Genomic DNA, 41,650 nt, shown 5'->3' on the forward strand with positions numbered 1-41,650 from the left:
CCTCGGTGCGATGTTGCCGCCCGCCGCCTCCGGCCGCGCCCGCGGCCCCCACCGCTCCCGGCCTGCCCCCGCACGTCGGTTCCGCCGCCTCTGGCCGGGACGGACGGCGGCGTGTTACGAAGGTGCATGCCCGCACCCCAGTCACCCGCATCCCGGACACCCGCAGGTCAGCCCGGAGCCCGGGAGCCCTCCGGCCCCGGCGCGCCCGCCCGGGACCGCTACGACGCCGTGATCGTCGGCGGTGGACACAACGGCCTGGTCGCCGCCGCCTACCTCGCGCGCGCCGGACAGTCGGTCCTCGTCCTGGAACGCCTCGGCACCACCGGGGGAGCGGCGATCTCGACCCGCCCCTTCGCCGGGGTCGACGCCCGGCTCTCGCGCTACTCGTATCTGGTGTCCCTGCTGCCGGACAAGATCGTCCGGGACCTCGGCCTCGACTTCGCCGTACGCAAGCGGACCGTGTCCTCCTACACCCCCGCCGTACGCGACGGACGCCCCACCGGGCTGCTCGTCGCGGGCGACCGCACCCGGGAGTCCTTCGCCGCACTCACCGGCGGCGAGCGCGAGTACGCGGCCTGGCAGCGGTTCTACGGCATGACGCAGCGGGTCGCCGAGCGCGTCTTCCCGACCCTCACCGAGCCGCTGCCCGGCCGGGACGCGCTGCGCGAGCGGATCGACGACGCCGACGCCTGGCGGATGCTGTTCGAGGAACCGCTCGGAGTGGCCGTCGAGGAGAACTTCACCGACGACCTGGTGCGCGGCGTCGTCCTCACCGACGCCCTGATCGGCACCTTCGCCGACGCCCACGACACCTCGCTCCTCCAGAACCGGTGCTTCCTCTACCACGTGATCGGCGGCGGCACCGGCGACTGGGACGTCCCCGTCGGCGGCATGGGCGCGCTCACCGACGCGCTGGCCGGGGCCGCCCGCGCGGCGGGCGCCGAGATCCGCGTACGGCACGAGGCGACCCGGATCGAGACCGACGGTGAGGCCGCCGAAGTCACGGTCCGCACCCCGGACGGCGAACACCTCGTCGCCGCCCGCCGGGTGCTCGTCAACGCCTCCCCTCAGGCGCTCGCCGCCCTCCTCGGTGACACCCCGCCCCCTCCCGCGGAGGGCGCCCAGCTCAAGGTGAACATGCTGCTCACCCGGCTGCCGGGACTCCGCGACCGTTCCGTCGATCCCCGGCAGGCGTTCGCGGGTACGTTCCACATCGCCGAGGGGTACGAGCAGCTCGCCGACGCCTACCGGGACGCGGCGGCGGGCAGGCTGCCCGCCGCCCCGCCGTCCGAGATCTACTGCCACTCACTGACCGACCCCTCGATCCTCGGCCCCGGCCTCGCCGCGCGCGGCTACCAGACCCTCACCCTCTTCGGCCTGCACACCCCGGCCCGGCTGTTCGCCGCCGACAACGACGCCGCCCGCGCGGACCTGCTGAAGGCGACCCTGGCCGAACTGGACGCGCACCTGGCGGAGCCGGTCACCGACTGCCTGGCCCTCGACGAGAGAGGCGAGCCCTGCATCGAGGCGAAGACCCCGCTCGACCTGGAGCGCGATCTGCGGCTGCCCGGCGGCCACATCTTCCACCGCGACCTCTCCTTCCCGTACGCCGACGAGGGCACCGGGCGCTGGGGCGTGGAGACCGCGCACGCCAATGTGCTGCTCTGCGGGGCGGGCGCCGTGCGCGGCGGCGGTGTCAGCGGGGTCCCCGGCCACAACGCGGCGATGGCGGCGCTGGGCCGGTGACCAGGGCCGGCCCGGCGCCGCTCAGTCCGCCGACGGAACCCAGCCCGTCGCCTCGATCCGGCCCGCGTCCCGGGGCCGTTCCGCGTCGAAGACCGTGCGGACGCCGTCGCGGACCCGCAGGCCGTCCACGTACGCGCCGCGTCCCACGTACAGCCGGTCGGTGGTGTAGCGCCAGCGCAGGCGGACGTCCTGGCCGCGCCAGGCCGTCAGGTCCGCCTCCAGCCGGTGCCAGACGCGCCCCGACCAGCCGGTCGCCGAGCCCGCCGGGTGCGGCCGTGGGTCCGGGCCGTGGTGGCCTGAAGCCGGCGCGAACGTGGTGAACGGCACCGGCTGCCAGTCCCGGCCACCCGCCGACGCCTCCAGGAAGAGGCCGTCGGCGGCCGGTTCGGTGTCCCACCACAGCGCGCACTCCAGGCGGGCCCGCGCGGAGTTCGGACGCAGCGTCGGCAGGGTGAGGGTGGCGGTGGACGCGCTCGCCATCCCGGCGAACCAGGCGGTGCGCCCCCGCTCGGGCCGGACCGGAACGGCGCGCGCGAGCTGGTTGGCGGCCGCCACCCGGGGCGCGCTGCCCGAGCGCCAACTGCGCACGGGATGAACCGAGTTGCCCAGAACGATGAGGAAGGTGTCGGTCGACGGGTCGAGCACCAGGCTGGTCCCGGTGAATCCGGTGTGCCCCGCACTGCGCGGAGTCGCCATCGCCCCCATGTACCAGTGCTGGTAGAGCTCGAAGCCTAGGCCGTGCTCGTCGCCCGGGAACGCGGTGTTGAAGTCGGTGAACAGGAGGTCGACCGAGTCCTCGGACAGGATCCGGGAGCGGCCGTAGACCCCGCCGTTGAGGAGCGTCCGGGCGAGGATCGCGAGATCCCAGGCGCAGGAGAACACCCCGGCGTGGCCGGCCACCCCGTCCAGGCTGAAGGCGTTCTCGTCGTGCACCTCGCCCCAGACCAGCCCGCGTTCGAGGCCGGACCAGGGCAGCCGGGCGTCCTCGGTGGCCGCGATCTTCGGCTTCCAGGAGGCGGGCGGGTTGTAGCGGGTGCGGTGCATCCCGAGCGGGGCGGTGATCTCCTCGCGGAGCAGGGCGTCCAGCGGCCGGCCGGTGATCTTCTCCAGGATCAGTTGCAGCGAGACCAGGTTGAGGTCGGAGTAGAGGTAGGCGCTGCCCGGCGTGCTCGCGGGAACCTCCTCCCACAGCATCCGGAGCTTCCCTTCCCGGGTCGGCTCCTTGTACAGCGGGATCCACGCCCGGAAACCCGAGGTGTGGGTGAGCAGTTGGCGGACCGTGATGTCCTGCTTGCCGCCGCCCGCGAAGTCCGGGAGGTACGAGGCGACCGCCGCATCCAGCTCCAGTTCGCCGCGCTCGATCTGCTGGACCGCCAGGAGCGAGGTGAACAGCTTGGAGATCGAGGCCAGGTCGAAGACGGTGTCCTCGGCCATCGCGATCTGCTGGTCCGCCGGGAACTCCACCCCGGTGTCGGTCTTCTCGTCGTACGCGCAATAGCGCACCGCCTTGCCGATCGGCCGGTGCAGCGCCACCGTGCCGCCCCGCCCGGCGAGCAGTACCGCGCCGGCGTACCAGGGGTGCTCGGGGGAGTCGGCGAGATAGGCCTCGGCGTCCCGGACGAGCTGGTCCAGCGGCCCTTGGAGCAGCCCGGCGCGCGCGGCGCTCCCGCGCCGCAGCGTGGGCCGGTGTGCCCCTGACTCCATGCCCGCTCCCGTGTCCGCCGCTCCGTCCGTCGCCCCCGCGTCCCGCCCGCTCCGGGCGGCCGCGCCCGCGAGCGGAATCGGCGTCAGCGCGAGCGCGCCGCCCAGCGCCAGTATCCCGCTGCCCAGCCGGCGCCTGGCGATGCCGCTCCCGGCCGCGCCGGTGCCGGTCGCGGAGTCGCGGCTCGCGGTCCGCTCCCCGCCTCCTCGCGCGCGCCGGCCGCCCGGACCGTCCTGGCCGTCCTGGCCGCCCGGACCGTCCTGGCCGTCCTGGCCGTCCTGGCCGTCCCGGCCGTTCCGGCCGTCCCGGCCGTCCGCCGTCCGCCTGTTCCCCTGCGTGTCCCCGGTCATTCGTAACTCCTTCCCGCGCCCGACGCCCGGTCACCGGGCCGTACCCGGGTTCCGGCGCCCGCACGAAAGTAACTTCCGAAATCTCGCCGAGCAGTGAAGGTTCCTGCCGCCGCAGAGGTTACTGTCACCCCCGCGCTCCCGTGCGCGTCCCGGCCCGCAAAGAATCTGACACAGCATCAGAAAAGCTCTTCCCTCGGCTGCCCCGCTGCGGCATCCTGCCGCCCATGGAGACGGAACTGAGCCGGCAACTGGGAATCGAGCACGCCATATTCGGCTTCACGCCGTTCCCCGAGGTCGCCGCGGCCATCACCAGAGCCGGCGGCTTCGGCGTGCTCGGGGCGGTCCGCTACACCGCGCCCGAGGACCTCGCGCGTGACCTGGACCGCCTGCACGAACACGCCGACGGCAAGCCCTACGGCCTTGACGTCGTCATGCCGGCCAAGAAGGTCGAAGGTGTCACCGAAGCGGACGTCGAGGCGATGATCCCGGCCGAACACCGCGGATTCGTGCAGGACCTCCTGGCCCGATACGGCGTGCCCGAACTCGCCGAGGGAGAGGCGTCCGGCTGGCGCATCACCGGCTGGATGGAGGAGGTCGCCCGGGGCCAGCTCGACGTGGCCTTCGACTACCCGATCAAGCTGCTGGCCAACGCCCTCGGCTCACCGCCCGCCGACGTCATCGAGCGGGCCCACGAGCACGGGGTCCTCGTCGCCGCCCTGGCCGGGAGCGCCCGGCACGCCCGGCGGCACGCGGAGGCGGGCATCGACGTCGTCGTCGCCCAGGGGTACGAGGCGGGCGGCCACACCGGGGAGATCGGCTCCATGGTGCTGGTCCCCGAAGTCGTCGAGGCCGTCGCCCCGCTGCCCGTGCTCGCCGCCGGAGGCATCGGCAGCGGCGAACAGGTGGCCGCCGGGATCGCCCTCGGCGCGCAGGGCGTCTGGCTCGGCTCCCTCTGGCTCACCACGGAGGAGGCCGACCTGCACTCCCCGGCCCTGACCGCCAAGCTCCTGGCCGCCGGCTCCGGCGACACCGTCCGCTCCCGCGCCCTCACGGGGAAACCCGCACGCCAGCTCCGTACCGCGTGGACCGACGCCTGGGAGGACGGGGCCGGACCCGGCGCCCTGCCGATGCCGCTCCAGGGGCTGCTGGTCGCCGAGGCCGTCTCCCGGATCCAGAAGTACGAGGTCGGGGAGCTGCTCGGCACACCCGTCGGGCAGATCGTGGGCCGGATGACCGGCGAACGCAGCGTCCAGGCCGTCGTCGACGACCTGACCAGCGGCTTCGAACGGGCCGTCACCCGCTTGAACCGCATCGCCGGAAGGAGCGCCACGTGAGCCAGCTGCCCAACGGCTTCTGGGCCCAGGCCGCCGCCGACCCCCACCGCACCGTCCTGATCGCCCCCGACGGCGAGGAGTGGAGCGCGGGCCGGCTGCACGCCGACGTCAACCGCATGGTCCACGGACTGCGCGCGGCGGGGCTGCGCGAGGGCGACGCGTTCGCCGTCGTGCTGCCCAACGGCGTCGAACTCCTCACCGCCTACCTCGCAGCCTTGCAGGCGGGCCTCTACCTCGTCCCGGTCAACCACCACCTCGTCGGCCCCGAGATCGCCTGGATCGTCGCCGACTCGGGCGCCCGTGTCCTGATCTCCCAGGAACGCTTCGCGGCCACAGCCACGGCCGCCGCCGACGAGGCGGAACTGCCCGGCACCCACCGCTACGGGGTCGGAGACGTCCCCGGCAGCCGCCCGTACGCCGAACTCCTCGACGGCCACCCCGCAACCCCGCCCGACGACCGGACCCTCGGCTGGGTCATGAACTACACCTCGGGCACCACCGGCCGCCCGCGCGGCATCCGGCGCCCGCTGCCCGGCAAACGGCCCGAGGAGACCTATCTCGGCGGGTTCCTCGGCATCTTCGGCATCCGGCCGTTCGACGACAACGTCCACCTGGTCTGCTCACCGCTCTACCACACCGCCGTACTCCAGTTCGCGGGCGCCGCACTCCACATCGGCCACCCGCTGGTCCTGATGGACGGCTGGGACCCGGAGGAGATGCTGCGCGCCATCGACGCCCACCGGTGCACCCACACCCACATGGTCCCGACCCAGTTCCACCGCCTGCTCGCGCTGCCCGACGAGGTGAAGGAGCGCTACGACGTCTCCTCCATGCGGCACGCCGTCCACGGGGCCGCCCCCTGCCCCGACCACGTCAAGCGTGCCATGATCGACTGGTGGGGGAGCTGTGTCGAGGAGTACTACGCGGCCAGCGAGGGAGGCGGAGCGTTCGCCACCGCCGAGGACTGGCTGAAGAAGCCCGGCACCGTCGGCAAGGCCTGGCCGATCAGCGAGCTGGCCGTCTTCGACGACGAAGGCAACCGGCTCCCGGCGGGCGAACTGGGCACCGTCTACATGAAGATGAGCACCGGCGGCTTCAGCTACCACAAGGACGAGACCAAGACCCGCACGAACCGCATCGGTGACTTCTTCACCGTCGGCGACCTCGGGGTACTGGACGCGGACGGCTACCTCTTCCTCCGCGACCGCAAGATCGACATGATCATCGCGGGCGGCGTCAACATCTACCCCGCGGAGATCGAGGCGGCCCTGCTCACCCACCCCGCCGTCGCGGACGCCGCCGCCTTCGGCATCCCGCACGCCGACCGGGGCGAGGAGGTCAAGGCCGTCGTCGAACCGGCCGAGGGCCACGAGCCGTCGGACGCGCTCGCCGCCGCGATCCTCGCCCACTGCGAGGGGCGGCTCGCCGGGTACAAACGGCCCCGGAGCCTCGACTTCATCACCGCCATGCCCCGCGACCCCAACGGCAAGCTCTACAAACGGCGGCTGCGCGAACCGTACTGGGAGGGCTTCGAGCGCCCGCTGTAGCGGCGACCAGGGCCGGGAGGGCCCGCCGCTCCTGTAGCCGGCCCCGGCACCGGGCCGGCGCGCTCAGCGATAGCCGCCCAGACCGTCCGCCAGCTCTTCCTCGTCACGTCGCGTCCGGCGCCCGTGGCTCCGGTGTGCGGAAGCCACGGCCGAGCCTGGTGAGGGCGCGCAGGCTACGTGGAGAACTCCAACGACAGCGCGTGGCTGACCAACGCCGATCAGCAGCTGGCCGCGATCGTGTTCACCCACGGCATGCGCTGGGCCCGGTGCAGCGACCGGGTCGGTATCCAGCCCCTTGACCCCGGGGCCCGGGCCGCACAGGATCACGCCATGACAGGTGTACGCAGCAGCACAGTCGACGGCGTCCTCACCCGCAGCGCCCGGCGCACCCCCGCCCGGACCGCCGTACGGTACGCCGGCCGGGCCTGGACCTACCGCTCCCTCGACGCCGCCGTCTCCACGGCCGCCGCCGTCCTCACCCAGGAACACGGCCTCGCCCCCGGCGACCGGGTGGCCGCCTACGCGCACAACTCCGACGCCTATCTCATCGGCTTCCTCGCCTGCGCCCGCGCCGGGCTCGTCCACGTACCGGTCAATCAGAACCTCACCGGCGAGGACCTGACCTACCTCCTCGACCAGTCCGGCTCCTCCCTCGTCCTGACCGACCCGGACCTCGCCGCGCGGCTCCCCGCCGGACTCCCGGTGCGGGCCCTGCGCGACGCTCCCGGCTCACTGCTCGACGCCCTGACCACTGAACGGCCGTTCACCCCGGAGCGCCCTCCCGCCTCCGACGACCTGGTGCAACTGCTCTACACCTCCGGCACCACCGCCCTGCCCAAGGGCGCGATGATGACGCACGGAGCCCTGGTCCACGAGTACGTCAGCGCGATCACCGCGCTCGGCCTCGACGCCGCCGACCGGCCCGTGCACTCCCTGCCGCTCTACCACTCGGCCCAGATGCATGTGTTCCTGCTGCCCTATCTCGCGGTGGGAGCGGAGAACACCATCCTGGACGCGCCGGATGCCGCGTCGGTCTTCGACCTCGTCGAAGCGGGTCTGGCCGACAGCCTGTTCGCCCCGCCCACCGTCTGGATCGGCCTCGCCAACCACCCGGAGTTCGCCACCCGAGACCTCGGCGGCCTGCGCAAGGCGTTCTACGGGGCCTCGATCATGCCCGTACCCGTCCTGGAACGGCTGCGTGAACGTCTCCCGCACCTGGCCTTCTTCAACTGCTTCGGCCAGAGCGAGATCGGGCCCCTGGCCACCGTGCTGGGCCCCGACGAGCACGAGGGCCGCATGGAGTCCTGCGGCCGGCCGGTCCTCTTCGTGGAGGCCCGCGTCGTCGACGACAAGGGCGAGGACACCCCCGACGGCACCCCTGGCGAGGTCGTCTACCGATCACCCCAACTCTGCTCCGGATACTGGGACAAGCCCGAGGAGACGGCGGCAGCCTTCCGCGACGGCTGGTTCCACTCCGGCGACCTCGCGGTCCGTGACGCCGAGGGCTTCCTCACCGTCGTCGACCGGGTCAAGGACGTCATCAACTCCGGCGGCGTCCTCGTCGCCTCCCGCCAGGTCGAGGACGCCCTCTACACCCATCCGGCCGTCGCGGAGACCGCCGTCATCGGCCTGCCGGACGACCGCTGGATCGAGGCCGTCACCGCCGTGGTCGTCCTGCGCGGCGAGGCGAGCGACACCGAACTCATCGCCCACGCCCGTGAGAAGCTCACCGGCTTCAAGGCGCCCAAGCGCGTGGTGTTCGTGGACTCACTGCCGCGCAACGCCAGCGGGAAGATCCTCAAGCGGCAGTTGCGGGACGAGCTGGCCTGACCCGGTCTCCTACTCGGTGCGCAGCGCCGTGGCCGTCCGGGCCCCGGCGCCCCCCCGGCGGGCAGGAGCGCACCGACGACGGCGATGAGCAGGCCGCCCGGTGTCAGCGGGAGCAACGCGGCGGCCCGGTGGACGTCGATGACGGAACCCGGGAGGCGGAGCCCCGCACCGTCGCCCGTCGCGGGCATGACCCAGCCGTGCGGGGCCACGCCGAGCGGCACCTGCTCCTCCGCTCGCGGGGCGCATCCCGTGAGGGCGGCGGTGGGGCAAAGGGCGGTGACCTGGGACCGGTTGGTGAGCTGCGCAGCGGGAGAGTCGCAGTCCCCGGCCCTCTCCGTCGAGATTGTCGAGCAGTTGTCCGTGTAGTGGGAGCGGGTGTTGCGGTGGTGTGAACACGCCCGTCACCGACGCTGTTCACCCGGTGCCGGACTCCCGCAGATCCACGATCCGCCGGATCTTGCCCACCGAGCGTTCCAGCGATTCCGGGTCCACGATCTCGACCCCCACCGACACCCCGACGCCGTCCTTCACCGCCGCCGCGATGGCCAGCGCGGCCTTCTCCCGGTCGGCCGCCGTGGCGTCCGCCCGCGCTTCCGCCCGGACGGTGAGCGCGTCGAGCCGCCCCTGCCGGGTCAGCCGCAGCTGGAAGTGCGGGGCGACGGCGGGAGTGCGCAGCACGATCTCCTCGATCTGGGTGGGGAAGAGATTGACCCCGCGCAGGATCACCATGTCGTCGCTGCGGCCGGTGACCTTCTCCATCCGGCGGAACGTCCGCGCAGTCCCCGGCAGCAGCCGCGTCAGGTCCCGGGTGCGGTAGCGGATCACCGGCATCGCCTCCTTGGTCAGTGAGGTGAAGACCAGCTCCCCCTCCTCACCGTCCGGCAGTACCTCACCGGTGAACGGGTCCACCACCTCCGGATAGAAGTGGTCCTCCCAGATGTGCAGCCCGTCCTTCGTCTCCACACACTCCTGCGCGACCCCCGGGCCCATCACCTCCGAGAGCCCGTATATGTCGACCGCGTCGATGGCGAACCGGTCCTCGATCTCCCGGCGCATCGCCTCGGTCCACGGCTCCGCGCCGAAGATCCCGACCTTCAGCGACGTCGACCGCGGATCGACGCCCTGCCGCTCGAACTCGTCCAGCAGCGTCAGCATGTACGACGGCGTGATCATGATGATCTCGGGCCGGAAGTCCTGGATCAGCTGGACCTGGCGCCCGGTCATGCCCCCGGAGGCCGGGATCACCGTGCAGCCGAGCCGCTCCGCCCCGTAGTGCGCCCCAAGCCCGCCGGTGAACAGCCCGTATCCGTACGCCACATGGACCTTGTGGCCGGGACGCCCGCCCGCCGCCCGTATCGAACGGGCCACCACGTCCGCCCAGGTGTCCAGGTCCCGTTCGGTGTACCCGACGACCGTCGGACGCCCGGTCGTGCCGCTGGAGGCGTGGATCCTGCGCACCTCGTGCTCCGGTACGGCGAACATCCCGAAGGGGTAGTTGTCCCGCAGATCCGTCTTCGCGGTGAACGGGAACCGGGCCAGATCGGCGAGTGTCCGGCAGTCGTCGGGCCGCGGCCCCGCGCGGTCGAAAGCCGCCCGGTAGAAGGGGACGTTGTCGTACGCGTGCTGCAGTGTGGCCCGGAGCCGCTCCAGCTGCAGGGCCTCCAGTTCGGCCCGGCCTAGCCGTTCCGCCGCGTCCAGCATGGCCGTCATCAGGACCCTTCCTCTCCCGAAGTGGGCGACCGATCATTCGGTCGATCTTCCTGGGAGCAGTAATTCAGGAGGCCGGGGGCGCTGGCAAGAGGGGCGCACGCATCGCTCCGGATCAGCTCCCCGCGAAGTCCGGTGCGCGCGCTCACGGGTTCCTGTTTGGATGGAGCGTATGCCGATCTTCTCCGCGTACGACAAGACGCCGCTCGCCTGTCACCTGGTGGGGGAGGGGGATCCGCTGATCTGTCTGCCCGGCGGGCCGATGCGGGCGAGCGCCTATCTCGGGGACCTCGGAGGCCTCGCCGACCGGCGGCAGCTCGTCCTGCTGGATCTGCGCGGCACCGGCGACTCCGGTGTGCCCGAGGACCCCTCGACGTACCGCTGCGACCGCCTCGTCGCCGACGTGGAGGCACTGCGCGAACACCTGGGCCTCGAACGGATCGACGTGCTGACGCACTCCGCGGGCGCGGACCTCGCCCTGCTGTACGCCGCCCGCCACCCGGCCCGGCTGCGCACCCTGACACTCGTCACGCCCAGCACCCGGGCCGTGGGCATCGAGGTGACCGACCAGGACCTGCGCGAGGCCGCCGAGCTGCGGCGCGACGAGCCCTGGTACCCCGAGGCCCGGGCCGCCCAGGAGGCGCTGCTCGCCGGCGGGCCGTTCGCCGAGCTGTGGCCCGCCGTCCAGCCCTTCACCTACGGCCGCTGGGACGAGACGGCCCGCGCCCACGCCGAAGCCTCCGCCGCGCAGACCAACGCGGAGGCACGCGGCCACTACGCCGGGGACGGCGCGTTCGACCCCGCCGCCACGGCCGCCGCCCTGCGCGAACTGGCCGTGCCGGTGCTCGTCCTCGCCGGGGAGCTGGACGGCCACCCGAGCCCGGACCGGGCCACCGAGCTCGCCGCGCTCTTCCCGGGCGCCGAGTTCGTCGTCCAGCGCGGCGCGGGCCACTTCCCGTGGCTCGACGACCCCGGCGCCTTCGCCCGGACGGTGGCGGCCTTCCTCGACCCGGAGGTCCTCACCGTGCAGGCGGGCGGGGTCCGGCTGGCGTACCGGGCGTGGGGCGACGAGGCGTCCCCGCCCGTCGTCCTCCTGCACGGCCGGGCCGGCACCGGCGAGACGTGGACCCGGATCGCGGAGGACCTGGCCGCCGACCACCGGGTGTACGCCCCCGACTTCCGGGGCCACGGGCTGAGCGACTGGCCCGGCCGCTACTCCTTCGAGCTGTTCCGCGACGACCTGCACGCCTTCCTGGAGGCCCGCAACCTGGCCGGCGCGACCGTCGTCGGACACTCCATGGGCGGGGTCGCCGCCTACCTCCTGGCCCAGCGGGAACCGGGCCTGATCGGGCGGCTGGTCATAGAGGACGCGCCGCCCCTTCTCCCGCTCGACCCGCCCCGGCCGCGCGCCGTCCGCCCGGAGGGCACCCTCGACTTCGACTGGCCCGTCGTCCCCGACATCGACGTCCAGCTCAACGCCCCCGACCCGGACGTCCCCGCGCGGTTCCCGGAGATCACCGCACCCACCCTCGTCATCGGTGGCGGCCCCACCAGCCATATCGACCAGGGCCAACTCGCCCGGATGGCCGGGGCCATGGCGGACGCCGAACTGGTCACCATCGACGCAGGGCATCTGATCCACACGGACCGGCCGGAGGAATTCCTCGCGGCGATCCGTGAGTTCGGCCTCGCCTGCGGGGAAGGCGGCGGCACGTGCTGACCGAAGGAGGAATCCGGACCGACACGATGCCGCTGAGTGACCGCTTCGCACGCTGGCGGGCGTGCATGGCCGACGTCATCGCGCCCATGGAGATCAGCAGCCCCCACGCCGACGACTTCCGGGCCGACTGCCGGCTCCTGCGCATCGAGGACACCGCGCTGTGGCCCACCCGCGCCCAGGCGTCCCACTACCGGCGCACTCCTCGGCTGATCCGCCGGTCCGACCCGGGAACCATCCATATGACCCTGGTCGGGCCCGGCAGCGGGCCCGTGCGGGTCGAGCACTGCGGGGTGCGCGAGACCGTCACGGCGCACGACCTCTACTTCGTCGACACGTCGAAGCCCTGCGAGGCGGGGACCGTCGACGAGCCCATCGTGGGCATCGGCCTCGACTTCCACCGCTCGCTGCTGCCCCTGCCGCCGAGCACGTCCCTGGACGGCGTGCTGGGACGACGGATCTCCGGCCGTCACGGGTTCGGTGCGCTGCTCTCCCAGTTCCTCCGGCACCTGGTGGACCAGACGGAGGCCTACGGTCCGGCCGACGGGCCCCGGCTGCACCGGGTCCTGCTCGACCTGAGTGCCGGACTGCTCGCCGGTGGGCTCGACCAGGAGGCGGCCCTTCCACCGGAGGCCCGTAGCCGCAACCTCGTCCGGGCCATCCGCTCCTTCATCGGCGGCAACCTCCACGATCCGCGGCTCACGCCCGCAGCCGTCGCCGCCGCGCACCACATCTCCACCCGGCAGCTGCACCGGCTGTTCCAGCAGGAGGGCACCACGGTGGCCGCCCTCATCCGCGACCGCCGGCTGGAGCGGGCCTGCCGGGACCTCGTCGACCCCGGCCTCGCCGACACGCCGGTCCACGCGATCGCCGCGCGGTGCGGCTTCGGAGCACCGGCCCACTTCAGCCGGGTGTTCCGCGCCGCCCACGGGATGTCGCCCAGTGACTACCGGTACGCCAAGCTCCGGGAGAACAAGGAGCCTTCGCGCTGAGCGGCCGGGCCGGGCCCGTCGCCCCGGTCTCTCAGCACAGGCTCCGGTACGGCGCGTCGGGAACGTACGTACGCCACTCATCCGGAGTGATGTCGCGCCCGGCGCGCCGGCACACCTGCTCCGCCAGCCGGTCCGGCGAGAGGTCCAGTTCATGGGCCGCGGGGCCCGTCACGGTACGCAGGACCGTGCCGTCGAACGTGAGGGAGTCCACCCTGCGTCCCGTGATGGGCAGAGGCTTCCCGAGGGGCGTCCTCGTGTTCGTGTCCCAGAGTTGGACGGCCTCGCCCCGCACCACGACGGCGAGCAGGCCGCCGTCGTCGGAGAAGGCCATGTCTCCGAGCGGCTGCCCGAACCGGGTCGCCCCCGGCACCAGTTCGCTCGGCAGCACCCCCTTCCGCTCGCGCACCGCGCCGTCCCACAGCTCCAGCCAGCCGGACGTCTTGAGCACCGCCAGGAACCGCCCGTCGCGGGAGAAGGCCGGCCGGCCGCCGGGGTCCCGGGCGAGCCGGGTCTTGCGCACCGCCCCGCCGTCCAGGGTGACCTCCATCCCGGAGGCGGTCACCAGCCGTTCGCTGTCGTGGGTGAACACGGCTTCCGCGGTGCGGTCGTTGAACTGCCGTATCTTCTCGCGCTTCCCGATGTCCCAGACCTCGTGGATGTGGGACATCGAACTGTTCACCCCGAACTTCATCGACACCAGGGACAGATGGCGGCCGTTCGGGGAGACGGCCAGATGCAGGGGACGGTGGTTCGTGGCGACGGGGACGCGGTGGAGGTCCCTTCCCTTCCTGACGTCGCGCACCACCACCTCGTGGTCCCTCTCGTAGCGGGAGACCCTTTCGCTGTACGAGTACGCCACGACGCGGCCCTCGTCGGGCGCCCGGCGCACCCCCGTGGCGCCGCACGTCCCGACGCCCACCAGTCTGCGGTTCGCTTCCCTTTCAGTCCTTGACGATCGGCGACGGGGCGTTGACGATCAGCGACCGGGGCAGGTGGGGCCGAGGTCGCTCAGCTCCGGTCGGCCCTCGCCGCCACCGCCTTCGCCCACCGGTAGTCCGCCTTGCCGCTCGGCGAGCGCTGGATTCGGTCGGCGAGCACCAGCGCGCGCGGGATCTTGTAGCCGGCGAGCCGCGTCCGGCAGTGCGCCTGCACCGCCTCCAGGGTCAAGGTCGCCGAGCCCTCGCGCAGTTGGACCACGGCGGCGACCCGGTTGCCCCAGCGCTCGTCGGGGACGCCCGCGACGAGCGCGTCGTACACGTCCGGATGGGACTTGAGCGCCTGCTCGACCTCCTCCGGATACACCTTCTCGCCGCCGGTGTTGATGCACTGGGAGCCCCGGCCGAGCACGGTGACGATGCCCTCAGCGTCCACGGTCGCCATGTCGCCCAGCAGCACCCACCGCTCCTCGCCCCTGCGGAAGAAGGTGTCGGCGGTCTTGGCCGGGTCGTTGTAGTAGCCGAGCGGAACATGTCCGCGCTGGGCGATGCGGCCCGGCTCGCCCGGGCCCACCGGCTCGTACGTCACCGGATCGACCACCGCCGTACGGGCGTTGACCTGCACCCTGAAGCCCTTCTCCGGTCCTGAGTCGGCGGTGGCCGTACCGTTGAAGCCGGACTCGGAGGAGCCGAAGTTGTTCAGCAGCATCACCGTCGGCACCAGGGCCTGGAACTCCGCCCGCACCGAGTCCGACATGATCGCCCCAGAGCTGGAGACGGAGAACAGCGACGAGCAGTCCGTCCCGCGCAGCGGCCCCTTCAGGCAGTCGATCAGCGGGCGCAGCATCGCGTCGCCGACCAGTGACACGCTGGTGACCTTCTCCTTCTCGATCGTCCGCAGCACCTCTTCAGGCACGAACTTGCGATGTAAGACAACGCGTTGGCCGAAGTTGAAGCCGATGAACGCGGTCAGCGTCGAGGTGCCGTGCATCAGCGGAGGGGTGGGGAAGAAGGTGATCCCGTCACCGCCCGCGGCGACCCGCTCCGCCAGTTCCTGCGGGGTTCTCACCGGCTCGCCGGTCGGCGCTCCACCGCCCAGGCCCGAGAAGAACAGGTCCTCCTGACGCCACATCACACCCTTCGGCATGCCGGTCGTTCCGCCGGTGTAGATGATGAACTGGTCGTCGGCCGAACGGGGTGCGAAACCGCGCCCGGCGTCGCCCGACTCCTCCGCCTCGGTGAAGGACACGACCCGGACGGCCGGGGGAGCGTCGGCAGACCCCACCCGGACCAGATGGCGCAGGCCCGGGGCCTGCGGGGCGGCCGCCGCGACCCGCTCGTCGAACTCGCCGTCGAAGACCAGCGCCGCCAGGTCCGCGTCCCGGTAGAGATAGACCAACTCTGCTTCGACATAGCGGTAGTTGACGTTCACCGGCACGATCCGGGCCTTGAGTGCGCCCAGGACCGTCTGGAGGTACTCGACCCCGTTGTAGAGGTGCAGCCCCAGATGCTCGCCCGGCCGGATCCCCGCGTCGATCAGGTGGTGGGCGATCCGGTTGGCGGCGGCGTCCAGCTCCGCGTAGGTGAGCCGCCGCTCCGCGCCCGTACCGGGATGGTCGACGTACAGGAGCGCCTGGCGGTCGGGCACCGCGTCGACGACCGATTCGAACAGGTCGGCAAGGTTGTACTCCACCGTTCCTCCTGACCCCGGATGACTGGCGACTCGGCCGTCATTAGAGCGCCGGGCGGCACAAGTGGGAAGAGGTGGCGTCGAAACAATCTGACGAGCTGTCAGAAATCTATTGAACTGCGTCCCCTCCTCCTGCAACCTGTTCCAGGTCTGGAGAACAGGAGTCGGTCATGGGCGGTACGGAACACCTCACCGTGCGGCGCGAAGGCGCCACGCTGGTGCTCACCTTGAACAGACCACAGGCCAGGAACGCGCTCTCGCTGCCGATGCTCGTCGGCCTGTACGACGGCTGGCTCGAGGCCGACGCCGACGACACGGTCCGCTCCGTCGTCCTGACGGGTGCGGGCGGCGCGTTCTGCGCCGGCATGGACCTCAAGGCCCTGGCGTCCGGCGGAATGGAGGGAGAGGAGTACCGGGATCGGATGACGGCCGACCCGGACCTCCACTGGAAGGCGATGCTGCGCCACCACCGCCCGCGCAAACCCGTGATCGCCGCCGTGGAGGGCCCTTGTGTCGCGGGCGGCACCGAGATCCTCCAGGGAACGGACATCCGCATCGCCGGAGCGGGAGCCACCTTCGGGCTCTTCGAGGTCCGCCGGGGCCTCTTCCCGATCGGCGGCTCCACCGTCCGGCTGCCCCGCCAGGTCCCCCGCACCCACGCCCTCGAAATGCTCCTCACCGGCCGCCCGTACACCGCCGAGGAGGCCGCCGCCATCGGACTCATCGGCAGGGTCGTCCCCGACGGGACCGCCCTGGAGGAGGCCCTGGCCGTCGCCGAGCGGGTCAACGCCTGCGGGCCGCTCGCCGTCGAGGCCGTCAAGGCGTCGGTCTACGAGGGCGCCGAGCTGACCGAGAGCGAGGCCCTGGCCGCCGAACTCAAGCGCGGTTGGCCCGTGTTCGCCACCGAGGACGCCAAGGAGGGCGCGCGGGCCTTCGCCGAGAAGCGCCCGCCCGTCTACCGGCGCGCCTGAGAGCCTGTCGGGTGACCTCTGACCGGGCGGACACGCCCTGGCACGCACGCTTCCGGTGTTGCCGAAATGCCCTGGCAGCTCCGCTACGAGGACCTCTCGGCGCCTGGGAACCGCACGCACCGGACCGCGTCCGCTCTTTCGATCGAAGACCACCCGACAGGCTCTGAGCGCTCAGCTCCCGGCCCTCAGTCCTGGGCCCTCGGCCCTGAACCAAGGAGGCAGCAGCCATGACCGACGTCCTCAGCGCCCCGCTGGTGGTCGAATTCCCCTTCACCCGCTCGCTCGGGCCCGTGCAGAGTGCCTTCCTCACCGGACTGCGCGAACGCACCGTCCTGGGCGTCCGCACGGAGGACGGCACGGTACTCGTGCCGCCCGTCGAGTACGACCCCGTCACCGCGAACGAGATCCGCGACCTCGTCGAGGTCGCCCCCACCGGCACCGTCACCACCTGGGCCTGGAACCCGGCCCCCCGCCGCGACCAGCCTCTCGACACCCCCTTCGCCTGGGTACTCGTCCGCCTCGACGGAGCCGGCACCGCGCTCCTGCACGCCCTCGACGCACCGGGCCCGGACGCCGTGCACACCGGCATGCGCGTCCGGATCCGCTGGGCCGCGACGCGCACCGGCGCCATCACGGACATCGCCTGCTTCGAACCGTACGAAGGCGAGTCCGGCGGATCCGAACCCGCCCCGCACACCGGCCGGTTCGCCGACCCCGTCACCGGCATCGTCACCCCGGCCCGCCTCGACTACGTCCACACCCCGGGCCGCGCACAGAGCGCCTACCTCACCGCCCTCGAAGGACACCGCACCGTCGGCGAACGCTGCCCCGCCTGCCGCAAGGTCTACGTCCCGCCGCGCGGAGCCTGCCCCACCTGCGGGGTCGCCACCGCCGAACAGGTCGAGGTCGGCCCGCGTGGCACGGTCACCACGTTCTGCATCGTCAACATCAAGGCTGCTCACACGGCGAACGACATCGAAGTCCCCTACGTCTACGCCCACATCGCCCTCGACGGCGCGGACCTCGCCCTGCACGGACGCATCGCCGGAATCCCGTACGACCAGGTGCGCATGGGGCTGCGCGTCGAGCCCGTCTGGACAGAAGGCGCCCGTCACCCCGACCACTACCGGCCCACCGGGGAGCCCGACGCCGGCTACGACACGTACAAGGAGCTGGTGTAGATGCGGGACGTGGCCATCGTCGCCTTCGCCCAGACCACGCACCGGCGGCGCACCGACGAACTCTCCGAGGTCGACCTGCTGATGCCGGTCCTCCACGAGGTCCTGGGCGCGACCGGCCTCAAGGCGAACGAGATCGGGTTCACCTGCTCCGGCTCCGCCGACTACCTCGCCGGGCGGGCCTTCTCCTTCACCATGGCGCTCGACGGCGTCGGCGCCCATCCGCCCATCTCCGAGTCGCACGTCGAGATGGACGGGGCCTGGGCGCTGTACGAGGCCTGGGTGAAGATCCAGACCGGCGAGGCGGACACCGCGCTCGTCTACTCCTGGGGCAAGTCCTCGCCCGGCCGGGTCCGCGACGTCCTCACCCGCCAGCTCGACCCCTACTACCTCGCCCCCCTCTGGCCGGACTCCGTCGCCCTCGCCGCCCTCCAGGCGCAAGCCCTCATCGACGCGGGCGCCACCGACGAACGCGCCCTCGCCGAGGTGGCCGCCCGCAACCGCACCGCCGCCTCCGACAACCCGCACGCCCAGCTCACCGGCGACGTCCCCGCCGGTGACCACCTCGTCCATCCGCTGCGCACCGGCGACTGCCCGCCCATCGGCGACGGCGCCGCCGCCGTGGTCCTCGCCGCCGGGGACACCGCCCGCGCCCTGTGCGAACGGCCCGCCTGGATCCGCGGCATCGACCACCGCATCGAGGCGCACGGCCTCGGCGTCCGCGACCTGACCGACTCGCCGTCCGCCCGGCTCGCCGCGGAACGCGCCGGAGCCTTCGAACGACCCGTCGACACCGCCGAGTTGCACGCCCCGTTCACCTCGCAGGAGGTCGTCCTGCGCAAGGCCCTCGACCTCGGCGACGACGTCCGCGTCAACCCCTCCGGCGGGGCCCTCGCAGCCAACCCCGTGATGGCCGCCGGACTGATCCGGCTCGGCGAGGCCGCCGCCCGCATCCACCGCGGCGAGTCCGACCGGGCGCTCGCCCACGCCACCTCCGGACCCTGCCTGCAGCAGAACCTGGTCGCCGTCCTGGAAGGGGAGAGTGCGCATGTCTGAGGAGCCCGTCGCCGTCGTCGGCATCGGCCAGACCAAACACGTCGCCGCCCGGCACGACGTGTCGATCGCCGGACTGGTCCGGGAGGCCGCTGTCCGGGCGCTGGAGGACGCCGGGCTGACCTGGAGCGACATCGACGCCGTCGTCATCGGCAAGGCGCCCGACTTCTTCGAGGGCGTCATGATGCCGGAGCTCTACCTCGCCGACGCGCTGGGCGCCGTAGGCAAACCCATGCTCCGCGTCCACACGGCGGGCTCGGTCGGCGGCTCCACCGCCCTGGTCGCCGCCAACCTCGTCGCCGCCCGGGTGCACCGCACCGTCCTCACCCTCGCCTTCGAGAAGCAGTCCGAGTCCAACGCCATGTGGGGGCTCTCCCTGCCCGTCCCCTTCCAACAGCCGCTGCTGGCCGGTGCGGGCGGCTTCTTCGCCCCGCACGTGCGCGCGTACATGCGGCGTACCAAAGCGCCCGACGAGGTCGGATCGCTCGTCGCGTACAAGGACCGCCGCAACGCGCTGAAGAACCCCTACGCACACCTCCACGACCACGACATCACCCTGGAGAAGGTCAGGGCAGCCCCCATGCTCTGGGACCCGATCCGGTACTCCGAGACCTGCCCCTCCTCCGACGGGGCCTGCGCCATGATCCTCACCGACCGGGACGGCGCGGCCCGCTCGCCGCACCCGCCCGCCTGGGTGCACGGCGGGGCGATGCGCAGCGAGCCGACCCTGTTCGCGGGCAAGGACTTCGTCTCCCCGCAGGCCGGCAAGGACTGCGCCGCCGACGTCTACCGGCAGGCCCGGATCACCGACCCGCGCCGGGAGATCGACGCCGTCGAGATGTACGTGCCGTTCTCCTGGTACGAGCCGATGTGGCTGGAGAACCTCGGCTTCGCCGACGAGGGCGAGGGCTGGAAACTCACCGAGGCCGGCGTCACCGAACTCGACGGCGACCTGCCCGTCAACCCGTCGGGCGGCGTGCTGTCCACCAACCCCATCGGCGCGTCCGGCATGATCCGCTTCGCCGAGGCGGCCCTCCAGGTACGTGGGAGAGCCGGGGAGCACCAGATCGACGGGGCCACCAGGGCGCTCGGCCACGCCTACGGCGGAGGGGCGCAGTTCTTCGCCATGTGGCTCGTGGGAGCGGCGCCGCCGCCCGGTTGAGGGAGCGCGGCGGGGCCCGGTCCTGCGGGACCGGGCCCGGGCCCCGCGACGTGAGCCGGGACACGTAACATGGCAGCATGTCCTTCCTCCGCCGCCGTAGCGCCGCAACACCCGCGGGCCCGGACTTCGACGTCCTGGCCATGGACCCCGGGGACTGGCCCGGCAACCTCGGCGCCGGTCTGCTCCCCGCCCCCGACGGCAGCTGTCAGGGCGTCTTCCTCCGCTACGACCTGTACGGCGGCCGGGGCCCGGCGATGATCATCGGCAACCTCCCGGAAGGCTCGCCCGCTCGCGAGACCGAGGAGGGCCAGGTCCCCTTCGAGGTGGCCCAACTGCTCCTCGCCCTGGAGAACGACGAGCCGATCGAGGTCGTCAGCTCCGAGGACGTCCCCGTCATGCAGGGCGACAATCTGCTGATCGTCCGCCGGGTCAAGCTCTCCGAGAGCCGTATCGCCTGCGTCCAGTTCGACCGCAGCGACGGCGTCCTCGTGACCATCGCCAGCTGGGACCGGCCGATCACCGACGACCTCTACACCCTGCTCAAGCCCCTGCCCGCAGAGCTGTTCCAGCAGGGCTGAAACGTCCCTGCGCAAGGCCGTCCGGATCCTTCCGGGCGGCCTTTCCCTATGCCCGTCTCCCTGCCCGGGCGACCTCTGAGGGGCTGATTCCCGCCCTGAGCGCGACCGGAAATGCGCGTTGACACGGATGGCGGGGGACCGGCTACGGTGAGAAAATGTAACGACCGTTCAATGTGTAACAGTCGTTCATCTTATTCTTCTCCCCCGTCCGGAGATCCATCCCCATGGCCAACCCCTATGGCGCCCTCTTCAAGGCACCGGGCTCCGTAGCCTTCTCCGCCGCCGGCTTCGTCGCCCGTATGCCCCTCTCGATGGCCGCATCGGGATCATCACCATGCTGTCCCAGATGAAGGGGGAGTACGGCCTGGCAGGAGCCGTCTCCGCCGCCTTCACCCTCTCCACGGCACTTTTCGGCCCCCAGATCTCCCGCGTGGTCGACCGCCGGGGCCAGAGCGAGGTGCTCCTGCCCGCCACCGGACTCAGCGTCATCGCCATGGGCGTGCTGCTCCTCTGCGCCCGCTACGAAGCTCCCGTCTGGACGCTGTTCGCCGGCGCCGTGGTGGCCGGGACGATGCCCAACATGGCCGCGATGGTCCGCGCCCGGTGGACCCACCTCTACTGCGGCTCCGACCGGCTGCACACCGCCCACTCGCTGGAATCGTCGACGAGCTCACCTTCGTGGTGGGACCCGCGCTCTCGGTCGCGCTGAGCATGGCGCTCTTCCCGGAGGCCGGACTCCTGGTGGCGGCGGTGCTGCTCACTCTCGGCGTCCTCATGTTCGTCCCGCAGAGGCGCACCGAACCGCCGGTGATCCAGCCGGCCGCCGACGGCGCCCCGAGCGTCTCGGCGCTGCGGGGCGGGCCGCTCGTCCCGCTGGCCCTCACCCTTGTCGCGGGCGGCACGATCGTCGGCACCGTGGACGTGGTCAGCGTCGCGTTCGCCGAGGAGCAGGGCTCCCCGGCCGGCGCGGGCATCGCGCTCTCCCGCAGACCAACCCGCCGACGAGGGGCACGCGAAGTCCGCCCCGTAGCCGCCGGGCCCGGCAGCCGCGGCAGAGGGTGCGGTCCGCCGTTCCCGTCCCGCTCCGACCACGACGCCCGGAGGGCACGATGCACACACCGAAGACCGACGGACGCCTGCTCAAGGGGGAGCGGCGGCGGCAGGAACTCATCGAGGCCACCCTCCAGGTGGTGGCCCGCGAGGGCGTCGCCGGCGTCAGCCACCGGGCGGTGGCGCGCGAGGCCAACCAGCCCGCCACCGCCGCCGCCTACTACTTCAAGAGCATCGACGACCTGCTCACCGCCGCGCTCACCGTCTGTATGGACCAGGACGCCGAACGGATGCGGCTTCTGGCGGAAAAGGCCGACGGCAGCCCCGAGGGCCTGACCGCCCTCGCCGACCTGCTCGCAGACGCAGTGTCGGGCCCCGGCCGCCTGCTCGCCGAGTACGAGCTCTATCTGCTCGCCGCCCGCCGGCCGGAGCTGCGCACCTCCACCGGGCACTGGCTGGACGCCATCGCCGGGTACGCCCACCGCTACACCACGGATCCGGTCCGGGTGCAGGTCTTCAAGGGCGTCATCGACGGCCTGCTCCTCCAGGGGCTGCTGACCGACACACCGCCGACGGCGGCCGAGTTCGAGGCCGTACTGCGCCACGTTCTGCTCTGACCGCCGGCCGCGGCCCGGGGTTCAACTCGGCCGAACCCGCCCGCGATCCGGGCCATGACCTGGTCGAACATCGCACGCCGGCGAGCAAAGTCCATGATTTGGCCCGCGGCCACCGCACGATCTTCAGGAGTCCACACAACCCCCGATGATCACGCGATGGCCGTACCCGTTCCCGGCCGGGGCCACGACAAGTTCGCGAAGTCAGGCTGGAGTGCGGACCCTGCTGCGTGCCGGTTCGGCCATCATCCGGGTCACCTGCGCCGCAGCCGTGCCAAGCCCCTTGGGGCCGCTCAGATGCCAGGGGGTGTCGTAGCCCCGCCGCAGGTCCTCCTCGCGGTAGCGGCGGCAGCCCCGGTGCCAGATCAGGATCCCCGCGATCCAGTGCCTGAGCTCCCGCACATAGCCCTCCAGGACCTCCCGCGCCTCGGCGTCCAGGCCGAAGTCGTCGTACAGAACCGGGAGTTCGACCTCGGCGACATGCAGGAACTGCCGCAGCCGCGAGTTCATCAGGTCGTGCACGATCGCCACGCCCGTCGGATAGTCCACGCCGAAGAAGTTCTGCACGACCAGGACACCGTTGTGCACCTCTCCCTCGTACTCGATCTCCTTCTGGTACGAGAAGAGGTCGTTCATCAGGCACGCGTAGTCCGCCGCCGCGTTCTCCAGGGAACGCATCGGACCGCTGCGGTAGACCTCGTCCGGAACCTTCCTGCCGTGCCCGAGCCGGCACAGGCTCATCGTCAGGTCCGAACCGAACGTCGCCCGCCGCATCTCCACGTAGTCCACCGGATCGGGGATACGGTTCTGCGCCTGGTTCGCCAGCTCCCACAGCCAGCTCTCGGTCATCGACTCGATCGCGGTCCGGAAGGTACGCCGCCCGCCCGCGTCCATCGGAGTGGCCGTCCTGCGCCAGAGATCGGCCAGACTCCGCTCCAGGGCGTTCACCGGCTCCGGCGTCCCCTCACCGTCCAGCGGCATGAACAGCGACAGCCGCTCGTTGGCCAGGCGCGCCCCCGCCAGATCCCGGGCCCGCCCGTGCACGACCGGGAACCAGTCGTCGCCGTACGTCCCCCAGGCCAGCCAGCCCGAGGAGAGGTCCAGTTCGTCCGGGGTCGCGTCCGGATGCAGGCCCGCCGCGCACAGCGGCAGGTCGATCGCGACGATCCGGCGCTCGTCCCAGATGTGCGAACCCGGCACACCCGGCTGGGCCTCCAGGATGCCCATCCGTCGCGCCCACTCGACGAGCCGGACCCGGGCCCCCTCCAGATGAGGGCTCAGCGTGGTGCCGAACGGCAGGTCGAAGTCCGGCAGCAGCGAGGGCCCCACGTGCTGGTACGGCACGTGGCTGTGGCTGCGAGCCCGGGCGGTCTCCGAGCGGAGTGTGAACCGGATGGAGGCGGCAGACATGCCGAGGCCGCCCACGGCCTCGCCCGCGCCGCCGCCGTTCATGTAGCGGCTGGAGCGCATGTGCCATTCGTGGCCGCCGGACTGCCAGTCCTGGAGCCCTTTGACGTACGCCAGCACGGCGGCGGTCTGTGCGGGGTCCAGGCCCTTCTCGGCGCAGAGCGGGCCGAGTTCGGTCAGGGCGGTGTTCTCGAACTGCTGGAGCCGTGAGGTCAGCAGGTCGTTGACGGCCTCGGCGGCCTCCTGCGTGGAGCAGCCGAGGAACTTCTCCAGCACCAGCACGCCGTTGCTGTTCTCCCCCTCGTCCTCCACCTCACGCTGGTAGGAGAAGAGGTCGTTGCGCAGGTGCACGCCGTCGGAGAAGGCGTCCCGCAGCACCCGCAGCGGGCGGGCGTCGGCGACCGACGCGGGCACCTCGGCGTTCGCCGCGTACTCCACCAGCCCGGCGGACCAGGGCGCGCCGCCCACTTTGCGGCGCATCTCGATGTACTCGACGGGGTTCGCGATGCGGCCCTCGTGGATGTTGGCGAGCTCCCACAGGGACTCGTTGAGGAGGTTCTCCGTCGCCTCCGCGAACCGGACCCGCCAGGCGTCCGTCATCGCCGGGACCGTCCGGGCCCACAGATCGGCGAGCCCCGCCTCGACGGGGCTCGAAGGCTCCGGTGTCGGGGCGCCACGCTCCATCGGCATGAAGGCGGGCAGCCGGTCCAGACAACGCTTGCCGCCCTCCCGGTCGGGCGTGCGCTTGAACAACTCCAGGAAGTGGTCGTCGAAGAAGAAGACCCACACGTACCAGTCGGTGACCAGGGAGAGCGCCTCGGCCGAGCAGTCGGGGTGGGTGTAGGCGCACAGGAGGGCGTAGTCGTGCGCCTCCAGGTCCTTCTCCTCCCAGATGCCGGATCCCTCCAGCATCCCCATGGAGCGGGCCCACGCCCGGGTGTGCGTGCGTGCCGCCTCCACATGAGGGTTGAGCCGCGCCGGATACGGAACATAGAAGTCCGGCAGTGAGAAGGGCTGTGCCATGTGCGTCAGGCCTTTCCAGAAGCCTCCGCGCGGGGAAACGCGCGGACCGGTGGTGTCCGCGCAGCACTACCCTTCGGCCATACGGAGCACGCACGACGGCGATCAGTCACATAATCGCGGCCTGGCCCGTGCGTGCTCGGAAGTCGGTCGCTCAGTAGGCGGAGTCGACGTTGTCGATCGAGCCGTACCGGTCCGCGGCGTAGTTCGCGGCGGCGGTGATGTTGGCGACCGGGTCGGTGAGCTTCTTCGGGGTGCCCTTGACGTGGTAGGCGTCGAAGGTGGGCTGGATCACCTGGAGGAGACCCTTGGAGGGAATGCCGTTCTGCGCGTTGATGTCCCAGTCGTTGACGGCGTTCGGGTTGCCGCTGGACTCCCGCATGATGTTGCGGTGCAGTCCCTCGTAGGAGCCGGGGATGTTCTTCTTCTTCATGATGTCGAGCGACTCGCGGATCCAGCCGTCGAGGTTGTTCGCGAACTTCTTGGGCGTGACGGCCTTGCGCTCGGTGGAGCGGTTGGCGGCCTGCTTCTCGGACCGCTCCTTGGCGGCGTCCTTCTCCGCGGCCGCCTTACGGTCGGCTGCGGCCTTCTTCGCCGCGGCTTCCTTGGCGGCGTTCTCCTGAGCGGCCTTCCTGGCCGCCGCGTCCTTCGCCGTGGGGATGCCCGCGGCGGCGACCGGCTCCACGGAGACGGAGGAGCGGGCCTGGGTGGTCTGCGCTTCGCTCGGACCGCCGGTGGCGGTTATGGCGGTGACCGAACCGGCCGCGACGAGCACGGCGGTGGCGATCTTGTGCGAGCGGGTGATGCGCAGGGTGGAGATGCGGGGCATGCGTGAGCTCTTCCTATGGGGGACGGGCTTCGCGGCCTTCGCGCCGCGTCGGCAGGAACCGGGGTGTCCGGGCCGCGGTCGCCGGTGGGCGATCGGCGCCGACTCGTACTCGGTGCTTGCCGGGATCCATGGTTAGCGCTGACCGACATAGGAAGCAATGACCGCCTTTACTACTCTTCATCGTGAGATGCCAATTTATGAGCCATATGGGCTGCTTGTTACGCCGGATGGGAGGGCTCACGCCTACTACCGGAGGCCGTAGGTGACGCGGGTCTCGTGGCGGGCCTCACCCGTCGGGGACCCCGGGACAGCACAGGGTCGAGGTCCGGTCACAGGGAGGCAGGGCCCGGAAGAGCGGTTCGAGACCCGCCGCACGAGCCCCGGAACGCAGGACAGCGCGCTGCGGGACCGGTGTGTCGGCACCGGTCCCGCAGCGCGCTTCTTCTTCACAGTGGTCTGGTCACTGTGGTTCTCGGCAGGCGGGCCGTTCGCCCGCGTCGTCGTTCGGTCTCGTCGTTCGGTCTCGTCGTGCGGTCCGGTCTCAGCGTGTGCCGACCGCGGCCCGCACCGCCCGCCGCGCCATGGCGCAGTCGTCGTGCAGCCTCCGCAGCAGCAGCCGCTGCTCCTCGCCCGAGGAGAGCGCACCGGGGCGGTCCTGCCCCCCACCCACCGAGGGCGCCTCCCGCATGGTGCGCTGCACCGCCGTCTCGTAATTGCGGATCTCGCGGGTCAGCACCAGCATCAGGTTCACCAGGAACGCGTCCCGCGCGGCCGGGCCCCTGGCCTGGGCCAGCTGACTGATCTGACGTCGCGCCACCGGCGCGTCGCCCAGGACCGCCCACAGTGTCGCCAGGTCGTACCCCGGGAGATACCAGCCGGCGTGCTCCCAGTCGACCAGCACCGGTCCGGTCGGCGACAGCAGGATGTTGGAGAGCAGCGCGTCCCCGTGGCAGAACTGCCCCATGCCCTGCCGGCCGCCCGCGTGCGCCAGGCCGTGCAGGAGCTTCTGCAGGTCACCGAGGTCACGGTCGGTGAACAGGCCGAGCTCGTGATAGCGCGCGATCCGCGAGGCGTAGTCGAGCGGCGCCTCGAACAGTCCGGGCGGCGGCCGCCAGGCGTTCACCCGGGCGATCGCGCCCAGCGCGGCGCGGATGTCGGCCCGCGGCGGCGCCTCCGCCGGATGCCGGGTGAGGGCGGCGACCCGGCCGGGCATCCGCTCGATCACCAGCGTGCAGTTCTCCGGGTCCGCCGCGATCAGCCGGGGCACCCGAACCGGGGGGCGGTGCCGGACGAACGCGCGGTACGCCGCTATTTCGTGCCGGAACCGCTCGGTCCACGCCGGCGAGTGGTCCAGTAAACACTTCGCGACGGCGGTGGCCCGGCCGGTCGTTCCGACGATCAGGACCGAGCGGCCGCTGCGGCGCAGCACCTGGACAGGGTTGAACTCGGGGCAGATGCGCTGCACGGAGGCGATGGCCATCCGCACCTGCGCGCCCTGCGGCCCGGACAGGTCGATTCTTCCGCTGAGGGGTCCGGCGCCCGGCCCCGGGGCCCGTCGGGCCCGGCCCGGACCCTGCGCCGGTGCGCCGGCGTGAGGAGCGAGATAGGGTCCGCCGCCCGCGCCCATCGGGCGGAGCGGACGGGGCGGGGCGGACACGGAGGACGATGCTGTGTACATGGGCGAGACAGATCCCTTCGTGCGCCGACAAGGTACGTGCGCCAACCCGGCCGACGGCCGTTCGGCACCCTGGGGAGTACCTAGGGCTGCCGGGCGGGGTGGCGCTTTCCTACCTGACACCGGAGCGCGGGTGGCAGACCATCTGGCGGACCCTGGCGAACCCTGGCGAATAGTCACAGCGCATCTGACAGGGGGTTAGTGTCAAGTCAGCCGAGAACCTGGGGGCTTGAAGTGACCGGAGAACCCAACACCCGCCTTTCGGACCTGTTCGGCCTGGCCGGCTGGTCCAAGGGCGAACTCGCGAGAATGGTGAACCGGCAGGCGGCGGCCATGGGCCACCCGCAGCTGGCCACCGACACCTCGCGCGTCAGGCGCTGGATCGACATGGGGGAGTCCCCCCGTGATCCCGTGCCCGAAGTGCTGGCGGCTCTGTTCACCGAGCGGCTCGGCCGTGTCGTGACCATCGAGGACCTCGGGTTCGGCCGACGCGGGCGTGTGGGGAAGCGGCGTGACTCCGGGACGGAACACAATCCCGATCAGTTGCCGTGGGCGCCCGATCGGACGGCAGCGGTCCTCACCGAATTCACGGGAATGGACCTCATGCTCAACCGACGCGGCTTGGTGGGTGCGGGCGCCGCGCTCGCCGCCGGCTCAACCATCACCGGCCCCATGCACGACTGGCTGCACAGCGACCCCGCTCCGGCGGCCGATGTTCCGCGTACCAACGATCCCCTGCACGCCGATCCCGCCGGTTTCGACCGGTACGAGGCAGCTCCGGTCGGCTCCGAGGAGATCGAGGCCCTGGAGCATTCGGTCGAGGTGTTCCGCGCCTGGGACGCTTCCCGGGGCGGCGGACTGCAGCGTAAAGCGGTCGTGGGCCAGCTCAACGAGGTGGGCGGCATGCTCGCCTACCGCCACCCCGACCATCTCCAGCGCCGCCTGTGGGGTGTCGCCGCCAACCTCGCCGTCCTGGCGGGCTGGATGTCCCACGACGTCGGCCTCGAACCCACCGCCCAGAAGTACTTCGTCATCGCCGCCCACGCGGCTCGCGAGGGCGGCGACCGGCCACGCGCCGGAGAGGCGCTCTCCCGGGCGGCACGCCAGATGGTGCACCTGGGCCGGCCCGACGACGCACTCGACCTGATGAAGCTCGCCAAGTCCGGCTCGGGCGACGAGACCCTGCCCCGTACGCAGGCGATGCTGCGCACCATCGAGGCCTGGGCACAGGCGTCGATGGGCCGGGGCCAGGCCATGCGGCGCACCCTCGGTGAGGCCGAGGAGCTCTTCGTATCGGACAAGAGCGATGTGCCGCCGCCGAGTTGGATGCAGATGTTCGACGAGGCCGATATGCACGGCATGCAGGCGCTCGCCTTCCGTACTCTGGCCGAGCACGACCCGAGGGCCGCGATCGTCGCCCAGCGCCATGCCAAGCAGGCGCTGGAGCTGCGGATCAACGGGCGCCAGCGGTCGAAGATCTTCGACTACATCTCGCTGGCCTCGGCCTGCTTCATCGCCAACGACCCCGAACAGGCCGACCGTTACGCCCGGCTCGCGCTGGTGTCGATGGGGGAGACCTCCTCGCACCGCACGTGGGACCGGCTCCGCGAAATGTACCGGCTCACCGGTCAGTTCGCCGGATACGCCGGGATCCAGGATCTGCGCGAGGAGATCGAGCTCTCGATGCCGCCGAGCCAGAAGAAGGCCAGGGGCACGCAGATCTGAACCGGCCCGGCCGCGCCGGTCCGCGCTCCCTCACACCCTGATACGTCCGCGCTCCCTCACGCCCCGATACGGGCGACCAGCACACACGCGTCGTCCGGCCGCTCGGCCCCGCCGAACTCCTCGACGACGCTCCGGACGCACTCCTGTGCCGTACGGGCCTCTGCGAACCGGGGGGCGAGGGTGAGCAGTGCATCCGGGCCCGCACCCCGGTCGCCGCGTCGTGTCAGGCCGTCGGTGTACAGAACGAGCACGTCGCCGGAGAGCAGCCGTACCTCGTCCTGCTCGAAGACGGCTTGGGACGCGGCGCCGAGCAGCATGCCGTCCGGCGGCGGCAGGAGCCGTCCCGAACCGCCGCGGAAGAGCAGTGGTGCGGGGTGTCCGGCCTGCGCCCAGGACAGAAGGGAGGTGGCGGGGTCGAAGCGGCAGCACAGGGCACTGCCGAGCGCGGGCTGAATCGACGTTTCGAGGACCTGGTTGAGGTGGCCGAGCAGCGCGCCCGGCTCGATGCCGGCGACGGCCATGCCGCGCAGTGCGCCCAGCATCATCGCCATCGCGGAGGTGGCGGGGATGCCGTGCCCGGTGAGGTCGCCTACGGTGAGGAGGGTGCGTCCGTCCGGGAGCTCCATCGCGTCGTACCAGTCGCCGCCGATGAGTCCGCTCGACTCGGATGGGAGGTAGTGCGCGGCGATGTCCAGGGCGCCGGGGCCCTGCTTCGGGAGGCGCAGTGTCCCGCGCCACGGCGGCAGGACGGTCTCCTGGAACTGCACCGCCATGCGGTGCTCGGTGCGCTCGATGTGCTCCTCGCGCCGCACCGATGCCCGGCTCCTGCTCACGGCCTGCTCACTGCGGCGCAGCTCGCTGACGTCCCGGAGTACCGCCCACATCGAGGCGGTGCAGCCCTCGGCGTCGAGCACCGGCTCGCCCGTCATGTGCAGGGTGCGTGTGCGGCCGTCGGGACGCACGATGCGGAACTCGCCGTCCATCGGCCGGCCGTCGACGAGACAGCCCGTCACCATGGCGGTCAGCTGCGGCTGGTCCTCGGGCAACAGCACGGACGGCAGGTCGTCCAGGGAGAGGGGAGCCGCCCCGGGCGGCCTGCCGAAGATCTCGTACAGCTCCTCGGACCAGCTGGACTCGTCGGTGAGGAGGTTCCACTCGGCGCTGCCCACCCGGTTCAGCAGGGAACCGGGCCTCGGGCCCTTTGGTGCCTCGTCGCTCCGGGGGGCGGAGTCCTCGGCGCGGGGGTGCGCTGCGAGGCCCGGCAGGCCCTCCTTGAGCTGGCCCAGGTGCTCGTCGAGGTTGTCCAGGTGGTGCACGGCCAGCTCGCACAGGGCGCGCTGCCAGCGCAGCTGGGGGTCGTCCTCGTCGAACGCGACGGCGTCCCGCCGCACCGCGTCCACGTCCCCCCGCAGCCGGCGCGTCCGATGGATCAGGTCGTCGACGGCGTCATGCGCGGGAAGCTGTGGTGCGGGGCGGTCCGCGAAGAGGGGGGACGGCATCTCGTACTCCGATACAGGCGCGGCCTAGCCGGTTCTGAAGGGTGGATCGCTACCGACTGTCGCACAGGCCACGGTGGGTCGTAAGGGATTTGGCAACACTCGATGCGTTGTTGCACCTGGCATATGTCAGCGGCTGCCCAGGGTGACGGCAATCCGAACAGGCTTACGTTTAGGGCGAGTTGGCCTGCGGTTCGGGGGGCGCGGTGGGGGGGATGCCGTGGGGGTGGCTCGCGTTATCCCACCAGAACGAAAACGAATCCCATTCCCGATATGGGGTGAGGTCGTCAGAAGCATCAGGAGGCGACCATGGCGCGCAGCGAGATCAGGCCCGTCGTCACCCTCCGGTCCACCCTCGGAACGGGGCGGAGCTATGTGACGCGCAAGAACCGCCGCAACACCCCCGACCGGCTGGAGCTCTGCAAGTTCGACTCCGCCGCCGGCCGCCACGTCCTGTTCCGCGAGGCCCGCTGACCGCCCGGAAGAGGCTCGTCCCCCTGTACGTCACCGCTGTCCGCGGTGAGGGAGGAAGGCATCGATGCAGTCCCGTATCCACCCCGTGTCCCGGCCCGTGGTCTTCCGCGACCGCGCGGCCGACGTCGCCTTCCTGACCCGCTCGACCGTCGACTCCGGTGAGCGCGTGGAGTGGCAGGACGGCAACACCTACCCCGTCATCGACGTCAAGACCTCGTCGGCGAGCCACCCGTTCTGCACCGGTGGCGGCCAGGTGCTCGACACGGTCGGCCGCGTCGAGCGGTTCCGGCGCCGCTACGGCACCGGCGAGGCGTCCGGAAGCTGACCTGACGCGACCTGACCAGGGAAGGAGCGGGAATCGCGTGCCGTGGATCACATCCGCGGGGGCGAATTCCCGGGAACGGCTCTGGATGGTTTATCGTTCATCTATACGTGGGTGTGAGAGGGGCAGTGTCCCCGGGCCTCACCTGCAGCGCATGGGGAAGACCGCACCGCCAAAGCCCCATGGAGCTGCCCGCCGAGAGGCGACCGCCCTTCACGCCCGCACTCAAGCCGCCCCGGCTGGATTCCCCCGATCCGGCCGGGGCTTCCCCTTGTCCGGCCGGATCCGGCCGCCCCGGCGCGGGACCGTCCCAGGGTCGGCGCACCGGCGGCCGTCACCACCGCGCCCAGCGCTGCCCCGGGGCTCCACCACCGGTCGGCCGGCGCCGCGGCCGCCACCGCGGTCAGCCGCCCCAGCACCCAGCCGTCCCCGCCGCGCAGCTCCCGCAACGCCACGCGACCCGCGAGCGACGTCAGCGTCCCGGTGAAGTAGTCCGTCGGCGTCACCCGTACGCGCCCGCGGACGCCCATCGCGACCGCCACCAGCGCCGGCAGCCCGAGCCGGTCCCCGTACGACGTGACCGACTCCGGCACCCACAGCACGTCCGCCGCCCCCAGCAGCACCAGATTCCCGGTCGTCACTCCGGCGAAGACCTGCCCCACACAGGTAGACGAAGGCGTCCGCCGCCCCGGAGGCCGCGTACAGCAGAGGCAGCGCCCCCTCGACCCGCCACGGCACATCACCTGCCGGGGATACGCGGGAGGAGGGCGAGGAGGGCGGCGACGGCGGGGGAGTGGTGGACACCCGAGCTTCTCGGCACCCGCCGCTCCCGGACCGGCGCGCCGCCCGCGACGCGACGCGGCGCGGCGAAGCGTACGAAGACCGCTCGGGGACCGCACCCCGCCCCGCACGGGTCACATGGTCTCGTCGAGGTCCTTCGCGTAGTGCTCGATCGCCCGCCGGTACTGCTGGACGTACGGGTCCTGGCTGGTCGTGGCCGTCAACTCCAGCAACAACCGCATCGCCTCATGGTGCTCGTCGGTGTTGTACAGGGCCATCGCCAGGAACGTCCGCAGCGCACCGTCGTCCGGGAACTCCTCGACGCCCCGGCCCAGTGTCTCGACCGCCTGCCCGTACCGGCCGAGGATCCGGTACGTACTGCCCAGCCCCAGGAGCGCCCCGCGCCGGTCCTCCACTGAAAGCTCCGGATTCGCCAGAGCGCGCTCGTAGTACGGCACCGCCTCCGACTCCAGGCCCAGCGTGTCGTGGATCCACGCCGTCCGGTAGGCCACCTCCGCATCGTCGGGGTACTGGGCGGTCAGCGCGAGGAGCCGCACGCGCGCCTCCTCGGGCCGGCCCTCCGTACGCAACCGGTCGGCGTCGTCCAGCAGGTCCCTCTTCTCAGGTGTGCTCATGCGCACATCGTCGCAGGCGCTCGCGGACGGCTGAGTGAGTTTTCGCTCCGCGCCCCGCCCGGGCGTGTGTTCCAGCCGGTCTGGGGCATCCGTCGGCCATGACAACAGAGGCGAAGCCCCGGACACGCCAGGGGACATGGGTACGTGTGCTGGTGCGCGGGGCGGTCCTGGCGGTTGTGCTGCTGGGGCTGGTGGTGTTCTCCGTGCTGCTGGCCAAGGTGACGCTCACGCCCTCACCGGCCTCCGAGGACCTCGTGACCTCGAATCTCCGACCCGGCCGCTCGCTGCGCCAGTACGCGGAGGACTACACCTTCCTCGCCGCGTGCAAACAGGCGGGCGGAAACCTGCTGCTCGGCGTGCCGTTCGGCCTCCTGCTGCCGTTCTTCGGTCCGCGCCGCCTGCGCATGATCAGGATGACACTGCTGACGGCCGTCGTCATGGCCGTCGTCGAACTGATCCAGGGGGCGCTGGTGTCGGGCCGCGCCTTCGACATCGACGACGTCATCCTCAACACGGCGGGCGCGCTGCTGGGGTACTTCGTGCTGGGCCGCCGGATCAGCCACCGCTACTACACCTACGCCGACGTTCCCGGCGCGTCCGAACGGCCGGAAGAGCCCGAGGCGGCCGATCCGAAGCACGCTCCGGCGAAGACCGCTCGTACGAAGGCGGCCCGCTCCCCGCTCGACCGCTTCCGCGGGCGCTGAGCCTGGGCACCCGTTCGGGCCCGGGCCGTTTGCGGGCGGCCCGGACCGGACGCACGGTGGGGACACGTCCTGCGCGCGGATGCCGCACGGATCCCCTGCCGAGGAGGAGCGACATGGCCGAAGGCCAGTGGAGCCCGGGCCGCACGGACATGGACGCGGACGAGTTCAGGCCCGTCCTGGACATCGTCGAACCGGCACGTCAGCGACGGCTGACCGTCCTCCTGCGACTCCTGCTGCTCGTCCCGCACTTCATCGTGCTGTTCGTCCTGCACATCGCGGCGTTCTTCACCGTCATCGTGGGATGGTTCGCGGCCCTGGTGCTCGGGCGGCTGCCCGACCCCGTCTTCCGCTTCCTGAGCGGCGTCCTCGGCTACGACATGCGCGTGTCGGCGAGCGGCATGCTGCTCATCGACCGCTATCCGCCCTTCGCCCTGACCCCGCCGGCCGACTACCCGGTGCAGATCGAGGTGCGGCCCACCCCGCTCAACCGCCTGGCGGTGCTGTTCCGCGTCTTCCTGATGATCCCGGCGGCGATCGTGCAGAGCCTCGCCGTGTCCGGGTGGTGGGCGCTGGCCTTCGTCTGGTGGCTGATCACGCTGTGCCTCGGCCGGATGCCCCGGCCGCTGTTCGAGGCGACGGCGGCCACCCTGCGCTACCGGATGCGGTTCTCCGCGTACGGCATGATGCTCACCCCGGCCTACCCCAAGGGCCTGTTCGGCGACGACGACCTCGCCGTGGCCCAGGGCCCGTCGCGCTCCGCCACCCGCCCGCTGGTCCTGAGCAGCGCCGCGAAGTGGCTCGTGGTGCTCTTCCTGGTGCTGGGTCTCGCGGGGCACATCACCTCGTCCCTGACCGCCCCGACGACCGACGACACCACCGACACCCGCCTCGTCGGACGCTAGCGCCGTGGCAGGCGACGTCTGCCCGTAAAGGAGTGGCGTCCGGTGCGTGCTCCCGGTGTGCCGGCCGGAAGCCCTCGTACCGGACGTACTCGGGATTCCGGCCGGTGCGGCGAGCGTGCGTGCCGGGCGTCGCGACGGGGCGAACGTCGCCGGTCACGGTACCGAGCGACGCGAGGCATACCCCACCTGGCTGCACACCTACAATCACCACCGCGGACACACCGCGCTCAAGGGCCAACCACCCGCCAGCCGCGTCCCCAACCTCCCGGGACAGAAGACCTAGCCGGCTTCTTCGGGCCCCGTGTCCGCCGCTTCGGCGTAGCGGCGGGCCAGGTGCGCGAAGGCGTCCCTGAGCTCGTCAGGCCCGACGACCTCGATGTCCACGTCGAACCTGCCGAGTTCGGCGGCCAGCCCGGGCCACGACCAGGCGCCCAGGACCACCCGGCAGCGGTCCGGGCCGCACTCCTCGACGATCCCGTCGCGGACATGGCCGGCCACCTCGGAGGCCGGCGCGGCGAGGATCACCTCGCCGCTGCAGGGCCACTCCCCGGGGGACTCGGAGCCCTGGAACCGGGCGGCGACGAAGGCGGCCACATCACCCCCGGGTACCTCGCGCGGCGTGAACCGGGGGCCCGTGGGGGCGCGCGGGGTGATCCGGTCCGCGCGGAAGGTCCGCCAGTCCTCGCGGTCCAGGTCCCAGGCGACGAGATACCAGCGCCCGCCCCAGGTGACCAGGCGGTGCGGCTCCACCCGCCGCACCGCGGGCGCGGCATCGGCGGTGGGCGGAACATACGCGGGGGAGTGGTCGAAGCGCAGCACCTCGCAGGCGTGCACCGCCGCGCTGAGCGTGACGAGCACGCGCGGATCGGCTTGCGGCCGACTCTGCTCCCCGGTGCGCTCGACGGCGGTGACCTGCAGTGCGTCCACGCGATGGCGCAGCCGGGCGGGCATGACCTGCCGGACGGTGGTGAGCGCGCGGGCCGCGGCCTCACCGATCCCGGCTCCGGTCGCGGCGGCGGTCCGCAGAGCGACGGCGAGCGCGACGGCCTGATCGTCGTCGAACAGCAACGGCGGCAACTGTGCGCCCGCGTCCAGCCGGTACCCGCCGTCAGGCCCCTTGAAGGCCGCGATGGGGTAGCCCAGCTCCCGCAGCCGGTCGACGTCACGCCGCACCGTGCGCGGACTGACCTCCAGCCGCTCGGCCAGCAACCGGCCCGGCCAGTCCCGGCGCGCCTGGAGCAGGGAGAGCAGCGCCAGCAGTCGCGCTGAAGTCTTCGGCATGACACGAGTATGACCCGAGAAGAGGCCACACCCTGGCCGCTTCCCTTGCGAAGGTTGATCCGTACCGCACGACGGAAACACCGGAAGGACCTGATCACCATGACCCCAGCCGCCATGCCCCTCGACGCCGAACGCACCGACCTGCTCGCCGCCCTCGCCACCGCGCGAGCCGCCCTGATCCGCTCGGTCGAAGGCCTCAGCGACGAGCAGGCCGGTGAGCGCCCGACGGTCAGCGCCCTGTGCCTGGGCGGTCTCGTCAAGCACGTCACGGCCATGGAGGACAGCTGGCTGCGCTTCGTGACCGAGGGGCCGTCGGCGATGTCCTTCGCCCTGCCTGACGGCGTCACCTGGGACGACCTGGCGGCCGGTACCGCACGCGAGCTCCCGAAGTGGGCGGTCGACCGGGACAAGGAGTTCCGGATGCTGCCCGGCGAGACGACGGCCGGCATCCTCCACGCCTACGAGCAGGTCGCCGCCCGCAGCGAGAAGATCATCCTCGCGGTCCCCGACCTCTCGGCCGCGCACCCGCTCCCCGAGGCCCCCTGGAACGAACCCGGTGGGGAGTGGAGCGTACGGCGGGTGCTGACCCACGTCCTCACCGAGACCGCACAGCACGCCGGCCACGCGGACATCCTGCGCGAGACGCTCGACGGGCGGCAGGCGACCTGACCGACCAGGCATCGGGGCGCCGGGGCGCCGGAGGAAACGGCGCCTCGCGTGAGGGTGTGCGAGGAACCGACAGCGACGACCGAGATGGAGAAGCGACACGATGACCGTCCTCGACAACCGGGCGCTGAACCGCGCCATGCTGGGGCGGCAGTTGCTGCTCGACCGGGCCGACCTGCCGGTCGAGGACGCCGTGGCCCACCTCTGCGGCCTCCAGGCGCAGGAGCCGCAGGAGCCCTTCGTCGGGCTCTGGTCCCGGCTGACCGCCTTCGATCCGAAGACGCTCTCGGACCTGCTGACCCGGCGGAGGGTGGTGCGCACCCATCTCATGCGCCGCACGGTCCATCTCGTCACCGCCGACGACGTCCTCGCCTGGCGGGCCCGCCACGAGGCGATGCTGCGCCAACGGGTGCTCGGCGTCTACCGCGACGAGCTGAAAGGGGTCAACCTCGACGAACTAGCTTCAGAAGCGCGAGAGTTGATGGCCGACGGGAAACTCCGCACCGCGGCCGAGATCGTGCGGGAGCTCGCCCCGGGCCGGCCCGGTCCGGGGCCCCGGGCTCTTGGGGAGATGGTGGTCGCCGCCCTCGTCCCGATGGCCCAGGCGCCGCCGCGCGGACTGTGGCGAGCGAAGGGCGGAGTGCGTAACGTCGCGCTCTCCTCCTGGCTCGGCCGCCCGGTCGACCCGCCCGCTCCCGACGGCTCCGACCCGGTCGGCCAAGCGCTGGTCCGGCGCTATCTGGCCGCCCACGGTCCCGCCGCCACGGCAGACCTGCGCGCCTGGTCCGGCCTGGCCGGCCTGCCCGGCGCGGTGGCCGCCGTACGCGACGAGCTGGTCGCCTTCCGCGACGAGCGGGGACGGGAGCTGCTCGACCTGCCCGGCGCGCCGCGCCCGGACCCGGACACCCCTGCCCCGGTACGGTTCCTGCCGGCCTTCGACAACGCGATCCTCGGCTATCAGGACCGCAGCCGGATCATCGACGACGCCCACCGCGGCCTCTCGGTCGCCGGTGAGCGCGTCGTGCTGGTCGACGGCCGGGCCGCCGCCACCTGGAACATCACCGACGGCACCGTCACGGTGGATCCCCTGCGCACCTTCTCCCGGACCGACCGTGCCGCCGTGGCCGACCAGGGCCGGGAGCTGGCGTCGTTCCTCTCCGGCGGCGAGAGCGACCGCGTACGGGTGGCGGCCTCGCCGCGCTGAGCGGACCCGGCCGCCGGGAGAACCCTCGCGTCTGCCCGCGCGTACCGGAACGGGCCCATTTTGTGCGGGAGTTCGTACGAGAAGCGGGGGAGACGGACTGAAAGCACCGGGCGCGGGTCACACGCAGAACATGACGTCCAGCGACGTAACCACAGAGCCCGCGCCGCACGGCGACGGAAAGCGGAACGCACGCCCCTCCCGGGGGTGGCTGACGGTCCTCGGCATCGGCGCGGCCGTACTGGTCCTGGTGTTCGCCGGCAGCCGGCTCAGTCTGCTGCCGGGGCTCGACGACCTCTTCGGCGAAGAGACCCACGACCGGTCGGGCCCCGCCGTGCTCAAGTCGATCCAGGACATGAGCGCGTACGAGGCCGCCTCGGGCAACTTCCAGGTCGTCGTCGATCTGGAGAAGGACGCGAAGTTCCTGCCCGACGCGGTGCGTGGCACCCGCACCCTGTTCGTCGGCGCGGGCACGGTCGGCGCCTCCGTCGACCTGGGCAAGGTCACCGGGGACGGCGTCGTGGTCGACGAGGACCGGACCACGGCCGAACTCAGGCTGCCGCGCGCGGTGCTGGGCAAACCGGCGCTGGATCCCGACCGTTCCTACACGGTGTCCAAGCAGCGAGGTCTCCTCGATCGGCTGGGCGACCTCTTCTCCGACAACCCCGGCAGTGAGCAGGCGGTCAACAAGCTCGCCGCCCAGCACATCTCGGAGGCGGCGAAGGAGAGCGAACTGACCGTCCGCGCGGAGAAGAACACCGCCGCCATGCTGAAGGGGCTGCTCGGCTCCCTCGGCTTCGAGCACGTCACGGTCCGCTACGGCGACGACCAGGGGTGATCGCGTCACCCGGGCGGCCGCACCGGTTGCGTGCGGCCGCCCCGCGCGGATCCGGAGGGCGGGCGCCCCCTGCCCACCACCCTTGACGTGAACGCGCCGGTACGGTCAGCTGCGGCGCGATCAAGTACGAACCGCAGAGCGTCGAGGGCCCCAAGGGGCTCAGCAGCTGCAGCGGCGGCAACAGCGGCTTCGCCGAGCCGGACGGCGACTCCAAGGGCTGGTCGGTCACTCCGGTGAACCGCTCCCAGCGGTTCGAGTGGAAGCTCACCGCACGCCACTCGACGAGCACCTGGCAGTACTTCGTCGGCGGCGAGAAGATCGCCGGGCTCGACGACGGCGGCGCGCAGCCCGGCGCGACCGTGACCCACCGGGTCGACTTCGGCAACAAGACCGGCCGGCAGAAGGTCCTCGCCGTCTGGAACATCGCGGACACGACGAACGCCTTCTGCGCCTGCATCGACGTCAACGTCAGCCAGCAGCCGCGCAGGTCGGGGTCCACGACCCTGCGTCCACCACGCCCCGGTCGCGCTGCGACGCGGCCGGGGCGCGGAGCTGTTCACGGTGGCCGGAAAGCGGCATGGCGCGGAAGTCTGGCGTAGTCGAGCGGTTACCCTACGTCAGCTGTCCTGATTGGTCATCAGTGCTCGAGGGGACTCCTGAATGAACCGCATGCCTACCGTTCTCGCCGCGCTCGGCATCACCACCGGACTGATCTCCGCCCCCGCGGCGAGCGCCGCGCCGGGACCCGCCAAGCCGGCGCCGGCCGCCGAGCGCCACGAACCCTGCACCGGAGAGTTCCGCGGCGACGCCCGCCTCGGCCCCAAGTGGCTGCCGAACAAGCGGCTCGCCCCGGTCGGCCCGCTCCTCAAGGGCTACCAGCGCACCGGTGACCTCGCACCGAAGGACTTCCTGAAGAAGTACTGGGAGGGGCCCGCGGACACCGGCAGCTGGAAGTATCCGCCCAACGACGGCTTCGCCGAGGTGAACGGCCAGATCGACAAGGAGCCCGTCAAGCTCCGCACCGGCCAGCGCCTGGACCGCTTCGGTTCGGAGTACGGCGGCTATTTGGCCCCCGCGGGCGACGCCTACGCCGAGCGCTCCCTGCCCCCGCAGAACCTCAGCACCCGTGACGCGGACACCCCTTGCGACTACCGCGTCTACAAGGTCGCCAAGCCCTTCTGGGTCTGGCAGGGTGGCATCGCCCCGTGGTTCGAGCAGCCCGGCGGCGGTCAGCAGATCAAGCTCGACGCCGTGTTCCTCGACCCGGGCGCGGGGCAGCGGCTCAATGTGAAGTGGCTGCTGGACAACGCCTACCTGACAGCCGCAGGCGCGTAACCCACCGTGGAGCGCCGGGCACTGCACGCCGCACTCGTCGAGGCACGGATCCCTGGCGGCTACTACCGGATCGAGGGCGTCCACGAGCCCGCCCCCACCCCGCCGGACTTCCTCTTCGTCCGGCGGGGAGCCGACGAAGGCTGGGAGACCGGGGCGTTCGAGCGCGGCACATACGAAGTCATCGCCCGCCACCCGGACGAGGCCGCCGCCTGCACCCACCTGCTGAGCCTGCTGGTCTGACACCCTCCCCGCACGGGGGTTCCGCCGGACCGCCGGCTTCTACGCGGGCCTCTCCGGCGACACCCTCGCCCCCGCCGACCGCGGAAGCCTCTTCTTCGCACCGCCGGGCGTGCGCATGGCCGACCGGTTCCCCACCGACAAGCTCCCCGGCCGGCTGGACGAGCGGGACCTCGACGTCTACAGCGAGGAGTTCGAACGCACCGGCCTGACCGGCGCGCTCAACCGCCACCGCACTGTCGACCGGGACTGGGAAGACCTCACCGCCTGCGACGGAACACCCATCACCCAAGCCTCGATCTTCATCGGCGGCGCCCTGGACACCTCCACCACCTGGATGTCCGACGCCATCGACGCCTACCCACGGACCCTCCCCGGCCCGTCCGCCGCCCACATCCTCGAAGGCTGCGGCCACTGGATCCAGCAGGAACGCCCCGACGAGTTCAACCGCCTGCTGACCGACAGGCTGCACGGCCTGCGCTGAGGGACCGCGGTCCGCGAGGCCCCCGCGTCAGCAGGCCGTGCCGCGCGTCGCCGCCGTAGCCCGCCGTAGATCACGGACGGGCGTGAAGTCGATCTTCTGCGGGTCGCGGAAGCGCAGACAGTTGTCGCCCCTGTCGTGGGATGCCGGCCGGTCCGCGAACGCGTTGCGGACGTCCGTGCGCAGCAGGTAGAACGAGATGTGCAGCTTCTGGTCGGCGGAGGCGATCTCGCTCGTCCCCGCCCCCCGCTCATAGGCGGCCATGCCCTACGCCATCACCTCGCGGAACCCCGTCGGCTCCTCCCGGCACAGCGCGTGCAGGGCCGTACGGGCCTCCCGGTGGGCCTCCGAGGCCTCGGCGAGGTACCGATCGGCATTCTCCGCGCGGCTCCGGACCAGGAGGAGATCGAACGGCGACTCCCGCCGCCCGGCGGTGTGTCGCGTCCCGGGGCCGCGGAGCCTTCGGGCGAAGGTGGGCGGATGAACACTGCAGGCATGCTGGCCGAAGCGTTCGACCGGATCGGGGAAGCTGTCCACGCGGCGGTCGAGGGACTCTCGCCCGACGACCTCAACGCCCGTGTCGACGTGGGGGCGAACTCGATCTCCTGGCTGGTCTGGCATCTCACCCGCGTCCAGGACGACCACATCGCCGATGCCGGCGGAACCGGACAGATCTGGCTCACCCAAGGCTGGGCCGACCGCTTCGCGCTGCCCTTCGACGAGACCGCGACCGGCTACGGGCACACCGGCGACGAGGTCGCCGCCGTCCGCGTGGACTCCGCCGAGCCCCTCATCGGCTACTTCGACGCGGTGCACGAGCGCACCCTGGACTTCGTCGCGGGACTGGAGGGCCACGCGCTGGACCGGATCGTCGACGAGGGCTGGTCACCCCCGGTGACGCTGGGCGTCCGCTTGATCAGCGTCATCGCCGAGGATCTGCAGCACGCGGGCCAGGCCGCCTTCGTCCGAGGGATGCTGGAACGCGCCTGAGAACCGGCGGCGGGACCGGGCCCGCGCACACCCGTGCACAGTCCCACCGGCGGTGCCATACTCGGAAGGAGTCGGCTGGACAGGCTTGCCATCGTCCGAAAGGTGACCGTAATGAGCTGGGCATCTTGGACGACCAGCGGAGTGTTCGCGGGAACCGGCGGCGTACGCACCGAGGAAGCGGGCATCCTGAGCGGCGACCTCACGGTCCACACGACCTGGTCCGACGGACAGGCGTCGGTGGCCGTGCAGTACAGCGGCTCCTCCGACTGGTTCACCCTCACCGGCAGCCCCGTGCCGTGCCCCTCCGAGGAGGAGAGCCGCATCTTCCACCAGAGCGTGGTCGAAGCCGTCCGCGCCGGCGAGGGCGCGACCGTCCCACCGGTGGGAGTGGGACCCGCCTAGGGCCAATGCCGTTCGGTTAGCCGTCTGACGGGTTTGGCAACGTGCTGGATCTCGATGTGGACGGTGGTCCTGTGGGTGCGGTGGTCGATGGCGC

Annotated in this window: 35 protein-coding genes and 5 pseudogenes; 28 read left to right on the forward strand and 12 right to left on the reverse strand. The window is 71.9% G+C overall.

The window, feature by feature from the left end; translation table 11 throughout:
• Positions 1-126 precede the first annotated feature (126 nt).
• Positions 127-1,746: a phytoene desaturase family protein gene (locus IG90_RS0134640; RefSeq protein ID WP_233436167.1), complete on the forward strand. Its 1,620-nt coding sequence runs from the start codon at positions 127-129 to the stop codon at positions 1,744-1,746.
• A gap of 21 nt (positions 1,747-1,767) precedes the next feature.
• Here IG90_RS0134640 and IG90_RS0134645 read toward each other — a convergent pair whose 3' ends face one another.
• On the reverse strand, positions 1,768-3,798 hold the full coding sequence (locus tag IG90_RS0134645; RefSeq protein ID WP_030593902.1) for a serine hydrolase domain-containing protein: 2,031 nt from the start codon (positions 3,796-3,798) through the stop codon (positions 1,768-1,770).
• Between the two features lie 224 nt (positions 3,799-4,022).
• Between IG90_RS0134645 and IG90_RS0134650 the strand changes: the two genes are divergently transcribed.
• The 3 genes from IG90_RS0134650 (at position 4,023) to IG90_RS0134660 (ending at position 8,509) form a co-directional block, all read left to right on the forward strand.
• The gene (locus tag IG90_RS0134650; RefSeq protein ID WP_030593904.1) at positions 4,023-5,132 is read left to right on the forward strand and encodes an NAD(P)H-dependent flavin oxidoreductase; all 1,110 of its coding nucleotides are present in this window, start codon (positions 4,023-4,025) and stop codon (positions 5,130-5,132) included.
• The gene (locus tag IG90_RS0134655; protein WP_030593907.1) at positions 5,129-6,679 is read left to right on the forward strand and encodes an acyl-CoA synthetase; all 1,551 of its coding nucleotides are present in this window, start codon (positions 5,129-5,131) and stop codon (positions 6,677-6,679) included. The genes IG90_RS0134650 and IG90_RS0134655 overlap by 4 nt, the downstream gene beginning before the upstream one ends.
• A gap of 330 nt (positions 6,680-7,009) precedes the next feature.
• A complete protein-coding gene (locus IG90_RS0134660; protein ID WP_030593909.1) occupies positions 7,010-8,509 on the forward strand; it encodes an acyl-CoA synthetase in 1,500 nt (499 codons plus the stop codon).
• A gap of 414 nt (positions 8,510-8,923) precedes the next feature.
• Here the strand turns inward: IG90_RS0134660 and paaK are convergent, their stop codons facing one another.
• Positions 8,924-10,219, reverse strand: a complete 1,296-nt coding sequence (gene paaK, locus IG90_RS0134670) for a phenylacetate--CoA ligase PaaK (RefSeq protein WP_030593914.1) — start codon at positions 10,217-10,219, stop codon at positions 8,924-8,926.
• Between the two features lie 169 nt (positions 10,220-10,388).
• Between paaK and IG90_RS0134675 the strand changes: the two genes are divergently transcribed.
• A complete protein-coding gene (locus IG90_RS0134675) occupies positions 10,389-11,936 on the forward strand; it encodes an alpha/beta fold hydrolase (protein WP_030593916.1) in 1,548 nt (515 codons plus the stop codon).
• Positions 11,930-12,925 carry a helix-turn-helix domain-containing protein gene (locus tag IG90_RS0134680; RefSeq protein WP_030593918.1) on the forward strand — a complete coding sequence of 332 codons (996 nt, stop codon included), beginning with the start codon at positions 11,930-11,932 and terminating at the stop codon, positions 12,923-12,925. Before IG90_RS0134675 ends, IG90_RS0134680 begins: the two co-directional genes overlap by 7 nt.
• 31 nt (positions 12,926-12,956) lie before the next feature.
• On the opposite strand, the gene IG90_RS0134685 is transcribed toward IG90_RS0134680, so the two are convergent.
• The gene (locus IG90_RS0134685; protein WP_030593920.1) at positions 12,957-13,844 is read right to left on the reverse strand and encodes a WD40 repeat domain-containing protein; all 888 of its coding nucleotides are present in this window, start codon (positions 13,842-13,844) and stop codon (positions 12,957-12,959) included.
• An 89-nt stretch (positions 13,845-13,933) separates the two neighbouring features.
• Entirely contained in the window at positions 13,934-15,553 is a 1,620-nt protein-coding gene (locus IG90_RS0134690; protein WP_030593922.1) for an acyl-CoA synthetase, read from the reverse strand.
• Between the two features lie 167 nt (positions 15,554-15,720).
• Here IG90_RS0134690 and IG90_RS0134695 point away from each other — a divergent pair, with 167 nt between their 5' ends.
• The 7 genes from IG90_RS0134695 (at position 15,721) to IG90_RS0134725 (ending at position 22,159) form a co-directional block, all read left to right on the forward strand.
• Positions 15,721-16,521, forward strand: coding sequence for a crotonase/enoyl-CoA hydratase family protein (locus IG90_RS0134695; protein WP_030593924.1), 801 nt, complete (start codon positions 15,721-15,723; stop codon positions 16,519-16,521).
• A gap of 227 nt (positions 16,522-16,748) precedes the next feature.
• Positions 16,749-17,702, forward strand: coding sequence for a Zn-ribbon domain-containing OB-fold protein (locus tag IG90_RS0134700; RefSeq protein WP_030593927.1), 954 nt, complete (start codon positions 16,749-16,751; stop codon positions 17,700-17,702).
• The gene (locus IG90_RS0134705; RefSeq protein WP_030593929.1) at positions 17,703-18,755 is read left to right on the forward strand and encodes a thiolase domain-containing protein; all 1,053 of its coding nucleotides are present in this window, start codon (positions 17,703-17,705) and stop codon (positions 18,753-18,755) included.
• The gene (locus IG90_RS0134710; protein ID WP_030593932.1) at positions 18,748-19,914 is read left to right on the forward strand and encodes a thiolase domain-containing protein; all 1,167 of its coding nucleotides are present in this window, start codon (positions 18,748-18,750) and stop codon (positions 19,912-19,914) included. The genes IG90_RS0134705 and IG90_RS0134710 overlap by 8 nt, the downstream gene beginning before the upstream one ends.
• A gap of 77 nt (positions 19,915-19,991) precedes the next feature.
• Positions 19,992-20,492: a hypothetical protein gene (locus IG90_RS0134715; protein WP_003971159.1), complete on the forward strand. Its 501-nt coding sequence runs from the start codon at positions 19,992-19,994 to the stop codon at positions 20,490-20,492.
• A 334-nt stretch (positions 20,493-20,826) separates the two neighbouring features.
• Positions 20,827-21,201 (forward strand): hypothetical protein, encoded by a 375-nt coding sequence (locus IG90_RS46405; RefSeq protein ID WP_233436168.1) that lies wholly within the window; start codon positions 20,827-20,829, stop codon positions 21,199-21,201.
• 400 nt (positions 21,202-21,601) lie between these two features.
• Complete coding sequence (locus IG90_RS0134725; RefSeq protein WP_030593934.1) at positions 21,602-22,159, forward strand: TetR/AcrR family transcriptional regulator; 558 nt, start codon at positions 21,602-21,604, stop codon at positions 22,157-22,159.
• A gap of 201 nt (positions 22,160-22,360) precedes the next feature.
• Here the strand turns inward: IG90_RS0134725 and IG90_RS0134730 are convergent, their stop codons facing one another.
• The 3 genes from IG90_RS0134730 to IG90_RS0134740 form a co-directional block, all read right to left on the reverse strand.
• Positions 22,361-24,586: a terpene synthase family protein gene (locus tag IG90_RS0134730; RefSeq protein WP_030593937.1), complete on the reverse strand. Its 2,226-nt coding sequence runs from the start codon at positions 24,584-24,586 to the stop codon at positions 22,361-22,363.
• Between the two features lie 151 nt (positions 24,587-24,737).
• Entirely contained in the window at positions 24,738-25,412 is a 675-nt protein-coding gene (locus IG90_RS0134735) for a transglycosylase SLT domain-containing protein (RefSeq protein WP_030593940.1), read from the reverse strand.
• 541 nt (positions 25,413-25,953) lie between these two features.
• A complete protein-coding gene (locus IG90_RS0134740) occupies positions 25,954-27,090 on the reverse strand; it encodes an aminoglycoside phosphotransferase family protein (RefSeq protein ID WP_030593941.1) in 1,137 nt (378 codons plus the stop codon).
• Between the two features lie 231 nt (positions 27,091-27,321).
• Here IG90_RS0134740 and IG90_RS0134745 point away from each other — a divergent pair, with 231 nt between their 5' ends.
• Positions 27,322-28,812 (forward strand): DNA-binding protein NsdB, encoded by a 1,491-nt coding sequence (locus tag IG90_RS0134745; RefSeq protein WP_030593943.1) that lies wholly within the window; start codon positions 27,322-27,324, stop codon positions 28,810-28,812.
• A 56-nt stretch (positions 28,813-28,868) separates the two neighbouring features.
• On the opposite strand, the gene IG90_RS0134750 is transcribed toward IG90_RS0134745, so the two are convergent.
• On the reverse strand, positions 28,869-30,311 hold the full coding sequence (locus tag IG90_RS0134750) for a PP2C family protein-serine/threonine phosphatase (protein WP_030593944.1): 1,443 nt from the start codon (positions 30,309-30,311) through the stop codon (positions 28,869-28,871).
• A gap of 306 nt (positions 30,312-30,617) precedes the next feature.
• Here IG90_RS0134750 and rpmG point away from each other — a divergent pair, with 306 nt between their 5' ends.
• Together rpmG and IG90_RS0134760 are read left to right on the forward strand one after the other, a co-directional pair.
• The gene (gene rpmG, locus IG90_RS0134755) at positions 30,618-30,782 is read left to right on the forward strand and encodes a 50S ribosomal protein L33 (RefSeq protein WP_030593946.1); all 165 of its coding nucleotides are present in this window, start codon (positions 30,618-30,620) and stop codon (positions 30,780-30,782) included.
• 64 nt (positions 30,783-30,846) lie between these two features.
• Positions 30,847-31,107 carry a type B 50S ribosomal protein L31 gene (locus tag IG90_RS0134760; RefSeq protein ID WP_030593948.1) on the forward strand — a complete coding sequence of 87 codons (261 nt, stop codon included), beginning with the start codon at positions 30,847-30,849 and terminating at the stop codon, positions 31,105-31,107.
• 222 nt (positions 31,108-31,329) lie between these two features.
• Here the strand turns inward: IG90_RS0134760 and IG90_RS40075 are convergent.
• A pseudogene (locus tag IG90_RS40075) lies at positions 31,330-31,842 on the reverse strand (DUF1275 domain-containing protein).
• 176 nt (positions 31,843-32,018) lie between these two features.
• Positions 32,019-32,519, reverse strand: a complete 501-nt coding sequence (locus tag IG90_RS0134770) for a tetratricopeptide repeat protein (RefSeq protein WP_030593950.1) — start codon at positions 32,517-32,519, stop codon at positions 32,019-32,021.
• Between the two features lie 98 nt (positions 32,520-32,617).
• On the opposite strand from IG90_RS0134770, the gene IG90_RS0134775 reads away from it, so the two are divergent.
• The 3 genes and pseudogenes from IG90_RS0134775 to IG90_RS44025 all read left to right on the forward strand — a co-directional run.
• The gene (locus IG90_RS0134775; protein ID WP_051860378.1) at positions 32,618-33,223 is read left to right on the forward strand and encodes a VanZ family protein; all 606 of its coding nucleotides are present in this window, start codon (positions 32,618-32,620) and stop codon (positions 33,221-33,223) included.
• 113 nt (positions 33,224-33,336) lie between these two features.
• Positions 33,337-34,125, forward strand: coding sequence for a DUF4389 domain-containing protein (locus IG90_RS0134780; protein ID WP_030593954.1), 789 nt, complete (start codon positions 33,337-33,339; stop codon positions 34,123-34,125).
• Between the two features lie 163 nt (positions 34,126-34,288).
• A pseudogene (locus IG90_RS44025) lies at positions 34,289-34,408 on the forward strand (IS481 family transposase); the annotation flags it as partial.
• On the opposite strand, the gene IG90_RS0134790 reads toward IG90_RS44025, so the two are convergent.
• Entirely contained in the window at positions 34,405-35,406 is a 1,002-nt protein-coding gene (locus IG90_RS0134790) for a helix-turn-helix transcriptional regulator (RefSeq protein WP_030593958.1), read from the reverse strand. The pseudogene IG90_RS44025 and the gene IG90_RS0134790 overlap by 4 nt on opposite strands.
• 99 nt (positions 35,407-35,505) lie before the next feature.
• On the opposite strand from IG90_RS0134790, the gene IG90_RS0134795 reads away from it, so the two are divergent.
• The 7 genes and pseudogenes from IG90_RS0134795 to IG90_RS0134825 all read left to right on the forward strand — a co-directional run.
• A complete protein-coding gene (locus IG90_RS0134795; protein ID WP_030593960.1) occupies positions 35,506-36,075 on the forward strand; it encodes a DinB family protein in 570 nt (189 codons plus the stop codon).
• Between the two features lie 100 nt (positions 36,076-36,175).
• Positions 36,176-37,276, forward strand: a complete 1,101-nt coding sequence (locus IG90_RS0134800) for a winged helix DNA-binding domain-containing protein (protein WP_030593962.1) — start codon at positions 36,176-36,178, stop codon at positions 37,274-37,276.
• 130 nt (positions 37,277-37,406) lie between these two features.
• Positions 37,407-38,111, forward strand: coding sequence for a DUF4230 domain-containing protein (locus IG90_RS0134805; RefSeq protein ID WP_030593964.1), 705 nt, complete (start codon positions 37,407-37,409; stop codon positions 38,109-38,111).
• Positions 38,112-38,206: 95 nt separating this feature from the next.
• Positions 38,207-38,584 (forward strand): annotated as a pseudogene (locus IG90_RS0134810) (lytic polysaccharide monooxygenase auxiliary activity family 9 protein); the annotation flags it as partial.
• A gap of 187 nt (positions 38,585-38,771) precedes the next feature.
• The gene (locus IG90_RS0134815; RefSeq protein ID WP_030593968.1) at positions 38,772-39,446 is read left to right on the forward strand and encodes a TNT domain-containing protein; all 675 of its coding nucleotides are present in this window, start codon (positions 38,772-38,774) and stop codon (positions 39,444-39,446) included.
• A 6-nt stretch (positions 39,447-39,452) separates the two neighbouring features.
• Positions 39,453-39,686, forward strand: a complete 234-nt coding sequence (locus IG90_RS0134820; protein WP_030593970.1) for a hypothetical protein — start codon at positions 39,453-39,455, stop codon at positions 39,684-39,686.
• Between the two features lie 31 nt (positions 39,687-39,717).
• Positions 39,718-40,167: pseudogene (locus IG90_RS0134825) on the forward strand (alpha/beta fold hydrolase); the annotation flags it as partial.
• A 27-nt stretch (positions 40,168-40,194) separates the two neighbouring features.
• Here the strand turns inward: IG90_RS0134825 and IG90_RS40080 are convergent.
• Positions 40,195-40,563 (reverse strand): annotated as a pseudogene (locus tag IG90_RS40080) (DUF1801 domain-containing protein).
• An 81-nt stretch (positions 40,564-40,644) separates the two neighbouring features.
• Here IG90_RS40080 and IG90_RS0134835 point away from each other — a divergent pair.
• Both IG90_RS0134835 and IG90_RS0134840 read left to right on the forward strand, forming a co-directional pair.
• On the forward strand, positions 40,645-41,154 hold the full coding sequence (locus IG90_RS0134835) for a mycothiol transferase (RefSeq protein ID WP_030593974.1): 510 nt from the start codon (positions 40,645-40,647) through the stop codon (positions 41,152-41,154).
• Between the two features lie 111 nt (positions 41,155-41,265).
• Positions 41,266-41,556, forward strand: a complete 291-nt coding sequence (locus IG90_RS0134840; RefSeq protein WP_030593976.1) for a hypothetical protein — start codon at positions 41,266-41,268, stop codon at positions 41,554-41,556.
• Positions 41,557-41,650 lie beyond the last annotated feature (94 nt).

The organism is Streptomyces anulatus (genome assembly GCF_000721175.1).
GTDB classification, from domain to species: domain Bacteria; phylum Actinomycetota; class Actinomycetes; order Streptomycetales; family Streptomycetaceae; genus Streptomyces; species Streptomyces anulatus_C.

Coding starts and splice junctions, on each gene's coding strand:
- IG90_RS0134750 (WP_030593944.1), bottom strand. CDS start 30,311: ATGCCGTCCCCCCTCTTCGCGGACCGCCCCGCACCACAGCTTCCCGCG.
- IG90_RS0134640 (WP_233436167.1), top strand. CDS start 127: ATGCCCGCACCCCAGTCACCCGCATCCCGGACACCCGCAGGTCAGCCC.
- IG90_RS0134740 (WP_030593941.1), bottom strand. CDS start 27,090: ATGTACACAGCATCGTCCTCCGTGTCCGCCCCGCCCCGTCCGCTCCGC.
- IG90_RS0134660 (WP_030593909.1), top strand. CDS start 7,010: ATGACAGGTGTACGCAGCAGCACAGTCGACGGCGTCCTCACCCGCAGC.
- rpmG (WP_030593946.1), top strand. CDS start 30,618: ATGGCGCGCAGCGAGATCAGGCCCGTCGTCACCCTCCGGTCCACCCTC.
- IG90_RS0134835 (WP_030593974.1), top strand. CDS start 40,645: ATGAACACTGCAGGCATGCTGGCCGAAGCGTTCGACCGGATCGGGGAA.
- IG90_RS46405 (WP_233436168.1), top strand. CDS start 20,827: ATGCTGTCCCAGATGAAGGGGGAGTACGGCCTGGCAGGAGCCGTCTCC.
- IG90_RS0134790 (WP_030593958.1), bottom strand. CDS start 35,406: ATGCCGAAGACTTCAGCGCGACTGCTGGCGCTGCTCTCCCTGCTCCAG.
- IG90_RS0134710 (WP_030593932.1), top strand. CDS start 18,748: ATGTCTGAGGAGCCCGTCGCCGTCGTCGGCATCGGCCAGACCAAACAC.
- paaK (WP_030593914.1), bottom strand. CDS start 10,219: ATGACGGCCATGCTGGACGCGGCGGAACGGCTAGGCCGGGCCGAACTG.
- IG90_RS0134725 (WP_030593934.1), top strand. CDS start 21,602: ATGCACACACCGAAGACCGACGGACGCCTGCTCAAGGGGGAGCGGCGG.
- IG90_RS0134815 (WP_030593968.1), top strand. CDS start 38,772: ATGAACCGCATGCCTACCGTTCTCGCCGCGCTCGGCATCACCACCGGA.
- IG90_RS0134650 (WP_030593904.1), top strand. CDS start 4,023: ATGGAGACGGAACTGAGCCGGCAACTGGGAATCGAGCACGCCATATTC.
- IG90_RS0134770 (WP_030593950.1), bottom strand. CDS start 32,519: ATGAGCACACCTGAGAAGAGGGACCTGCTGGACGACGCCGACCGGTTG.
- IG90_RS0134730 (WP_030593937.1), bottom strand. CDS start 24,586: ATGGCACAGCCCTTCTCACTGCCGGACTTCTATGTTCCGTATCCGGCG.
- IG90_RS0134805 (WP_030593964.1), top strand. CDS start 37,407: ATGACGTCCAGCGACGTAACCACAGAGCCCGCGCCGCACGGCGACGGA.
- IG90_RS0134715 (WP_003971159.1), top strand. CDS start 19,992: ATGTCCTTCCTCCGCCGCCGTAGCGCCGCAACACCCGCGGGCCCGGAC.
- IG90_RS0134780 (WP_030593954.1), top strand. CDS start 33,337: ATGGCCGAAGGCCAGTGGAGCCCGGGCCGCACGGACATGGACGCGGAC.
- IG90_RS0134675 (WP_030593916.1), top strand. CDS start 10,389: ATGCCGATCTTCTCCGCGTACGACAAGACGCCGCTCGCCTGTCACCTG.
- IG90_RS0134800 (WP_030593962.1), top strand. CDS start 36,176: ATGACCGTCCTCGACAACCGGGCGCTGAACCGCGCCATGCTGGGGCGG.
- IG90_RS0134795 (WP_030593960.1), top strand. CDS start 35,506: ATGACCCCAGCCGCCATGCCCCTCGACGCCGAACGCACCGACCTGCTC.
- IG90_RS0134760 (WP_030593948.1), top strand. CDS start 30,847: ATGCAGTCCCGTATCCACCCCGTGTCCCGGCCCGTGGTCTTCCGCGAC.
- IG90_RS0134840 (WP_030593976.1), top strand. CDS start 41,266: ATGAGCTGGGCATCTTGGACGACCAGCGGAGTGTTCGCGGGAACCGGC.
- IG90_RS0134695 (WP_030593924.1), top strand. CDS start 15,721: ATGGGCGGTACGGAACACCTCACCGTGCGGCGCGAAGGCGCCACGCTG.
- IG90_RS0134645 (WP_030593902.1), bottom strand. CDS start 3,798: ATGACCGGGGACACGCAGGGGAACAGGCGGACGGCGGACGGCCGGGAC.
- IG90_RS0134775 (WP_051860378.1), top strand. CDS start 32,618: ATGACAACAGAGGCGAAGCCCCGGACACGCCAGGGGACATGGGTACGT.
- IG90_RS0134705 (WP_030593929.1), top strand. CDS start 17,703: ATGCGGGACGTGGCCATCGTCGCCTTCGCCCAGACCACGCACCGGCGG.
- IG90_RS0134735 (WP_030593940.1), bottom strand. CDS start 25,412: ATGCCCCGCATCTCCACCCTGCGCATCACCCGCTCGCACAAGATCGCC.
- IG90_RS0134700 (WP_030593927.1), top strand. CDS start 16,749: ATGACCGACGTCCTCAGCGCCCCGCTGGTGGTCGAATTCCCCTTCACC.